This window comes from Ktedonobacteraceae bacterium, from assembly GCA_035653615.1.
GTDB lineage: Bacteria > Chloroflexota > Ktedonobacteria > Ktedonobacterales > Ktedonobacteraceae > DASRBN01.
In genome coordinates this window covers 1-57,671 of sequence record DASRBN010000006.1, presented here as the reverse complement: position 1 = coordinate 57,671, position 57,671 = coordinate 1, and the positions used below count along the sequence as shown (strand labels likewise).

46 protein-coding genes (1 of these 46 running past the window's edge) are annotated in these 57,671 nt (G+C 55.7%); 17 read left to right on the top strand and 29 right to left on the bottom strand.

Annotation, left to right across the window (positions count from 1 at the left end):
- From VFA09_04085 to VFA09_04075, 3 genes are all read left to right on the top strand, one after another.
- On the top strand, positions 1-840 hold the final stretch of the coding sequence (locus VFA09_04085) for an ATP-binding protein (protein ID HZU66435.1). 894 nt of this gene lie to the left of the window's left edge; 840 of the gene's 1,734 nt are visible here — the last part of the coding sequence; its start codon lies off the left edge, out of view; it ends in the stop codon at positions 838-840.
- A gap of 243 nt (positions 841-1,083) precedes the next feature.
- Positions 1,084-1,518, top strand: a complete 435-nt coding sequence (locus tag VFA09_04080; protein HZU66434.1) for a hypothetical protein — start codon at positions 1,084-1,086, stop codon at positions 1,516-1,518.
- Positions 1,519-1,734: 216 nt separating this feature from the next.
- Entirely contained in the window at positions 1,735-2,094 is a 360-nt protein-coding gene (locus VFA09_04075; protein HZU66433.1) for a hypothetical protein, read from the top strand.
- A 28-nt stretch (positions 2,095-2,122) separates the two neighbouring features.
- Here the strand turns inward: VFA09_04075 and VFA09_04070 are convergent, their stop codons facing one another.
- The gene (locus tag VFA09_04070) at positions 2,123-2,764 is read right to left on the bottom strand and encodes a response regulator transcription factor (GenBank protein HZU66432.1); all 642 of its coding nucleotides are present in this window, start codon (positions 2,762-2,764) and stop codon (positions 2,123-2,125) included.
- A gap of 35 nt (positions 2,765-2,799) precedes the next feature.
- A complete protein-coding gene (locus tag VFA09_04065; GenBank protein HZU66431.1) occupies positions 2,800-3,444 on the bottom strand; it encodes a response regulator transcription factor in 645 nt (214 codons plus the stop codon).
- Between the two features lie 876 nt (positions 3,445-4,320).
- On the opposite strand from VFA09_04065, the gene VFA09_04060 reads away from it, so the two are divergent.
- The 3 genes from VFA09_04060 to VFA09_04050 all read left to right on the top strand — a co-directional run bounded on the left by VFA09_04060 (position 4,321) and on the right by VFA09_04050 (position 10,045).
- Positions 4,321-6,549, top strand: a complete 2,229-nt coding sequence (locus tag VFA09_04060; protein HZU66430.1) for an AAA family ATPase — start codon at positions 4,321-4,323, stop codon at positions 6,547-6,549.
- A 97-nt stretch (positions 6,550-6,646) separates the two neighbouring features.
- Positions 6,647-9,508: a LuxR C-terminal-related transcriptional regulator gene (locus VFA09_04055; protein ID HZU66429.1), complete on the top strand. Its 2,862-nt coding sequence runs from the start codon at positions 6,647-6,649 to the stop codon at positions 9,506-9,508.
- Between the two features lie 117 nt (positions 9,509-9,625).
- On the top strand, positions 9,626-10,045 hold the full coding sequence (locus VFA09_04050; protein ID HZU66428.1) for a metalloregulator ArsR/SmtB family transcription factor: 420 nt from the start codon (positions 9,626-9,628) through the stop codon (positions 10,043-10,045).
- Positions 10,046-10,080: 35 nt separating this feature from the next.
- Here the strand turns inward: VFA09_04050 and VFA09_04045 are convergent, their stop codons facing one another.
- From VFA09_04045 to VFA09_03980, 14 genes are all read right to left on the bottom strand, one after another.
- Positions 10,081-13,215, bottom strand: a complete 3,135-nt coding sequence (locus VFA09_04045) for an alpha-mannosidase (GenBank protein HZU66427.1) — start codon at positions 13,213-13,215, stop codon at positions 10,081-10,083.
- Positions 13,216-13,332: 117 nt separating this feature from the next.
- Positions 13,333-13,803 carry a hypothetical protein gene (locus tag VFA09_04040; protein HZU66426.1) on the bottom strand — a complete coding sequence of 157 codons (471 nt, stop codon included), beginning with the start codon at positions 13,801-13,803 and terminating at the stop codon, positions 13,333-13,335.
- Between the two features lie 2 nt (positions 13,804-13,805).
- Entirely contained in the window at positions 13,806-14,231 is a 426-nt protein-coding gene (locus VFA09_04035) for a hypothetical protein (GenBank protein ID HZU66425.1), read from the bottom strand.
- A gap of 142 nt (positions 14,232-14,373) precedes the next feature.
- Positions 14,374-15,039 carry a sigma-70 family RNA polymerase sigma factor gene (locus VFA09_04030; GenBank protein ID HZU66424.1) on the bottom strand — a complete coding sequence of 222 codons (666 nt, stop codon included), beginning with the start codon at positions 15,037-15,039 and terminating at the stop codon, positions 14,374-14,376.
- Positions 15,040-15,721: 682 nt separating this feature from the next.
- Entirely contained in the window at positions 15,722-16,933 is a 1,212-nt protein-coding gene (locus VFA09_04025; GenBank protein ID HZU66423.1) for a glycoside hydrolase family 5 protein, read from the bottom strand.
- A gap of 442 nt (positions 16,934-17,375) precedes the next feature.
- Complete coding sequence (locus tag VFA09_04020) at positions 17,376-17,828, bottom strand: hypothetical protein (GenBank protein HZU66422.1); 453 nt, start codon at positions 17,826-17,828, stop codon at positions 17,376-17,378.
- Positions 17,829-17,847: 19 nt separating this feature from the next.
- Positions 17,848-18,906, bottom strand: a complete 1,059-nt coding sequence (locus tag VFA09_04015; GenBank protein HZU66421.1) for a protein phosphatase 2C domain-containing protein — start codon at positions 18,904-18,906, stop codon at positions 17,848-17,850.
- A gap of 48 nt (positions 18,907-18,954) precedes the next feature.
- Entirely contained in the window at positions 18,955-20,880 is a 1,926-nt protein-coding gene (locus VFA09_04010; GenBank protein HZU66420.1) for a polyprenol monophosphomannose synthase, read from the bottom strand.
- A 172-nt stretch (positions 20,881-21,052) separates the two neighbouring features.
- Positions 21,053-22,861 (bottom strand): zinc ribbon domain-containing protein, encoded by a 1,809-nt coding sequence (locus tag VFA09_04005; protein ID HZU66419.1) that lies wholly within the window; start codon positions 22,859-22,861, stop codon positions 21,053-21,055.
- A 34-nt stretch (positions 22,862-22,895) separates the two neighbouring features.
- Complete coding sequence (locus tag VFA09_04000; protein HZU66418.1) at positions 22,896-24,596, bottom strand: glycosyltransferase family 39 protein; 1,701 nt, start codon at positions 24,594-24,596, stop codon at positions 22,896-22,898.
- Positions 24,597-24,661: 65 nt separating this feature from the next.
- A complete protein-coding gene (locus VFA09_03995; protein HZU66417.1) occupies positions 24,662-26,020 on the bottom strand; it encodes a glycosyltransferase in 1,359 nt (452 codons plus the stop codon).
- The gene (locus VFA09_03990; protein ID HZU66416.1) at positions 26,017-26,457 is read right to left on the bottom strand and encodes a GtrA family protein; all 441 of its coding nucleotides are present in this window, start codon (positions 26,455-26,457) and stop codon (positions 26,017-26,019) included. Before VFA09_03990 ends, VFA09_03995 begins: the two co-directional genes overlap by 4 nt.
- 333 nt (positions 26,458-26,790) lie before the next feature.
- A complete protein-coding gene (locus VFA09_03985; protein ID HZU66415.1) occupies positions 26,791-27,312 on the bottom strand; it encodes a hypothetical protein in 522 nt (173 codons plus the stop codon).
- A 173-nt stretch (positions 27,313-27,485) separates the two neighbouring features.
- Entirely contained in the window at positions 27,486-28,655 is a 1,170-nt protein-coding gene (locus tag VFA09_03980; GenBank protein HZU66414.1) for a hypothetical protein, read from the bottom strand.
- A gap of 446 nt (positions 28,656-29,101) precedes the next feature.
- On the opposite strand from VFA09_03980, the gene VFA09_03975 reads away from it, so the two are divergent.
- The 7 genes from VFA09_03975 (at position 29,102) to VFA09_03945 (ending at position 38,011) form a co-directional block, all read left to right on the top strand.
- Complete coding sequence (locus VFA09_03975) at positions 29,102-30,307, top strand: LacI family DNA-binding transcriptional regulator (protein HZU66413.1); 1,206 nt, start codon at positions 29,102-29,104, stop codon at positions 30,305-30,307.
- Positions 30,308-30,461: 154 nt separating this feature from the next.
- On the top strand, positions 30,462-32,099 hold the full coding sequence (locus VFA09_03970) for an ABC transporter substrate-binding protein (protein ID HZU66412.1): 1,638 nt from the start codon (positions 30,462-30,464) through the stop codon (positions 32,097-32,099).
- A gap of 85 nt (positions 32,100-32,184) precedes the next feature.
- A complete protein-coding gene (locus VFA09_03965; GenBank protein ID HZU66411.1) occupies positions 32,185-33,168 on the top strand; it encodes an ABC transporter permease in 984 nt (327 codons plus the stop codon).
- A gap of 3 nt (positions 33,169-33,171) precedes the next feature.
- A complete protein-coding gene (locus tag VFA09_03960) occupies positions 33,172-34,182 on the top strand; it encodes an ABC transporter permease (GenBank protein HZU66410.1) in 1,011 nt (336 codons plus the stop codon).
- The gene (locus VFA09_03955) at positions 34,182-35,300 is read left to right on the top strand and encodes an ABC transporter ATP-binding protein (protein HZU66409.1); all 1,119 of its coding nucleotides are present in this window, start codon (positions 34,182-34,184) and stop codon (positions 35,298-35,300) included. The genes VFA09_03960 and VFA09_03955 overlap by 1 nt, the downstream gene beginning before the upstream one ends.
- A 65-nt stretch (positions 35,301-35,365) precedes the next feature.
- The gene (locus VFA09_03950) at positions 35,366-36,454 is read left to right on the top strand and encodes an ABC transporter ATP-binding protein (GenBank protein HZU66408.1); all 1,089 of its coding nucleotides are present in this window, start codon (positions 35,366-35,368) and stop codon (positions 36,452-36,454) included.
- A 135-nt stretch (positions 36,455-36,589) separates the two neighbouring features.
- The gene (locus VFA09_03945) at positions 36,590-38,011 is read left to right on the top strand and encodes a GH1 family beta-glucosidase (protein ID HZU66407.1); all 1,422 of its coding nucleotides are present in this window, start codon (positions 36,590-36,592) and stop codon (positions 38,009-38,011) included.
- A gap of 260 nt (positions 38,012-38,271) precedes the next feature.
- On the opposite strand, the gene VFA09_03940 is transcribed toward VFA09_03945, so the two are convergent.
- From VFA09_03940 to VFA09_03920, 5 genes are all read right to left on the bottom strand, one after another.
- The gene (locus VFA09_03940; protein ID HZU66406.1) at positions 38,272-39,543 is read right to left on the bottom strand and encodes a glycoside hydrolase family 5 protein; all 1,272 of its coding nucleotides are present in this window, start codon (positions 39,541-39,543) and stop codon (positions 38,272-38,274) included.
- A gap of 45 nt (positions 39,544-39,588) precedes the next feature.
- A complete protein-coding gene (locus VFA09_03935) occupies positions 39,589-40,044 on the bottom strand; it encodes a hypothetical protein (protein ID HZU66405.1) in 456 nt (151 codons plus the stop codon).
- Positions 40,045-40,059: 15 nt separating this feature from the next.
- Positions 40,060-41,856, bottom strand: coding sequence for a hypothetical protein (locus tag VFA09_03930; GenBank protein ID HZU66404.1), 1,797 nt, complete (start codon positions 41,854-41,856; stop codon positions 40,060-40,062).
- Between the two features lie 141 nt (positions 41,857-41,997).
- Positions 41,998-42,735, bottom strand: coding sequence for a thymidylate kinase (locus VFA09_03925; GenBank protein HZU66403.1), 738 nt, complete (start codon positions 42,733-42,735; stop codon positions 41,998-42,000).
- A gap of 110 nt (positions 42,736-42,845) precedes the next feature.
- Positions 42,846-43,223, bottom strand: a complete 378-nt coding sequence (locus tag VFA09_03920; GenBank protein ID HZU66402.1) for a hypothetical protein — start codon at positions 43,221-43,223, stop codon at positions 42,846-42,848.
- A 530-nt stretch (positions 43,224-43,753) separates the two neighbouring features.
- On the opposite strand from VFA09_03920, the gene VFA09_03915 reads away from it, so the two are divergent.
- Complete coding sequence (locus tag VFA09_03915) at positions 43,754-44,161, top strand: hypothetical protein (GenBank protein HZU66401.1); 408 nt, start codon at positions 43,754-43,756, stop codon at positions 44,159-44,161.
- A gap of 141 nt (positions 44,162-44,302) precedes the next feature.
- On the opposite strand, the gene VFA09_03910 is transcribed toward VFA09_03915, so the two are convergent.
- The 5 genes from VFA09_03910 to VFA09_03890 all read right to left on the bottom strand — a co-directional run bounded on the left by VFA09_03910 (position 44,303) and on the right by VFA09_03890 (position 52,551).
- Entirely contained in the window at positions 44,303-44,548 is a 246-nt protein-coding gene (locus VFA09_03910; GenBank protein ID HZU66400.1) for a hypothetical protein, read from the bottom strand.
- 679 nt (positions 44,549-45,227) lie between these two features.
- A complete protein-coding gene (locus VFA09_03905; GenBank protein HZU66399.1) occupies positions 45,228-47,318 on the bottom strand; it encodes a glycogen debranching N-terminal domain-containing protein in 2,091 nt (696 codons plus the stop codon).
- Positions 47,315-47,677 (bottom strand): SCP2 sterol-binding domain-containing protein, encoded by a 363-nt coding sequence (locus VFA09_03900; GenBank protein ID HZU66398.1) that lies wholly within the window; start codon positions 47,675-47,677, stop codon positions 47,315-47,317. The genes VFA09_03905 and VFA09_03900 overlap by 4 nt, the downstream gene beginning before the upstream one ends.
- 653 nt (positions 47,678-48,330) lie before the next feature.
- Entirely contained in the window at positions 48,331-51,429 is a 3,099-nt protein-coding gene (locus VFA09_03895; GenBank protein ID HZU66397.1) for a LuxR C-terminal-related transcriptional regulator, read from the bottom strand.
- 492 nt (positions 51,430-51,921) lie between these two features.
- Positions 51,922-52,551 carry a hypothetical protein gene (locus VFA09_03890; protein HZU66396.1) on the bottom strand — a complete coding sequence of 210 codons (630 nt, stop codon included), beginning with the start codon at positions 52,549-52,551 and terminating at the stop codon, positions 51,922-51,924.
- Positions 52,552-52,858: 307 nt separating this feature from the next.
- On the opposite strand from VFA09_03890, the gene VFA09_03885 reads away from it, so the two are divergent.
- Positions 52,859-53,878 carry a serine/threonine-protein kinase gene (locus tag VFA09_03885; GenBank protein HZU66395.1) on the top strand — a complete coding sequence of 340 codons (1,020 nt, stop codon included), beginning with the start codon at positions 52,859-52,861 and terminating at the stop codon, positions 53,876-53,878.
- Positions 53,879-53,963: 85 nt separating this feature from the next.
- Here the strand turns inward: VFA09_03885 and VFA09_03880 are convergent, their stop codons facing one another.
- The 3 genes from VFA09_03880 to VFA09_03870 are packed head-to-tail and all read right to left on the bottom strand — an operon-like array spanning position 53,964 to position 56,934.
- Positions 53,964-55,190, bottom strand: a complete 1,227-nt coding sequence (locus tag VFA09_03880; GenBank protein HZU66394.1) for a cytochrome P450 — start codon at positions 55,188-55,190, stop codon at positions 53,964-53,966.
- Positions 55,187-56,701, bottom strand: coding sequence for an FAD/NAD(P)-binding oxidoreductase (locus tag VFA09_03875; protein ID HZU66393.1), 1,515 nt, complete (start codon positions 56,699-56,701; stop codon positions 55,187-55,189). Before VFA09_03875 ends, VFA09_03880 begins: the two co-directional genes overlap by 4 nt.
- Entirely contained in the window at positions 56,698-56,934 is a 237-nt protein-coding gene (locus VFA09_03870) for a ferredoxin (GenBank protein ID HZU66392.1), read from the bottom strand. The genes VFA09_03875 and VFA09_03870 overlap by 4 nt, the downstream gene beginning before the upstream one ends.
- Positions 56,935-57,264: 330 nt before the next feature.
- Between VFA09_03870 and VFA09_03865 the strand changes: the two genes are divergently transcribed.
- Together VFA09_03865 and VFA09_03860 are read left to right on the top strand one after the other, a co-directional pair.
- Positions 57,265-57,456, top strand: a complete 192-nt coding sequence (locus VFA09_03865; GenBank protein HZU66391.1) for a hypothetical protein — start codon at positions 57,265-57,267, stop codon at positions 57,454-57,456.
- 30 nt (positions 57,457-57,486) lie between these two features.
- Positions 57,487-57,671, top strand: a 185-nt coding sequence (locus tag VFA09_03860; GenBank protein HZU66390.1) for a hypothetical protein, incomplete at its 3' end; no start/stop codon positions are given.

The following is a 57,671-nucleotide window of genomic DNA, read 5'->3' as shown; positions in this document are numbered from 1 at the left end:
ACACGAATAGCCTGCGAATTCCTTGCGCAAATAGCATCTTTGTGGCTGACGATCAAGGAAGCCGATGCCTATAAAATGAATGGAGAGAGCCGATTCGCGGCTTTACAGCAGGCACATCAGCAGCTAGAGACTTCTGTTTATACATTGGTCCATGATCTAAGCATACCACTCAGCATCATTAGCCGCTTCGCCGAGCTTCTTGCTCTCGATAATCAGATCAGCTCTAATCCTCAAGACCAATCGTACATCAAGCATATTCTCGAGGCCGCTAAGCAAATGAAGGTATTCATAAGCAACTTGCTTGAATATCCACCCGTTGGCAATCAGACGATCTCTCTTAAGCCCATTGCGCTACATGAACTGCTACACGACCTGGCGCAAGAACTTCAGGTGCTTCTTGATGGAGCACAGGCAAAGATCTTTATACCTGAGGACCTTCCTACGATTGGGGGCGACCCGGGACTCTTGCGCCAAATTTTTATGAACTTGCTTAGCAATGCGCTCACCTACCGCCGTCCGGGAATTCCACCACAAATCAGAGTAAAGTATAAAGTAGAACCCCACTATGTGATCATCGGAGTCGCGGATAATGGCATTGGCATCGCTCCCCAGGATTATGACCGAATCTTTACGATGTTCCAACGGCTCCAGAACAAGGAACAGTACCCGGGGACAGGCATAGGCCTGGTTGCTGTAAAGAAAGCAGCCGAACTGATGGACGGGCAGGTATGGGTAGAATCAGTAGTTGGAGAGGGAAGTACATTTTGGGTCAAGCTTCCTCACTCCGCTCAGGATGACATGGTAGAACCTTTTCATGACACCCCTCATAACGCTTTCTAGATGGCTTCCCTTTACACTGAATACTGGAAAAGGAAAGTAGCGCTTGCTGGAGCGCACTCATCCTGATCCGCGAAGCCCCTTTCCCATGATGAAAAGGGCATTGAGAAAGATGCAGTGACTGCCCGAAAGGCATGCTCTCTGCATGAACGATTCTTGTAGAGAAGGAAGCCAGCATGCACATGCTGGAGATGGAGAAGATTTCTCTATCTGTTGTTAGCAAACGATAGTACAAAGGAGAACATTATGACCACAACGTACCGTGAAGATGTTCGCGGACGAACAGATCAAGCACAACAGCAGGATGGTTTTGGACAAAAGTCTTTCGAGGATATACTCCCTGTTCTGCTCACCACCATGGTAGCACGTCAACGCGAAGAGGTCGGCATCCAGCATCCGCTTCTGCTGGCCACTCTTCTGAGCCGCCGCTGGGAAGAGGGCGGTATCCAACACCCGCTCCTGCTGGCCGCTCTTCTGAGTCATCGCCGCGAAGAAATGGGAGTAGGAGGTATTGCTCCGTTCTTGTTGATGAACGTGATGAAGCGCAGTCAGCAAGGCGAGAATATAGTTCCATTTCTAGTGGCTCATGCAATAGCCAGCAGGAAGGAGCACGAGGAGATCAGGGAGATAATCACTCCGGTGATCGTGGCCGCCGTGCTGTGTAGCCAGAAGGGGCAGTAGCAAGTCCGTCAGAAAAGCTGAGGCGCTGCCTCCTCGTTCGTTTGTTGCTTCTTGAGGATTCGCCAGGCTTCGAGCGCCTATTTGGTGATCCTCGTAAGAGAAAGGGCTATCCAGGTTTTATGGCAGGAATCTGCCACCCTGGATAGCCCCATAGAACTTCCATTGCGGGTTATGCTCCTATGAGCAACCTGCAAGGAAGGTGAAAGGAATGACCTCATGACGACCAATGCTGGACAAGCAACCAACCAGGATACAGAATACAATTCACTCATAAAGGAACTGATGGGGAGCAGTTGGAATTTGAAAGGAGAAACGCAGTCGGAACAAGCCGCTACTCCCGCTTTAGCGCAAACACTGGTGAAGATGGTGGCCCAGAGCATGGAGCAAGCATCACCCTATGAAAAAACTATGCTTGTCGCGGCTCTTGCCCCGGTGATCGCCGAGGCTCTTGCCCCGGTATTAGCGGAAGCTCTTACCCCCGCCCTCGGGCAGGCTCTGAGCAATATGGCCACTTCTAGCCAGAGCGATCAGCGGGGAAGTTCCAACGGAGGTTCCGACAACCCGGAAGGACAATAAATGCAGGGAGCCGGTCACTCAATGCGCGTTACCCAGGGAAGAACGCCATGAGGAGGCCCAGACGCATGGCCACCAGTATGGCCTGCGTTCGGCTCTCAGCACCAAGTTTGGAAAAGACATGGCGGATATGAGCTTTAACGGTGGCTTCGGTGATCTGGAGGGCTTGCATCACCTCTTTATTTGAAGCGCCGCGCGCCAGTAACTGCAACACCTCCTGTTCGCGCCCGGTAAGGGGTTCAAGGGTAGCTGATAGCTGCGTCTGACCGATCAGCATCTTAGTGACCCGAGGAGAGAGATGGATACGCCCTTCCATGACATCCTGGATCGCCATATAAATCTCAGTGACCGGCGCCTCTTTGAGGAGGTAACCACCGACTCCTGTCTGCACGGCCCGATTGAGTAACGTGAGATTGGGTTCTTCTGCAAGCGCCACCACCCGGGTATTCGGCAGCAGACGACAGACAGTGGCGGTGACGCTGATCCCGTCCTGATCCGGCAGGTTTATGTCCATCAGCACTACGTCTGGTCGCAACAGCTGAGCCTGCTGGATCGCTTCCGAACCCGTTGCCGCCTCCCCGAGCACGCGGAATGCTGGATTTCGCTCAAGAATCTGCCGCAGTCCCACACGGGCAAGGGGGTAATCATCAACAATGAGAATGCTTATTGCCATTTCAGCCCTTTCTTGAGCATGTCTTCAGGCACAAGCTATCGCACAGAGGAAGGGGCTGTAACCAGACCGAGACGCATGGCAACCAGAATCGCCTGCGTTCGACTTTGCACTCCCAGCTTGGAAAGGATGCTACGCACATGAGCCTTCACAGTAGCCTCCGCGATCTGTAGCGTCTGCATAATCTCTTTATTTGAAGCGCCCCGAGCGAGCAACTGCAACACCTCCCGTTCGCGTTCGGTGAGCGGTTCCTGGCGGCCGGTAGGACGCATCTGGTTCACCAGCAGCTCGGTCACCCTTGGGGACAGATGCACTCGCCCCTCTACAGCGTCCTCGATTGCCGCCCGTATCTCACTGGCCCGTGTATCCTTATATAAGTAACCATTTGCCCCGGCCTGCATGGCCTGCGTAATCGCTGTGGGATTAAGCATCCCTGTCAGCACCACCACCTCGGTTTGTGGCAGTTCACGACGCATGACCGCCGTCGCGTTGACCCCATCCTGATCCGGCAAGTTCAGGTCCATCAGCACCACATCCGGTCGCAATTCCTGCGCCAGTTTGATCGCTTCCGTACCTGTCGCTGCCTCTGCCAGCACACGGAACGCCGGATCCTGCTCAATAGCCCGGCGTAGTCCTTCACGAAAAATGGGATGGTCATCAACGATGAGCACTTGAATCGTCATCTTAACGCTCCCTCCTGGAGAACGATTTCTCCAAAGATTGAACACAAACTGATCCTCTGGCTCTGTATCTCATCATCCCACCTGCATGTCGTTCCCACTGCTCGTGAAGCAGGCCGTACTACCCTTGCCAGGCAGGCACAAGCCATATGACAAAATACGAGAGGTGAGAAGCACTTTCAACGTATTGAACTTCGTTTTTATAACGTTCCTGGTCTCGCTTTGTCTAGCAGTAGACCGGATAGACGTTCTTCCCACTCACATCACCAGCATAAGCAATTACATCCGCATTTGCAAGGGTAATCTTTCCCTCAGCAGGCTTCACGGCATTACATGCCAGGAACTGCCGGGGCAAGCCCCATCAGAACGAGCGAGCGCGAAAAACTGTACGATATAAAGGCACACGACAATGGACTTGACAAGAGAGAAGCGAGCATCTATCCGACCTCACATTTTCATCACAAACGAACTTGTTATCTTCTGTAGAGTAACGAAAACGTCCTGTTCAGCAGAGATACTCAATGTTCGTGCTTCTATCAAAGTCACTATCTGACCATAATTCGGGCAGAAATCGTGTATACATATTCCACTCGCACGGACTCCATTACGCCCTGATTCTTTGTGTCTAGTCCAAAAGGCTAGCATAAGAATGCACCCTATTGGCAATGACATGAACATCGCAGTTTCTTACTATTAAAGATAGAGAGAAAGGTGCAGGTCAGGTTATGGTAGGCCGTTTCTTGTTGCGCGAATCGCATCAAAGCTCACGCGCTATCGCCTCCGCCGCTACCTGTTTCTGGTTTTGAGGTGCGCAACTCAGGAAGTCGAGCACCGTTTCGTTCCATCCATTGGCCTGGATAATAAGGAAGAGGAATTGTTATGAGTCTATTACGTCTCTCTACCCTCGGCGCCCCAGAAGTCTTTCACAACGGCAGTCGTCTCACCTTTTCCCTACGCAAAGCGCAAGCATTGCTTTTCTACCTGGCAGTAGAAGGTGGGATGCAGCCGCGCAGCAAGCTCGCCGCGTTCCTGTGGCCCGACAGTGAACCCCACGATGCCCGCAACGCCTTGCGCAATGCCCTGGCACTGTTGCGCAACCTGCTTAATGACAACGACGCCTCGCCTGATGCGCACTACCATTTACTGAGCGCACCTGACCTGGTCAGCTTGAACCCGCATGCGCCAATGGAGTTAGACCTCGACCTCGTACAGCAAGCCTACCACCAGGCTCAGGAGATCTCCACGCTTCCGCCAGAGGAGCAGCGCGCTCCCTTGATCGCTCAGTGGCAGCACGTTCTTTCCCTGGTACGCGGACCTTTCCTCGACGGCTTCTGGTTGCGTGAGGAAACGCCTTTTGACAAATGGGTCCAATTGCAGCAGTACCAGTGGCAGGTGCGCCTGCAGCTACTCTTCGACCGGCTCTCATCCTGGCACGAAGCTTCTCTGGAGCATGAGCAGGCCAGCGCCATCCTCACCCGCTGGCTCGCCCTCGATCCCCTGCAGGAAGAGGCCTATCGCCGCCTGATGCGCCTGCACCTGGCACGAGGCGATCCAGGCGCCGCCTGGCAGGTCTATGCTACCTGCCGGGAACGCCTGGCCGATGAGCTAGATGTGAAACCTTCTCCACAAACCGTCACCCTGGCCGAGCGAATCCGCGCAGCCCAGGCTCATAATCCCAACGCCTCTCGCCCTTCCGCGCATCGCGCGGCCGGCATCACCCAGGGACGGCCACCAGGCGATTTGACCGCTCCGCTCGTTGGACGAACCGCCTCCATCAACCAGCTCGCCGCCAGATTTCAGCAGGCACAGCAAGGGTCACCCCAGGCCGTGCTGCTGGTAGGTGAAACCGGCATCGGGAAAACACGACTGGCCGGCGAGTTTATGGCCTGGGCCCGGGTTCAGGGCGCGGATGTATTGAGCGGGCAGGCCTTTGAAGCCGGCGTCAGCTTACCCTATCAACCACTCGTCGAGGCGATACAGGGGCGGCTGGAAGAGGAAAACGCCCCGGAGGACCTGTTGGACGACCTCTGGCTGGCCGAATTGACCCGTCTCCTGCCAGATCTACGCGTGCGCTATCCCGACCTACCACTCCCTGGTGAGGATACGTTTACCACCAATATCCGCCTGTTTGAAGCTGTTGCTCGCCTCTTTGACGCCCTGGCGCAACGCGCACCGTTGGTGTTGATGCTGGACGACCTGCAATGGGCCGATGAAGCCTCCCTCGACCTGCTGCGCTACCTGGCCCACTACTGGAAGAAACATCATACTCCGGCCCTGCTGTTGGGCACAGTACGCAGCGAAGACCTGGCGCTCAACTCGCACCTCGCCGCCCAGCTGGCCAACCTGGGCCGCGATCTATCGTTCACCCAACTGGTCTTGCAGCGACTCAGTCAAGCCGAGACCTTCCAACTCCTCGCAACCCTCATCGGACAGGAGGAAGCCGGCACCAACCGGACAGCGGAACGGCCTGAGAACGATCTGAATCGATCCGCTCCTCCGGGACAGCAGGAACAGTCCACCTGGAAACCGTACCTGAGCAGGTTGAGCAACTTCCTGTTTGAGTTGACCGAGGGGCACCCTTTTTTCCTGCTGGAAACGCTGAAACTCTTGCGCGAGCGGCAGTGGTTCATTCCACGCCTGGCGCCCGGTGGCTCGTGGCGGCTCATGCCGGACATGGAAAAGATGCCCGCACTCCTGGAACAACAGCCCCGGCACGAACTGGTAGCGGCCCCGGTGCGCGCGACGATCCTGGCACGCCTGACGAAACTCACACCATTCGCGCGCCAGCTGGTCATGGCAAGTGTCGTCCTCGATTTTCGAGCCAGCGCCTACTACCTGTGGCAGGTCGCCCAGATGGAAGCGCAAACAGGCATTCAAGCGCTGGAGGAGGCTCTTGGCAGCGGAATACTGCGCCAGGAGAATGGCACAGGAGACCACATGGGAAGCTACCATTGCGCAAATCAACTCATTCGCGCTGTGATCTCCTCCGAATTGGGCGAGGCGCGCCGCCACATCTTGCAGCAACGTGCCGGCGCGTTGCTGTCTACAGAAGAGGCAGCAATAGTCCGGCAACAGCAAAGAGAAGAACGATTGATTTCAATCCCCTAACGGGCTAAGGAAAATGATCCGGCCCCTGCCGCCTCTGGTGGCAGTAGTAGAGCTGCCAAAACCGAATCCGTCAAAGGTACATCAGGGGCTTCTGCTTATGTATCAAACTAGCGCAAGCGTGAATAGCAGGCGATTACACCGGTCTGAGATAGGTGTTGATCCGGGTATCACCGGGACTACCAGAAGGCGCGACCGGCTAGAACAGCATACCCCGGCCGGTATTGGTACTCCCAGACCTTTGATACGATCCAAGCTCTCCCTGCCACGCGCCTGCGCTGACACGGTCTCTCGTTCCCGTTTGATCGAGCACCTCAATGCGGGGTTGGGCGGAAAAGCAACCTTGCTCTGCGCTCCTGCCGGCTTTGGCAAGACAACACTCCTGGTCGAGTGGTTGAAGACAAGCAGCTTCCATAACGCCTGGCTTTCCCTGGATGAAAACGACAACGAACTCCTCATCTTCTTGCATTATCTCGTCGCCGCCCTCCAAACTGTCTTTCCTGGCGCTTGCCAGGCGATGGCTCACTTTCTCAAGCAATCGTCGCTCCCAACACCAGATCGCGCAGCAACCCTGCTCATCAACGACCTGGCCGAGTTACCTGAAGACTTGATCCTGGTGTTGGACAATTATCATACCATTCATCATAGCCCGATCCATGCCTTGCTCGATGCACTGATCAGGTACATGCCTTCCCAGGTGCATCTGGTGCTGGCCACACGCTCCGAGTTGCCTTTTCCGCTTGCCAGGTGGCGTTCTCAGGGGCAACTCAACGAACTTCACAGCACCATCCTGCGCTTTACGCACGATGAGACCCTGGATTTTCTCACACGCATCCTTGGAGCGGATCTATGCCGCGAGGTCGCGGAGATACTCGAGGAAGAGACCGAGGGTTGGATTGCCATGCTGCGACAGGCGGCGCTTTCGCTGCATAGCGCCTCTGATCGCGTGGCATGCGTGGAACATCTCCGCAACAACCCCGACTGTTCTATGAACACGTACCTGCTGGAAGATTTTCTGGCCCGGCAAATTCCCCTCATTCAGAACTTTCTCGTGAAGGTGTCGATTCTCGACCAGTTCTGCGTTTCCTTATGTGAGGCAACCCTCGATAGTGATGATACTGATCCTCACCTTACCAGGCAAGCATACCTGGACTGCTTCGAGCGTGCGAAAGTGTTCATCGTCCCACTCGATGAGCCACAGGGGTGGTATCGTTTTCATCCCCTGTTCAAGCGTTTCCTGGAGCAACGAGTGCAGGAGCAATTCACCAAAGAGGAGATCGCGGCACTTCACCTGCGAGCAAGCGCCTGGTATGCCGCGCATGGACAGATTGATGAGGCCATCCGGCATGCGCTTGCCGCGGAAAACCCAACGGAGGCGGCACATGTGGTGGAGACACAATTTCTTTCTGCCATGGAGCAAGAGCGGTGGGAGCAACTGGAACACTGGCTTCAGCTACTTCCGGCACCATGCATCAAGGATAGCCCTGGTCTGCTTGTCGCCAGAGCCTGGATGCTGGCAATGCATGGACAGGTCGAACCTATCCCAACCTTGTTGACTGCTGCTGAACACCTCCTGGAAAGACGCGACAACAATCCCGTACATACGAATGATGCACAATGCAAGGCCCTGTATGCGCTGATTGCGCTCGTATGGAGCCACATCGAGTACGCCACAGGACAGGCACAAGCCAGTCTGAAGAGCGCTCGCTCCGCGCTGAAATGGATAACACCAGATGAGATCTATTTAGCGAACCTGGCGCTGGATTACCAGGCGCTTTCAAGCCAGCTCAGCGGGCATGGAGATGTTGCCCACCTTGAACTCGATAAAGCCCTGAAAGCACTATCGTCCAATCTTCCCGGCTCTGCTCGTTTGCTCTCTGCTCAGGCGTTTCTGTATCTGAATGCGGGCAAACTTCAACAGATGGAACAAATCGCGCGGCATTTGTTGCGGCTTAGCGAGGAAGCCAATTTGCCAATAAGCCGGTACCAGGCCCGCTGGTTGCTTGGCTGCGCGCAGTATGAATGGAATCGGCTAGATAGCGCGGCGCACCACTTCTCAGCCGTGGCTGCCAACTGGCAACACGCGCACTATTGGGTAGTACGGGAGGCTATTTATGGCTTAGCATCCGTCTACCAGGCTCAGGGGTTGAGCAGCCAGGCCAGGGAAACAACGGATGCCTTGCTCGAATCACTCCAGGGACAGAACGATATTTGCGCTCTTATAAGGGCCTATTCGTTTCGCGGGCACCTGGCGCTGTTACAGGACGAGATGGAGCCGGCAGAGCAATGGATAGAGATGGTAGGTGAGCTATCAATACAAGGTCTCATGATTTCAATTGAGGAGCCCACTATCACAAAGGCTCAATTGCTGCTTGCCAGGAACGATGAACATAGTGTCAGACAAGGGCAAAAACTCCTCTCTACACTGCTGTGCCATCTCGAATCCCTTCATAACACGCGCAAGACGATCCAGGTCTTAGCCTTGCAAGCGCTGGCTTACCACCTGGAGAATCGCATGACTGAAGCGCTGGAGGTGCTTGAACATGCCATCGCACTCGCCTATCCCGGACGGTTTATCCGCACGTTTGCCGATTTGCCGCAGTTGGCCAGATTGCTACAAGCATTGCGCAAGCGCAGAAAGGCCGGGCAGGCAAGTGAGAGACAGCTAGATGCCTACCTGCAAGACCTCCTGGTGGCGATAAGCTCCGCGAGTCCACCGGCAGATGCAAAGCAAGCGCTGCTATGGCAAGAAGGCCTGGAACCCTTGACCGGCCGCGAGCTGCAAATCCTACGCTTGCTCGGCAAGGACCTCACCAATAAGGAGATCGCGCGCGAACTGGTGATCTCCGCCGGAACAGTCAAGGTCCATACGATCAACGTCTACCGCAAGCTCAGTGTCAGTAATCGCCGCGCGGCCGTCGCGCTTTCCAGATCACTTGGCCTTCTTCTTACGGATTCATAACGCTATCTATGACGCTTTTATGGCATACCTTCATCTATACTGAAGTAAAGTATGACGCGCTCGTTCACGCCGGCCCCAGCAGGCCCTGGCTCTTTTTCTCTACATGGAGGTTGATACATGACGATGAATACACCAGCTGTAACTCATCACACAGCTACATCCGCGAACTCGACAAAGCGCATGCGGGCCTCGAACGATCAAGCAACTGGCGCAAATGCAATGACAGACACGGCTTCCAGGTATGTACTTCCCCTTTCAGAAGAGGAAGCCGCCCAGGAGGCTTCTTTGCTCAAAGCGTTGGCCAACCCTACCCGCCTGAGCATCCTCAATTTGCTCAAACGATACGAAGGAAAAGTAAGCGTGCTCGAGATCGTCGATAAATTTGCGTTGGGGCAGCCGACCATCTCCCATCATTTGCATATTTTGCGCCATGCCGGGCTTATCGACTGCGAAAAGAAGGGCCTGTGGGTGTATTACTACTTGCGGCGTGATTCATTACAACGCGTCCAGGATGTGATTACCGCGCTGGCCGAGTAGATAGATGGCCCAGCGCATCTCTCCGTGTCACCAGGTTATCGCGCAAGACGAACGCGCCATGTTTTTATCTCAAATGGCCTTACCCAAAAAGGCAGTGTCTTGCCTTGAGAGGGGACATCGTTAAGTGGCTCCTCCAGCAGGTTACATTCCTGTGCGGAAAGGACTGGCGCGGCAAAGGTGAGCGTGCCATGCCCGCGCCGGTTATGCGCTTCGTAGAGACGCACAATCAGACCATCGCCATCCTCCGCCGGCTTCACCGTCTCTACCACCACGTGCGCGCAATCCGTCTGTAAAAAGGAAACGCCTGCGCTACTCCCGCTGGCAGCAAGCATGGTCTTTTGCTCATTCACGCACAACAGCGGGACGTTGAGTTCGTAGGCTCTCCTTACACTCTGCGCCTCCCTCCAATCCCCCCCATGCGGCAAGAGGCTGTAGGTGAAGCGATGCAAACCCTCATCCGCATGACTATCGGGATAGCTACTCGATTTCAGGAGTGTCAGACGAACAACGTTATCGTGTACGTCATGCCCATACTTCCCATCATTTAGCAGGCTCACCCCATACCCGCCTTCGCTCATATCAATCCAGCGCTGGGCGCATGTCTCAAAACGCGCCATATCCCAGGAAGTATTGCGATGCGTGGGGCGCTCAACGCTGCCAAATTGGATTTCATAGGTCGCGCGCGTGCTATTGATCGCCAGTGGAAATGCCGCTTTTAACAATGTCTGGTGTTCGTGCCAGTCAATCTGAGTTGCGATGTCGATGCGCGGGGAGCCACGCCAGAGCGAAATACGTTGCGTGATAGACGAGGACAGGTAGTGGCGGACAACCTCGACGGTCACACGCACCGGACCCTGCTCGATGATGCGTATCGCCGTTACCGCTCGCAGCGGATAGGGCTTCTCTTCATAAAAGAGATCAATATCCCAGGCGTCAAAATTCAAGGGGCGGTCCTCATAGGCAATGAGCCGGTTGCCCGTTTCCCCCGCGGCAAGCACATCGCGTTCCGCGCTTCTATCGTAAAGCCGGCTCATCTCCCCCTGCGCATCAATCCAGAGGTCATAGTACTGATTCCGCAAGAGGATTGCCCCTTCACCCGTGTAAGAGGCGTGGCAAGCAGGCCGATCCCTTACGTCGCCGGCAACCACATTACCGCCTGCCGGCACGACCTGCACCCCGCAGGAGGGAACGCGTATACCATCGAGCAGGCACACCGTATTCCCATCCCAATCGGTTGCCTGCTGGGCCCGCGGGAAATAGCGCGCGAACGCCTCCGGCACCTGCACCGGGTCTATGCGTTCCCATGGCAGCGTATTCAACAGCAGCAGGTCTCCCTCTCCCGCGGTGACCTGGCCCAGCACAACAGCGAGGGCCTCGTCGTAGATCTGCTTTCCTATGGCGCGCGCCTCTGCATAGAGTCGCCTGGCATCCTCATATACTTCAGGGATCGAGGAACCCGGCAGCACATCATGAAATTGATTGAGCAGGAGAAGTCGCCAGCCTACATTCAATTGCTCCTGTCGCGACGGCATGCCATAGAGGCCGGCCCACGCATTCAATAACTCCGCCTCGCGATACAATAATTCGGCCCGCCTGTTCTGCTGCTTGATATGCGCCTGCGAAGTATAGGTCCCGCGGTGGTATTCTAAGTACAACTCGCCCACCCACGTAGGCAAACAAGGATTCTCCCACACGCGCCAGTAGAGATCGCTGAAGTAATCATCAACGCGCCCGCTGCGCACCTGGGGAAAATCGCGCAGGTTCGCCAGCAGTTGTAGCCTCGCCACCTGTTCTTCCGTTGGCCCGCCACCACCATCGCCCCAACCATAAAGATACAGCAAGTGATCATTGCAATCCTGCTGGCGATAGTTTCTCCACGTCGCTGTAATACTGCCCGGTTGTAGAGAGCCATTGTAGGTAGAGAACGTTTTGGTTGGGTCGAGGTCCGCGGTTGTAATGAAGTGTGCCAGCACCTCGGAGCCGTCGATGCCACGCCAGCGAAACGTATCATAGGGCATACGATTCACCTGATTCCAGCTCATCTTCGTCGTCATGAAGACAGGGATATCACAACCACGCATCATTTGTGGCAGCGCGGCGCTAAAGCCAAACGCATCTGGCAACCAGATTTGACGCGGCTTGACACCAAATTCTTCTTGCCAGAAACGCAACCCTTGCATGATCTGCCGGATAAGCGACTCGCCACCGGGAAGGTTGCAATCGGCCTCAACCCACATCGCGCCCACTGGCTCAAACCGTCCCTCCGCGACGCGCTGCTTCACCCGCGCATAGAGTTCAGGCACATCCTCCTTCAACCATTGCAGCAACTGTGGCTGGCTCTGGCTATAAGAGCAGTCCGGATAGTTCTCCATTAACGCCAGCACGGTAGCAACAGCATGAGCGATCTTCTGACGTGTTCTCCAGTAAGGCCACATCCACCCCAGATCGAGATGGGCGTGCCCGCTGGCAGTAATCTGCACGCGGTTGCCACCCTCCAGGCCTTGCGTCAGATGCGCTCGCAGGTAATCATAGGCCGCGCGGGCCGAATCAATGAAGCGCTCGCTCAACCAGCCCTCACGCAGATCGAGCATGGTATAGGCCGTATTGAGGCGCGCTTCTAACGCATGCCGTGTCACACTGTCCTCATCCAGTGTAAGGCACACATCCAGCAGCGTCTGCATCAAGTTATAGAGCTGCCGGTGAACCACGTGGCGAGGACGCAGCGACAGACCGCCAAAATGTAACGGGGACTCTGTACAGACCTGAAGCATCAGCGTATGCATTGCACCATCGCATACCGCCTTCTCCAGCAACAGCCCGGGATGGTATCGATCAATTCCCCCGGCGGCTCGCCCATCAAGAAAAACTGTCGCCTCCAGCACGAGCAGAAACGGATCATCCTCAGAGGCATCCGAAAGCAATTGCAGGACGATGGGCAAGCCTTGCATCGACTCCGGCACTCGCAGGCGCGCCATCAACCAGCCTGTGCCATGGTTTGCCCCCCAGAGCGATCCTACTTCCACGGGAAGCCACCGTTCATCCTCAGGTGACGGCATAGCCACCGGCCCGCTGGCCGCCATAGCATAGACCGGAGCAAGCATGGAGGGCGCGCCCTCAATCATTTTTCCCAGTTCTTCAAGCCTGGCACGAAGTTTTTGGATGGTCAACACCGGGAAACATTCCTTCCTTTTCAACTGCCCGCACAGGCGGTAGGGGCGGCGACTCGTCCCTGCCCCGCTACCCCGTGAGGACAGGTACAAACAAGGCACTATCCCTGCCCCGCTTCTTCAACCGGCCTGATTGGAAGGGTAGCGCGCGGCGGTAAGAAGATATCCTTCCGCATGAATTGATCGGATCTCAATGCCAAACACATGCAGCTTTGCCCTGCAACGCGACAGAATATTTCTCACCGGCCGCATCGAAAGGCTCAGCGTCTTCTGCTCCATCGCCTCATGCACACTCGTTCGCGCGTGGCTCAGCATCTCATCGGTAATCGCTGCCCGCAGCATCTCATAGGGACAGTACCGCGGATAGGATTCCAGCAAGGCCAGCAGCACATACATCTCCAGCTCCGTGAACACCTCTTGCGCCACCAGTCCATGCACCTCGGACGACAGCTGTGTCAGGATGAACGTCGACAGGCTGTACGGGTGGGTATTGAGCACCAGGACGTGTCCTTCCGGCAAGACCTTTGGCAATGGAAAGAAGCGAAATTGTTGCGGTGATGCATATCCTTTGAACCGGCTCGATAATGACATTGCTAGAAACTCTTCACATCCGCGACACAGCCGCTTGCCTGTGTATACACAATGTACGTCCGCTGCGCAACCCAGCCACCGGGTCGATGCGCCGTAATGATGTACAGCCGGATCTGGCCGCCCTCTGGTTGCGCGCGCGCCCCAATATAGTCGAGCGTGAATGTCAGATGTTCACCTGCCTCCGCTCGTCGCTGCTGCTCCACCTGGCCGGTCAGGGCAGAGAGAGGCAGCTCCGCCTGCAGCGTAGGGCAGAGCTGGTGCCAGCCAAGCGCCCCATCGCGCGTGACCACCGACCGCATAAACATATCGGCCGGTGCAGGAGCGCTCGCGTGTGCAGTTCCATGTATTGTCAGGAGCAAGAGAGCTATTCCCAGCAGCAGAGACATACCGGTAGACACAACCGCAAAGGGCAGCACACGAAAGATCATGTCCTTGAAACGCCTATGAGAAGATTCCACCTGTACGCAATGTAACATCTTTCAACCTTTCTCGTGATTCCTTGCTCAATATCTTCTCTTCATGCCAGTATGAACACGATCTGTCACAAAAGCGTCACGTACAGCGTTATGATCAGGCCTTTTTCCTCAACGATCGATCCCTCGAGCGCTTCGCAGCCGGAGCATCCACCTGCCATTCTGCTACCAGGGCCACACGTAGTTGCGAGAGCGCGCGGTAAAAGTAGGATTTCACCGTGCTGACCGGCATGTGCAATTGCTGCCCAATCTCAGCAAAACTCAGTTGATGCGCGTAGTGTAAACGCACCACGTCGCGCAACCTGACGGGTAATCGATCAATCGCCTCAAACACCATCGACCGCAATTCCTGGCACTCCACCGTCTCCTCTGGGGAAAGGCCCGGGTCGGCTCTAGACGCCAGGGGTATTGACTCCCCATCCTCATCAGCATCCCATCCAAGCTCGGAAAAGCACACCATATGCTTCCTGCGCAATTCATCGATGCTGCAATTGCGGGCCACACGTAACAGCCAGGGGCCTAGATGTTCCTGTCCCGGGCACAGTGTTGAGATATGAGCGAAGAGTTTGAGCAAGACCTGCTGGAATACATCGCACGCCTCATCGTAGTCGCGAACGTAGCGCCGGATGAACTGGAAGACCTGCGCGTGATAGCGGCACACCAGCGTCTCGAACGCATCCTCATCGCCCGCGATGGCCTGGCTCACCAGGACGCCATCGGCCGGCATGTCCTGCCGCCCGACAGGACGAATATATTGCGGCATACAACTTTTCCCCTTCTCCTTGTCATTCTGAGTGAAGCGAAGAATCCCTCCACCAGGCGCCTCATTTTTCTTTCCACCGGCTGTGCCTTGTTCTCTACTGAAGATAGTATGATGAGAACGTATCACGAAAGCGTTATGAGCATTGGCAAAAATGGGATGGCTGGACGAGCACGTGAGGGATTGTTCCCTTTTGTTCCACAGGGCTTCGGCTTATTTCACTTAGAATGACATGCGGCTGGAGCGGGTGGGATCGAACGTCGTGGGATTGCTGTTGGGGGAGATACTGGTGCTGTGATCTGGAGAAAGGGGCTAATCAAATAGCGGCTCCATTCCTCGAGAATGGAGAAAGAGGTGTTAACGGGGTAGATCTGGTGATTACTCAAAAGCTGGCGTGGGATTCTTCGCTCCGCTCAGAATGACATACCCTGAACATGCATGGGCATGCCTGACGCTCAGAATGACATGCCCCGAACGTCCCTGAACATGCCTGACGCTCAGAATGACATGCTCTGAACATGCATGGGCATGTCATTCTGAGCGCAGCGAAGAATCCTGCTGAGTCCAGGTGATAACTTTGCTTACTGCTACCGGCGCGTCATAATGTGACGCTCCGGCATTTCAATTTCCAGTCCATTCGAGGGAAAACATCGTCCGGCGGCGTCACAGGGCAGCTGGTAGCTGCCTACTTATCCAGCATGGGCCATTGATAGGCGTTCAAAATATCCATCTTGGCTTGATTGACCGTCTTCCAATCGCTTTGCAGGATACCACCGGTATCTCCCGAATCCGGGTTCCACGCCCAATAGGTGTAGCTGATATCGTTTGTCTTGAGAAAACTTACCAGGGTGCGCTGCCACATACCCTCCGTATTCTGGCTCGTAGAGTTTCCGCCAAACTCTCCTAGAAACACGGGGATGCCCATTTTTTCCAGAAAGGCCCAGTGCTTCTCCCACACCGCTGGCAGGGTCTGAGCAAGCATGGAAAGTTTCGGCACCTGGAACCATGGCTGGTCATAGATCTCCGGGCCGTAGTCGTGCGCCGAGTAGACCAGCTTATCCGGCTCCGAAAGTTTTACCGGATACTGCTTTGCTCCCTCCAGGTTACCGCCCCACCAGTAGGAGTCGCCCTGGTACTGCTCGATCCCCTCTACGATGATCAGCCAGTTCGGGTTGACAGCCAGGATCGCATTGCCCGCATGTTGCGCCGCCATGCGCCAGTCGGTATTGGGATTGCCATCGCCCCACGTTGCCGGCCCATGCGGTTCGTTCGCCAGGTCAGCTCCAATGATGGTAGGATTATTGCGGTAATGTTTTGCCAGCATGACCCAATCCGCAATCCAGCGCGACTGCGGCACCTGGTCGTTGTACCACAACGGGGGACGCTGGTCGGCAGTGGGGTCATGGCGATCAAGAATCACTTTCAGGCCCAGGCGCCCGGCACCCTGAATAATGCGGTCCATAAGCGCCAGCCCTTGCAAGCCTCTCAAATCGGGATTCAGACGGTAGTTAATTCCTTGCGGCTTACTCGCCGGGTCGAACAATTGATTGGTATAAGGCAATCGGATGGCATTGAAACCGAGTTGCGCCATCTGCCGGAGCATATCCTGCCAGTTGCGCACGTTGAGCCCGTGCGGAGCAAAGGTACTGGTTTCAAAGCCAAACCAGTTGACCCCTGTGAGTATCACTCGACATCCTGAAGCATCGACCAATTCGGCATGAAACGTGTGAATGAAACCAACCTGGTGACCGGACAGGCATGAGCCGGATATGCGATCTGATTCCGGCCCAGAAGACGGCGTAGATGTGCAACTCGCCAGCAGCGATATGCTTACCAGCATTATACAGGCGGCAACAATACTTTTTCTCCAAACATTACTTATGTAGGGGGAGTTCATGAATCCTTCCTCTCCATATGCAGGTAAAAATACAACAAGAATTAACATGATGTCATGACGTGGGGACATCATTTCGTTACCTCTTCCCACACGTTTCAGCAAGCGGGATGGTTTCTCAAATACTTCAGGTTGTTCACGATGATGTGAAGTAGCACATGGCCGGCATAGGGGCATGCGTACACTGTTTGGAAGTATACACAGATTCATTCCTGAGTTGCCGGAGAAACGCCTCAAGCTCAAGAGGCATGTATCTCAAGCCCATGAGGATACGCCGGTGGCAGGGCATACATGAGGAAGCAGCAAGCATATCGTTCCCGGCGGCAGGAAACCTGTCATTCTGAACGCAGTGAAGAATCCGTATTCTGAGGAAGCAGCGGGCCTGTCATTCTGAACGCAGTGAAGAATCTCACCGGCGCTGCCACCACGCGCCGGATACGACTCGCTATCTCAACATAGTAAGGATATATCCCTCCGCGTGAATGGAACGAATATCGATGCCGAATACCTGTAACTTGGCCCGGCAGCGCGAAAGGATATTTCTAATCGGCTTCATCGAGCGATCCAGCGTCTGGTGTTCGACCGCTTCATGTAGCGTTGTACGGGCATGGTTGATTGTTTCATCCGTAATGGCCGCGCGCAACACTTCATAGGGGCAATACTGGGGATAGGAATCCAGCAGGGCAACCAGGGCATACATCTCCAGTTCCGTCAACACCTCTTGCGCCACCAACCCATGCACTTCCGCCGACAGCTCGGTGAGTACGAACGTCGACAAACTGTAGGGATGGGTATTCAACACCAACACGTGTCCTTCCGGCAAGAGTCCCGGCAACGAATAGAAGCGAAATTGTTGCCTGATCGAATCACGGGGCCTGAACTGTCCTGATACAGACATCTGCCTTCCTCCTTCCAGATCACCTTGATCGCTTGAGTTCACATGGGAACGAGTCCGGCATCTCGCAGGCCTCCGGCTTGACCAGCAGTTGCAGGCCGCTCTCGCCCCCGCAGCTTTCTGGCCCGGTTATACGAACAACGATCACGCTCACATTGTCCGTTCCGCCCCCCTCTAAAGCGGCATCGACCAGCGCATAGCTCGCCTGTGCCGGGACCACCGCCTGACGCACGATCTCCTGCATACGTCGATCACGCACCATCTCCCATAAGCCATCGGAACACAGCACCAGGGTATCACCTGGCTGCAGCGGTTCAACAAAGGAATCGACCGGAATGAAGGGTTCGCTTCCCAGACTGCGATAAATCTGGTTCCGCTGCGGATGACGATAGATATCATCGGGCCGGATGATGCCGGATTCCACCAGGTAGGCTACCAGCGAATGATCGCGCGTTAATTTGCGCAAGCCACTCGCTTCCCGGTACAGGTAGGTGCGGCTATCACCCACGTTTACCACAAAAGCCGTACTTTCTCGTACCAGAACCGCATTGATCGTCGTCCCCATGCGCGTTCCTTGCTCCTTGTTACGTCGATACAGAACCCGGTTCGCCGCCTGCGCGCCAAGAATCAGGATTTCCCTGCACTCAGCTTCGCCAGGCGCATCACCACTCGCCAATTGCGGCAACACCCACTCGGTCATCGTTTGAATGGCCAGGCGGCTCGCTTGTTGACCAAAGGCATGTCCGCCCATCCCGTCCGCTACGATAAACAACCCAAAGTCCTGGGGGCGTGCCCGGTCGCCTCGCGTACCCCTGGCGGCAAACAGGCTATCCTCGTTTGGTTTGTGACGGCGTTCGAGCCCTGGATCTGTGCGCCATCCGACAAGCAGATACGGAGTACGATCTTCGCGCTGTTGTTCCCTTTCGTCACCTTTCCCCTGGAACGTCTCACCGGCAAGCGCGGCATGTACGCGTTCCCGTATCCAATCAGGTGAGACGCGCGCCGGCACATATTGAGGTGGCGGGCTTTCCTGCCCGAACACCTCTCTCCACAGCTTTGTTATAGAGCTTGATAGACGCATGAATGCCTTCTCCTCTCTGCTGTCCCTTCGCTGAAAACCGCCCGCATCTCAAGGCAATACGGTGAACGGAGTAGTGACGACGGCTCCATTCTGCTGACCTACGAAGACCAGTTCGTACTTCCCGGCAACTCCAGGTACCTCCCAGGTCGCGGGTGCCGCGAACCGCCCGTCTTTATCGACCTGAATATGCTCTATCAGTTTTCCCGAACCATTCGTCCCGGGGGACTGGTACTCGCTACCTGGCTGGCTCAGATACACCATGACCTCTTCGCCAGCAACAAAATCCTCTCCTGTAAAGCCCAGGCGCGAATGAACTGGGGGCGCGTAATTATCCAGAATAACCCATGGATGAAATCCCTGGACGTTTAAACTGGCCGTGCCCGGCGTCTGGCTCTGGTGTCCTACAAAAAAGAGCGTATAGTTTCCCTGGCTGAGCAGTGGAACTGGAAAACGCCCGGCTATGTTACCTCCGGCGTTCGCGCGTACCGTCATCCCAGGTACATCTCCTGGCTTGCCCAGGTACACATCCACCAGCTCATCCGGCAAGAAGCCGCTGCCAGAAAAGCCCACCATACCGGGCGGCTTGATAGTATAGGTGTCCAGTTGTACAAGAGGTGCGGTCCTGCCCAGGTGGAAACGTGCTTGCGCCCAACGATGACTGCTGGCCCCTTCTAGCCGTAGGGTCAGGTAGCCCGGGTTTAGATTCGACAGGATCGAATACGAGACGATACTGAATTGCCCGGTTTTGTCCGCGATTACTGGAGGAAGTGTCGCGACAACCTGACCCAGCATCGTGCGAACGGTGATGATCACCTCTTCCCCTGGCCGGAAGCCGGCACCCTTGAAAACGAGCGGCACATTTGACGTCAGATCGTCCCCTTGCAATTGAATAGTGGCGGAGCCTGGGGCCGCCCGCAGGCTCCGCTTAATCGTGTTCGCCTCCGATTTACCGGCTCTTGCCCGGTCACCGACGAGCGATGTGACAACATGCATATGACTCACAGCACCGGGGTGCGCTGTTCCCGCGACTTGCGCGAGCCACCTGGGAACAATAATAGCCGTTCCCAGGATGATCATCAGGCCGACAAGCGCCATGATCACTGCCATAACCCGCCCGGGTGGCAACGTGTAGGCAGGTATCCCTGTGGTCGCTCTTCCCTCCTCGCGACCGGCACGCGCCGGCCCTTTGCTCAGGCGCAGAGCCGCGACGACTCGCAGGGCCTCGAGCACGATACGCGGATTCATCTTGGAAGTGCCGGCCACGCGATCTTCAAAGAGGATTGGGACCTCGACAATTTGAAAGCCGTGACGAGCGCAGAGATAGGTCGTCTCGATCTGGAAAGCGTAGCCATTGGAGCGCATATTATCCATCTCCGGCAGCAGGGTCTCCAGAACCTGGCGGCGAAAACCTTTGAAGCCTCCGGTTAAATCGTGGACCGGGAGGCCCAGCAACAGCCGCGCATAGACCGAGCCGCCTCTGCTGAGCAAGCGACGCCTCAGTGACCAACGCGCGGTGCCTCCACCGGGCACGTAGCGCGAACCAAGCACGACATCGGCATCATTCAGAGCCGCTAGCAGAACCGGTAGGTGGCCCGGATCATGCGAGAAGTCGGCATCCATGGTAAAGACCCGCGGGTAGCCCATCTCCAGAGCGCGATGGAACCCCTCGCGATAAGCGGAACCGAGACCCAACTTGCCGGGCCGGTGCAGCACTGAGACGCGCCCCGGGAAGCGCTTCGCGAACTCCCTGGCCAGCGCCCCCGTGCCATCCGGGGAGTTATCGTCCACGATAAGTACATCAAACGACCCTATTTGCAGGATACGCGGCACCAGCAGCTTCAGGTTAGTGGCCTCATTGTATGTAGGGATGATGACCACATTCTCTTTCTGCTCATGCTTTCCCTCCGCTGAAGACTTTTCTATAGCGGCAGCGAATCCCTCTGAGGTATGCTCGCCTTCTTGAGGTGTAGACATATTCTTTTTTCCTTTCTCTCCCTCCATAATGATGAATTTTCACGACCAAAACCAATCATCCGTGTGCCGCTCCTGTAGGGACAGGGCCGGGTCCCTGTCCTGGGACCCGGCGCGGACAGGGACCCGCACTGCCCCTACAGCAATTCCCTTGACCCGGCAGCACCGTGATTCGTTACGCCCCCCCATTGTCCAGCGGGCAGGTGAACGGGGGCTGTGGAGGCACCTGTACCGGCACCGGGGGCGCCGTAATGGACATCGTAGCCGTGGCCACTCCGCCACTTTTAGCTCCAATCAGCGTAAACGTCAGCTTGCCCTGGGCATTGCCTGGGATAACATACGAACCCGCTGCCACAGCGCTGCCCCGGTCATCGGTACGGAAGCAACTCACCATGTTCCCCGCGTTGTTTTCCGTATGGCCAACGTAGACATGTACCACCTCTTGCCGGGCAAAACCATATCCGTAGAACGAGATGGTCGTACCTGGCAGACCACCATAGGTACTGGCTTGCGCGAACGGCATATAGGGCTGCACCGTCCAGGCAACCGCTACCGAGGCCCGGCTTTCTTCTCCCAGGAAGATCAGCGTTTGCCGCCCTTTTAAGTTAAAGGGAACGACAAAGCCTGGAGCATTAGCAAAGGTCCCTTTTGGCGAAGTCTGGATGACCGCCAGCGGCTGAGCCGTCGTCGAATTCAAGTAGACCAGCACCCGTTCGCTCGGCCCAAACCCTGAGCCTGAGAAATTGAGCTGATTATCGGCTCGGACGGCATAGTTGGACAGTTTGACCGTCGGATATAGCGATAGCAAATCGAACGACGCCGCCACCATCGAGAGACTTCTGGCCCCAACAAACAAGAATGTATTGATGCCCGCGGCTCCGAATGGCACCTGCACCGTGGCCTGTCCAATGCTTCCACCGCTATCGGCTTGCAGCGTGGTGATCGGTTGACCAACCATCGTATTCCAGTAGACCTTGATAGTCTCTTGAGGGCTAAAGCCGTGAAGGGTAACAGTAATCAGATCGCCGGGTTTGCCTACCTGCTCACTTAATTTGAGTTGAGGCGCTCCACCCGCGATCACCCCTGCCGCCTGCGCCACCTTGTCGCCGCCGTGCTCGCGCGCCTCCACAAAGAAGGTCCCCGAACCCAGGGTATTCGGCACGATGACATTGCCATAGAAGTTGCCATATCTATCGGTTCGAGCCGAGCCAATCGGTTGGCCGCTATCCGACCGTGTCTGTTTGATGAACAGGTCGATGCCGGTTCTGGGATCAAAGCCACTTCCGTCCACCCCCATGCTTACGCCCTGACGCACGACGCCGGGATTCAGCAGGATCAAAGCTCCGGTTGTAACGCTCTGCGTACCCACCGGAGTAGTTCGCACCGGCACAGTCGGTGTCGCCTGAGTAGGCACGGGTACAGGCGTCGTGGTACTTTTCGACTTCAATACCGCCGGCAGGTTCATCGAACCCTGGCCGAACACCTGGAACACCACAGCCGCGGCAATGAGCGCCGCAACTCCCACCAGCAGCAGCTTCCAGCCCCTTCTACGCTTCTTTGGCGGCTTTGGTGGCATCGCGTGCGGAGAGGGCGTCGCCAGCTTCTGAGTTTTCACCCCTTGCAACTGCCTCGCGTCCAGCGCTCTTCCGCAGGAAGGACAGAAGAGCGCACCCGGCGGTATGGGCTTGCCACACTGCGGGCAGTAGCGAACAGCGACCTGAGGTCCGCCATAGGAAGGCCTTCTTTGTTCCGTTCGCGGTTCATACAAAGGCCCCCTTTGCTCCGCCCCCGGCGCTTCGACCCGCCTGGTGACTACTCGCTGATCCATTACCTGATCTTTAGGCGGCAACGAATGGACGAGTTGTTCTTCTAATGGCGGCTCGACAATCACCTCCTCGTTTCCCGATAAGTCAACGATCTCATCATCGGCATTCTGCCAATTCGTTGGCTCTTGCCCTTTGAAAGGAGCCTTTGAAGAGTCCATAACGTATCCTTCCTTTCTTTCCTTCCCCACTCACTTATTTCTGAACCTGATAAATGGCGAGACTGACATCGCCTCGCGTTAACTGCCAGATAGGAGTTGCATGTTGGAGCGCCTCCAGGATATAATCCTCGCCACCATTCGTATTGTTCTGGTGCATAGCGAGCAACATCTTGTTAGACATCACAATATAGTCAATATTCTGCCAGTTCTTGTGAAAGAGTTTGACGCTCACCGCGGGGTCTCCAGAGGCATTCCAGTGAGAAACCGCGAACGGGTAGTAGGGCTGTACATCATGCAGTTGAACCCATAAATCATCGTCCATGATGATCCTCGAACCAGGTGGGATGTGCGCGCGGATGAAATCCAGCTGCTCCTGCTGCATCGTCGTCAGCGGAAGCTTGTAAAGATCGTGCGGCACGACCTTGCCGTACTGGTCGCGAACCAGCACATATCCTCCGATAGGCAGCACCAGCACAGCAAAGAATGCAGCCAGAACAAGCGCCTGCGCGCTTCTCGAGAACAAAGGCATGCGCAGGGCCGCGGGTATCACACGCAGCATCCTTTCCACCACCATCCCAATATTTATCGCTAAAAAGGGTACCAGCGGTATGACATAGAACTCCAACATCACACTACCTCGAATAAGGTAGAAGATATAGAGCAGTGAGAGTAATGAGACGATCAGTTCGCCCCGGTAGCGCCTGCGGTCTCGCAGGCCCAGGAAGAAATTGTAGAGCGTTGCCAGGAACCCCGCGACCAGCAAGAAGGAGTCTTTGGGCAGCCAGGCCCCAAGAGAAAACGTCCAGAAGTCGCTATGCAGGTCCATAATACCGCCCTGATTGCGGTGCAACTGCTGCCAGATGGTATACAGCAGGGACACGTGATCGGCCGGCGGCTGGTTGAGGTTGAAGCTGAGATGGCCCGGCAGCAACTCGTTTTTGAGTACGGCAAACAAAAAGTAGAGCGATATAATCGCAAACAATCCGAAGTTCCAGAAGGTCAGGGCAAAGCGAAAATTGTCCCGCTGCCGCACCTTGCTGTACAATAAGTAGCCTATGACCGGAAGGAAGAAGATGGCGTTCTCCTTGGTGAGTACACCGACGCCTAACGCCAGCCCACTGTAGAGGGGAGTGACAATGCGCCGGTCTTCACTCGTTGCCAGGTAGAGGCTCAAAAGCACCCAGAACACCATCAGATTATCTAACAGCACCTGGCGCTGATAGAAGATGGCCAACGGCGAAAAGTTGAAGAAAAAACACGTCACCACAGCGGCTATAACACTTCCCGAGAGGCGACGCGCGCATTGGAAAAGTAAGTAGGTACTCGCTATATGCACCAGCAACATCAGCACCCGGCCCGTATTTATCGCATTGCCAAAGGCTTCGAACTGGTGGGGCAAAAAGGTCACCCAGGCATCGATAAACAACCATCCCGCCGGCGCATGGTCATAGTAGTACGTATATGGCGAAAGCGAACCCTCGCGCAGCACCGACCATGCCCGCTCCATATAGATGCCTTCGTCAGTGATATAGAGGGGATAGATGAACATATGATAACCCTGCGCAATCGCCCCACTGACAAGCGAGGCAAGCAGCATGACCTGCGCCACTCCAAAGCGGCCGCGTGTGTTTGCTGCCGGCGCCTCGGGTTCCTGTTCCTCGTAGAAAACTTGCCCTCGCAGCTCGTCCACGCTTCCCTGCGGTTGAACTACCATATACCTATCGTTCTTCATCATTCCCTCCTCGCAGTAAGGACAGGCCTGGGGCCTGCCCTCCCTGGCTCCAGCGCCTTAAACCGGCGTTAAGCAGTCGGTACCCTCTCAGCAGCATGATGACCTTGCAGTAGCGCATTCGCTTCCGGCAGCACATCCCGGCGGTGAGCGCCTACATGCTGGGTTTTCTCCCAGTTGTTAATGCCGCGCAAATGTCGTGAAGTCGCCCGCACCGCGGCATAGGCCAGCACCCACTGATAGGGTAAATAGCCCGCTGCCATTACCAGCGGCGTCTTCCATGTCGGTTTCAACCCATGCGCACGCGTGAATTCGTAAAGCCCGATGACATTCAGGATAAAGTGAGCTGCCAGCAGGTAGAATGGCAGGTCCAGAATCAGCGCCATGAGCACCGGAACTTTCAACGTGAACATCATGATTATCGAAGCCAGAATATACAGTCCCAATGTCGCCTGATAAACAGGAAACCCCAGCGTGTAAACAGCAAGTATTCGCTGCTGCAGCTTCGGCAAGCGCTTCCAATCACCCTTGAGCAGCGTTTGCAAAAACCCCTGGCTCCAGCGCGTACGCTGCTTGATAAACTGCTTTAGCGTCGGCGGCGTCTCCTCGCGTGTGACGTAGCGATCATCATAGATCACCCGCATCCGCTCGCCCAGCAGACTGATGCGGATACCAATATCGGCATCTTCGGTCAGATCATACTCATCCCAGCCGCCTACACGCTGGAGTACCTCGCGCGTGAAGAACACCGTATTGCCACCGAGTGGAGTCATGCCCAACCGCGCATGGTAGTGCAGACGGCTCTTAAACCAGAAGAAGTATTCGAGTACATTGAGCACCGAATACCACTTCGACTCGAAATTCATCAGCTGCACTCCCCCTTGAACCACCGATACTTTCTCGGTAAGCAGCACCGTATTGATCACATTAAAGATGTCCGGGTGGATATCATCTTCAGCATCGAAAATGGTCACCACTTCGTTGCGCGTGCTGCGCAGGCCCACATTCAGACCGTGCGGCTTATTGATCGGCTTGTTCTTGAAAGCGAGCACGCGCACATTGCCAATTCCCCGCCGTCGCAACTGCGCGATCTCCTGCTGGGCCTTGGAGATCGTTCCCATATCGTCAATCGAGCAAATGACCACGACTTCCAGCAGGGAGAGAGGGTAGTTAGCTCTCACCACCCGCTCAATCGTCGTCTGGATAACTTCCTCTTCATGACGTGCCGGCAGCATCACTGTGAAAGACTTCCTGGGCGGCAGGAAGCGCGTAGGAGCCTTCGCCATGCGTGCCGCCTCCGGCAGGTCCCACGTATACAACATGATGTAGAGCGTATAACCCGACTGGATAATCAACATAATGGACAGTCCCGTTGCGCTATAGAGCATGATCTCCAGCAGGAGATGACCGATTGCCTGTACGACATTCATTCTTCACCTCCCCAGGCCCACAATGAGCTCGCCGCGAAATTCCACACGGTTGCCAGGGCGATACCCAGCAAGTTGGCCGCCAGGTAATAGAGACCCAGGCGACTGACCAGTATCCAGAGTGCGCCCGTAGAAACAACCAGCCCCCCCAACGACACTACATTGAACCGCACGAAGCGACGCCAGGAGATCTGCGAACACCCGAAAGTCCAACGATCATTCCATATGAAGTTATTGAGAATAGCCAGTTCTACCGCCATCGCGGATGCCACGATCAGCGGCAAGTGCATCCACCGATAGAGCAATAGCAGCGCAAAACTGTTCACCAGTATACCTGTTCCTCCCACCACCAGAAATTTGCCCAACCTTGCCGGCAAGGCACGTCGATTGTACCCGAGCCGCCACAGGGAGTCTGGCAGCGCAATAGCATGCCTGCCCATGGACATGCTCTGTTCATGCCTGTCTGATTCTCCTCTGGAAGCTGCTCTATCTCGCGCATATGAGGTATGGGTATCGTCATAATCTAGCTGTGGCATCACTTCAAACGCTCGCCTACTCTCTCCTGCTCTTACCAGGGAAGGAAGGGAGCCTTTCCTTTCTATAGCATTCAAAGAATACGACTTCGTTAACCTTCAATTGATAGTGGCCCTGTAGCCGCGCACCCTTGTGGTCGTCCACCTCAACCTCTATCTAGTATCACCACCGCCCGTCATTGAAGCGTCACGGACATCGTCACGAATCACGGCATGTCATTGTGAGTGCAACGAAGAATCTCACGCCTCTAACCTTCCATTGCGCACCAGGAAGCGCAGGAACTCCCAGTGACGCATCACCACCACGCGGTCACTACCCCCCGTCTGGTACCACTTTTGCAGGTCGAAGAGCGCATCGATCTCATCCGCCGTAAAACCGCACCTGGCAAGTCGCTCGCGATGGGGACTGATAGCCCCGGCCTGCGACGGGACTTCTTCCTGCCTTTTCGCATCGCCAGGCATAGGTACGGCCCTATCCTTCTCCTTGAAGAGCCTATCAGCAAAGGAAGCCTCAACCTGCCCGCCAGACGACGATAAAAGATACCCATAGTATCTTGCCTGGAGCGCCTGTAACGACAGTTCTTCAAGGGATTGTTCACGCCGTCTCTCAAGCGCTACAAGCTCAGAGCCGGCCACAGGAGGCGTATGTGAGAAAGGAAATGATCCGCGCCCCTGCGGCTGGCGCAGCCGCAGCGCAAGAAAAATGCACAGCAAGAAGTAACATGCCAGCAGCACCAGGAGAATAACCGCGAGAATGCCCATAGGAAACGTCCTTCTTCATCACACGCGTCTCACTTCTTACACTGTAACTCACCAGCACCTCCTGCTGATCTCTCTGCTGCCACTATAGAGAAGAGCCTGTTATGAAAGCGTAATAAGACTCGTCATGAACCTGGAGCCTGTAGCGACAATGGCCTGTCCTTGTCCTATAGCGTTCAGGGTCGGTATTCCTGTATCAGCGCTCTTATCGCATAGAACTGCGGTTTCGGGCGCGCAGTAGCAACTTCAAACATATCCAGGTGTCCATAGCCGCTATAGCTTGCCGCATCGAACTGGCAGGCAAAAGCCACACCCGCCTGCGCCATAGAGCGCAACGCCTCAACGGTAAACGTCGTAATAAAAGCCGCATTATCCCCATATGAAGGCGGCGGAAGATCAGCATCAAAATTCCACTCGCTGATCCCCACCGGTAGGTCTCTTCCCAGAATGCTATGCACCATATCCTGTACTTCCTTAGCTGCCGGGCCGTAACTGCTCGCCTTGGCAAGACACGTTGCCGGCCGGTCCCAGAAACAGGGATACCAATGAAAGCTAATCGCATCAGGCAAAACACCCGACATCTTTACTCCCTCAAGAAATCCCCGCATATAGTTGTTCAAACCCAGGGAATTATAGGTGACCGGCCCAATAAATTTAGCCGCCGGATTGATGCCGCGCAAGATCGGAACCAACGTATTCCACTGCCTCAGATAGCTGTTGATGGGGATATGATTGTAATCCGCCTCATTGCCAAACTCATACATCACACAGCGCCCGCCAAGATAGCGCACCAGGTGTTCATCATAGGCAGTATTGAAAATATTCGTAATCACACCCAGACAACGCGCCCCGCTCCGCTCAATAGTATGCATATACTGCTCGATCACCGCATCGCTCGCGCCATCGGGAAAAAAGCTGCGCATCAACGTAAAGCCCGCCGCGCGCAAATCGCCCTGGATCGCCGGCTCCGTCTGAATATTCCGCGGCGAATACTCATACGTATCATTCGTCCCGAACAAATAAGAAGAAACGCCATCCCGCCACAACTGCTCCCCCGGCAGCATCGCCTGCGGCGTGGATAACCATCGCACCACCTGCCCAAAAACCAGCGCGCAGATCACCAGCAGCAGCAGCGCAAAGCCGGTCATCGTTCTGGTAAACCGGAGTGGTTTTCTGTCACATCCCTTCCCTTGCCGTTGCTCTGCCCGCCTCGCCTGGGGTCTGGAGAACGTTTGTATCCTGCGCAAAAAAATGAGGAAACAGGTGATGAGAAAGAGGAGCGCCAGGCCGACCATCGCTCTGCCGAACCGGGAGTGTTTTCTGCTACATTGTCTCACACGCATCATCGCCTCTTTCCCTTGCATCCTGTGACCATCGAGGATAGGTGGCAAGCAGCCTTACCCTTCCTGCCTGCCACTGCCCACCTGCCGCCACCATCCTCAACTCGCAGTATCACCACCACCCGTCATCAAAACGTCACGTCCACCGTTATGAACCCGAAGCCAGGTGTAACTTGTCTTGATTGCGACCGAGGCAGTTCCACTTCATGCCAAAACGCGAATGGAGATTGTGGGAATACAGCTTTAGAGACGGGGAAACAATCTATCCCTCATTGAAGAGATGCTTGTCTTATGTCCAAAAGGCGTTTCGCGAGCTTTTCAGCAGAAAAACAAGGTATACTCACAGCAGTTCCGTTCCGTAACCGGTTACGATAACGGTTACGGAGCTGGCCTCGAAACGTACCTGGCTCGTCACCTATCGTGACCAGGATAACGAGTCGGAAGGGATAGTTATGGAAGAGAACATCACGATACGTGACATCGCTCGCTTAGCAGGCGTCTCAAAGTCCACGGTATCGCGGGTCTTGAATCAGAAGTCAGATGTGGACGCCAGCACACGCGAACGCATTTTGCGCATTATGGAAGAACAGGCATTCTTGCCCAGCATCACCGCTTCTAAACTGGCCGGTGGACGCAGCCGTATGATTGGCGTCTTGACCCCCTCCCTGACCTGGCCCTTGATCCCGGAAATCTTGTCCGGCGCCTCTGAGATGCTCATTCAATCTCCTTATGAGCTGCTTCTCTATAGCATCTCACGCGAACAGGACCGCAACGAAAATGACCGCCGCTACGTGCTTGATCGCATCCTATCCGCCAACCTCGCCGCCGGCGTGCTCGCCGTCTTTCCCGGTCAATCAATCCACTACCTCACACGCCTGCACCAGCAAGGCTTCCCCATCGTGATCATCGACGACCAGGGACAACCAACCAGCATTCCCCACGTCAGCGCCGGTAACCGCCAGGGCGCCTACAAAGCCACTCGCTACCTCCTGCAACTGGGCCACCAGCGTATTGCCCACATCCGGGGACCACACAAGTTCCTCGTCTCGCAAGAACGCTACGAGGGCTACAGCGAGGCATTGCGTGAAGCTGGCATCATTCCCGATCCAGCACTCGTCATGGAAGGAGATTTTATGCCCGAAAGCGGGCGCGCCTGCGCCAGGAAACTCCTCGCCCTTGCTGATCCACCCACCGCCATCTTCGCTGCCAGCGACCAGATGGCCTATGGCGTCCTGGAAATTGCCGCGGAGCATGGCTTGCGCGTGCCAGCAGACCTCTCTCTTATCGGTTTTGATGATATCGCCTCTTCTGCTCACATGCGGCCAGCCCTTACCACCGTGCGCCAGCCATTCTATGAAATGGGGCAACGCGCCGTCGCCCTGCTCCTGTCTTTGCTCGAATCGTCGCGCCCCTCTCTAGTGGGGGCAGCGGCTTCTCCTCTCAACTTACCTGAGGACGAAGCGCCAGCCGCGAACAAGCGGCGTTGGCAGAACGCACAAGGCCAGGCAAGGCGGGTAGGTGGCGTTCCCTGCCCTGCGCGCCCGTCTCTGCTTGAGCAATCTAGAGAACCACTACACATTCAATTATCAACGTATCTCGTAGTGCGTGCATCTTGTAGTATTCCAGCATCTCTTTCCCTTCATTACCGGAGGAAATGAGAGTGCGTCCGTCTATGCTTCAACGCCATGGGCAGGGCTTGCCCTCGTTGAGCATCCAACATTGTATCCGGTCTCATACTGGGAGGTTTTCCTGATGATAGTACGCTCAATATCGTCTCCTGTACGCCTTTCTGGGCGAGGAAGCGTTTTCGCCATGACATCGCTCCTCCTTGTCCTTACCATGTTTCTAACTTCCTGTGGTGGCTTCTCCAACCACAACGCTTCCGGCCAGGGTGGAACCCTCACCATGGTACCCAGCCCCATTGGAGACTACACCCGCAACTTTAACATTTTTGCCAACGGCTCCGTCTTGAGCGGCACCCAGGGCTTGATCTACGAAACGCTTCTGTTCTTCAACCGCGAAAATGGCAGCGTCTCACCCTGGCTCGCGTCGAGCTATCAGATCTCGAGTGATGCCACTCGTGTCACGTTTCACCTCCGACCAGGCGTGCAGTGGTCGGATGGCAAACCTTTCACCAGCGCGGACGTTGTATTCACCCTTAACCTGGTACGCGCCCATCCCGCCATTGATTACAGCGGCCTGTGGAACATGATCAACACCGTCACGGCTCCCGACGCCCATACCGTGGTCGTCACCCTCAAACAGCCATGGACGCCTATCCTGTGGTACCTGGGAGGGCAGACTTACATCGTTCCCGAACATCTCTGGTCCAACGCCACTAATCCGGTCACCTACACCAACCCGAACCCCGTCGGCACGGGTCCCTTCATCCTCAAATCATTCACGCCGCAACTGTACGTCTTTGGTCGCAATCCGCACTACTGGCAACCGGGCAAGCCGTCCATCAACGAAATCCGCTACCCGTCCTTTAACTCGAATACCAGTGCCGACCTGCTGCTTTCGCAAGGCTCGGTAGATTGGACCGGCCTGTTCACCCCGGACATCAATAAAACATTCGTCAACCGCGACCCGGCCAATAACCATTACTGGTTCCCGCCCAGCAACGTCGTCGCGCTCTACCCGAACCTGACGAAATATCCCTTTAACGTGCTGGCAGTGCGCCAGGCTATCAGCGCCGCCATCGACCGTAACAAACTTTCTCGTATCGGCGAGAACGGCTACGAACCGCCCGCTCATCCCACGGGACTCGTCCTGCCGGCCAACCAGAGCTACCTGTCGCCGCGTTATGCCGGCGCCTCCTTCTCCCTGGATACCACCAGGGCGAACTCGCTGCTAGAGCAGGCCGGCTTCAAAAAAGGCAGCGACGGCATCTACGTTGACAAAAATGGACGCCGGCTGGCATTCAACATCAATGTTGTATCCGGTTGGACCGACTGGGTGACCGATAGCCAGATCATAGCCAGCAATTTGCAGGCTGTCGGGATGGATGTAAAGGTAAACACCATCTCCTTCAACTCCTACTATAGCGCCTTACAGACAGGTACTTTTGATACCGCCATCTCCTGGACCAGTCCTGGCCCGACACCCTATTACCTGTACGACTCGATGCTTGCAAGCAACAACACCGCGCCAATCGGTCAACCCGCTACATCAAACTTCGAGCGCTGGAGCGACCCTACAACGGATAAGCTCCTGCAGCAGTATGCAAGTTCACCCAACCCTGCCGTACAGCAGCAGGCGCTTGAGGGCCTCCAGAAAATCATGGTTGAGCAAATGCCCACCATTCCGCTCATCTATGGCGCAACCTGGTACGAGTACAGCACGAAGAACTTCGTTGGTTGGCCCGATCAACAGCACCCCTACGCAATGCCGGCGCCCTATTCGGCTCCTGACGTAGAGATTGTTGTCCTGAACCTGCATCCAGCATAACCAGCACAGGCCTTGTTTCCGCGCAGGGATGATGTCCATACACATCATCCCTGCGCGGAAACGTGTACTGAAAGAGAGAGATAGCATGCGTCACCTGTTACGCCGCATCGGCTTTTACCTGATCGCGCTATGGGCCTCCATAACGCTGAACTTTCTCATTCCACGACTTGTCCCTGGTAACCCGGCCCAGGTGCTGATTGCCAGGTTGCAGGGACGTATCGATCCACGCGCAGTACATGCGATGGAGATTGCCTTCGGCGTTAGCCATGCAAGCCTTTGGAGCCAGTACGTCGAATACCTTGGGAACCTGGCCCACGGAAACCTGGGCATCTCGGTCACCTACTTCCCTACACCCGTCGCGACCGTCATCGCGCAGGACCTACCCTGGACGCTCGCGCTGATGGGAACAGCCGTTGTTATCAGTTTTGTATGTGGTACATTGCTGGGTATCATTGTCGCCTGGAGACGCGGTTCGCCGCTGGGTGTTTTCCTGCCACCGGTGCTTACCTTCTTCTCCGCCATCCCATACTTCTGGCTCGCGCTCATCACACTCTACGTGCTTGGCTTTGTTCTCAACTGGTTCCCGCTCAACGGTGGATACGACCTCTCGCTTGCGCCGGACCTGAATCCAGATTTCCTCTTGAGCGTCCTGCAGCACGCCCTTTTGCCTGCCCTTACCATCGTCGTCAGTTCTATCGCCGGGTGGATGCTTGGTATGCGCAACGCAATGATGACCTCGCTTTCCGAAGACTACGTGCTGATGGCGCAGGCGAAGGGACTTCCCGAGCGCCGGGTGATGCTTACCTACGCGGCCCGCAATGCTATCTTGCCAAACATTACCGGTTTCGCGCTCTCACTTGGTTTCGTCGTTGGCGGCGCATTGCTCACAGAGATTGTCTTCTCCTATCCAGGCATCGGCTTTGCCCTGCTACAAGCCGTGCAGAATTCCGATTACGCCTTGCTACAAGGTATCTTTCTCATCATTGCAGTCGCCGTCCTGGGAGCCAATTTCCTGGCCGACCTGCTCTATGTTGTATTGGATCCGCGTACTCGACAGGAAAGGGGTTAGCTCATGCAACTCGATGAACGAAAAGCAGAGTCAGGCGTCGCGCAGGCGCCACCGTCATTGCTTTCTACAAAAAGAAGCGTAGCGACAAGAAACGTTCCTATAAATACACAGGCAGTGGGGATGATGCGGGGACTTCGGACAGTAGGAAGCTGGCTTGCCGCCAACGGCAAAGTCACCTTCGGCCTGAGCATTATTGTTTTTTTCTTCCTGGTTGCCATCCTGGGACCTCTCTTGATCCAGCAGAGTCCCACCGCCTTTAGTCCCGACGTGCTTCAACCCCCTTCGGCAGCACACTGGCTCGGCACCACCCAGACCGGGCAGGATGTCTTCGCCCAGGTAATAGTCGGCACACGCGTATCGCTATTGCTCGGATTCGGCGCCGGACTCCTGGCAACCATCGTTTCGGTTATCGTTGGTTTGACTGCCGGCTATTTTGGTGGTTTCATTGATGACGTGCTTTCACTCCTTATCAACATCTTTCTCGTCATCCCTGCCATACCGCTGGCCATTATCATGGCGGCTTATTTGCCTTTCCGCGGGCCACTGCCTATGGCCATCATCGTCACCATCACCGGCTGGGCCTGGGGGGCGCGCGTGCTGCGCGCGCAAACCCTCTCGATGCGCAAGCGGGACTTCGTCGAAGCAGCACGCGCCAGCGGAGAAAGCAGGCTGCGCATTGTCTTCGTCGAAATTCTCCCCAATGAGATCGCGATTGTGGCCGCGGGCCTCGTTGGTACCGTGATTTACGCCATCCTGGCCCAGGTTGGACTCGAATTCCTGGGCCTGGGTGACGTCACCACCATCAGCTGGGGCACCATCTTTTACTGGGCGCAAAACAATGAAGCATTGCTGCTGGGAGCGTGGTGGTGGTTCCTGGCCCCTGGATGCTGTGTGGCGCTGCTTGGAGCAGGACTGGCGTTCATCAACTTCGGTATCGACGAGTTAGCCAACCCACGCTTGCGCAAGGAACGCAAGATAAAGCAACCCGCGCCGGCAAAAAAGGAGGCAGTATAATGGCCATACAGGTACGAATGAGCACGCTATTAGAGGTAAAACACATCAGTGTGGACTACGTTTCCGCAAAAGGAACCGTTCATGCCGTCAACGATGTAAGCTTTGCCATCGAGCCGGGCCAGATCTTCGGACTGGTCGGAGAAAGCGGCAGTGGCAAGTCAACCCTTGTCTACGCCATCGCCCGCCTGCTCCAACCACCCGCGGTCATCACTCAGGGACAGGTGTTGTATTACCCTACGATGCGAACAGGAAGCGAAATCTCCTCGCATGCTGGAGCAGTCGATGTTCTCGCGCTGAACCCGGCCCAGTTACGAGCCTTTCGATGGCGCGAACTCTCCATCGTCTTCCAAAGCGCGATGAACGCCCTCAACCCCGTTCTGGATATTGGCACGCAAATCACCGACGTACTGCGCGCCCACAATCCGCGCATGACGCGTAATGAAGCCCGCTCGCGAGCGCTGGAATTGTTGCAACTCGTCGGTATTGCCCCGGATCGCCTGCGTAGCTACCCCCATGAACTCAGCGGGGGCATGCGGCAGCGAGCGATTATCGCCATTGCCCTTGCCCTCAATTCAAAGCTGATCATCATGGACGAGCCAACCACCGCCCTGGATGTCGTCGTGCAACGTGATATCCTGGCCCAGATTCTCAGATTGCGCAACGATTTAGGCTTCTCGGTCATCTTCATCACGCATGACCTCTCACTCCTGCTGGAAATTGCCGACACTATCGCCATCATGTACGCGGGCCGCATCGTCGAAATGGGAACACGGGAAGAGTTGCTTCGCACGCCACGTCACCCCTACACCCACGGGCTGCTGCATTCATTCCCAAAGCTGCATGGTCCTTCTCGCAGCTTAAAAGGCATTCCCGGCTCACCGCCCGACCTGCGTTCAATACCATCGGGATGCGCATTCCATCCCCGTTGCTCGTTCGCTTTCCCAGCCTGTCATAGCAGCGTACCGGCATTGCTGCCCGTGGCATCGAAAAGGCCGAAAGCGCCCGCCCTGGAGACGTTATCCACCGCGCATGGTCCCTGCGTCGCCTGCCATCTCTACGATAACGATCTGAATCCTGGGAGCTTACCCCACAATCTGGAGTCTGAACATGTCAACTAACATGCCGCAGGCATGTCATTCTGAGCGAAGCGAAGAATCTGCACACCACAATCTGGAGTCTGAACATGTCAACGAAGATCGCAACACCAACTACTGAAGAACCCATCCTGGAAGCAGTACATTTGAAAAAGGATTTTCCCGTGCATAAGGTCAAGCTCTTTGGCACGGCACAGGCAGTCCATGCCGTCGAAGATGTCACGCTGGCGCTGCGTGCCGGTCACGCGACAGCCCTGGTAGGAGAAAGTGGCAGTGGCAAAACCACCGTCGCTCGCCTCTTAGCAAGGCTCTACGCTCCCACTTCCGGCGTCATTCGCTACCGGGAGCAAGTGATCAAAGCCGGCGGAGAAAGGGCCTTACGGGCGTACCGCCGCCACGTACAAATAGTCTTTCAGGACCCATTCTCATCATTGAACCCCATGCATACTGTGCATCACCACCTTAGCCGCCCCCTGCGCATATATGGACATGCCCGCAACGCTTCCGAGGAAATGCAACTCATCGCATCGCTACTCGAAAGAGTAAACCTCACCCCGGCAGAGCAATTCATCCCCAAATTTCCTCACCAACTCAGTGGCGGACAACGGCAGCGTATCGCCATCGCCCGTGCCCTGGCAGCCAGACCCTCAGTCCTTCTCGCCGACGAACCCGTCTCCATGCTCGATGTCTCCATCCGGCTCGACATACTCAATTTACTCACCCGCCTCAAAGAAGAAGAGCAGCTGGCGCTCCTGTATATCACACATGACCTCGCCAGCGCCCGCTATTTTGCCGGCGAAACGCTCGTTATGTACGCCGGTCAAATGGTCGAGGGCGGCCCCAGCGAAGCACTCATCCAGCAAGCAAAACATCCCTATACCCAACTCTTGCTCTCGTCGGCCCCCGATCCCGACCGCTTCGGCTCAACCGGCCCACAAGCCGATCACAAAATATCACCCTGGATACCGGCAAAACAGGTCGTGAGTGGAAATGGCAGCGGCGATATACCCAGCTTAATCAAGCCCCCTGGCGGCTGTCGCTTTCACCCTCGCTGTCCTCACGCCATGCCTATCTGCCAGCAACAGTTTCCGCCGCGCACCGAATTGGGCAAGGGCCACTGGGTCCACTGTTTCCTCTACGGTGGAACCCGACCAACCGATTCCACAGCTGTGCCGTAGGGGCCGATTCACCGTACACCGCGCCGATTGATCGGCCCCCGTACATCGCCAGACTATTTTGGTAAAACTCAATAGCCGTAGGGGCGTACCCTGGTGGTCGCCCGCTACAAAAGAACATCCACTCAAGGAGAACAAATGAGCATCATTGATCACCTGAAACCAGCAACCAGCATGAATTCTTCCGCAGATCTCGTTTTCCCCACAGACTTTCTCTGGGGCGCCGCCACCGCATCGTATCAGATTGAGGGCGCGGCACATGAGGATGGGCGTGGTCTATCTATCTGGGATCGGTTCGCGGCCATTCCGGGCAAGGTCCAGCGAGGAGAGAACGGGGATATTGCCGCCGACCATTACCACCGTATGCCGGAGGATGTCGCCCTGATGGCCGAACTCGGCCTCAACGCCTATCGCTTCTCCATCGCCTGGCCGCGCATCCTTCCCCAGGGAACAGGAGCCATCAACCAGCGCGGCCTGGATTTTTATGATCGTTTAGTCGATTCACTCCTGGCGCGAGGAATCACGCCTTTTGTCACCCTCTACCATTGGGATCTCCCGTTGGCCCTCCATGAGCAAAACGGCTGGCTTAATCGTCAGACCGCATTCGCTTTTGCCGACTTCGCGGAGGTAGTCGCGCGGCGACTGGCAGATCGCGTCGACTACTGGACCACGCTCAACGAGCCCTGGTGTTCGGCCTATCTGGGTTATGAAACCGGCGTACATGCTCCAGGTATACGCGATAAGCAAGCGGCTTATATAGCGGCTCATCATCTCTTGCTCGCGCATGGCCTTGCCCTCTCACGCCTGCAAGCACACAGGCGAAAATCTACCCGGCTAGGGATTACGCTGAATCTGACGCCTGTTTATCCCGCAAATAATGACCCTGAGACCCTACATGCGGTAGAGCTGGCAGATAAAATGAGCAATCGTTGGTTCCTCGATCCCATCTTTCGCGGAACCTATCCCGAAGGCCTCTTCGACGACGCAGGAGTTGCCCCTCCGCCAATCGAGGATCGCGACCTCGCCATCATCGCCACCCCCATCGACTTCCTGGGCGTCAACAACTACTCACGCACGCTTATTCGTGCCCGCACAGGAGAAAACCAGTTGGGTGACGGCGCGGCCACCGCCTATGAACAGGTCGCCGCCGGACCCCACTCCTCCTACACAGCTATGGGATGGGAAATATATCCGCAAGGACTGACAGATGTACTCGTGCGCGTTCATCGTCAGTATGCTCCTCGTTCCATTATCGTCACAGAAAACGGCGCCGCCTTCCCCGATCACTGGGACGGCAACGGCACCGTCAGCGATCCACAGCGCCTCCAGTACCTCAGTGAGCATCTACAGGCGCTCGGCAAAGCGCGCGCGCAGGGCGTCCCCGTGCAGGGCTACTTCGTCTGGTCGCTGCTCGACAACTTCGAATGGGCCGAAGGCTACAGCAAGCGCTTCGGCATCGTCTATATCGATTATCCCACCCAGCGCCGCATCATCAAAGACAGCGGGCGCTGGTACGCCGCCTTCATCGCAGCACAACGCCGGCAGCTCCCCCACCCGTAGGAACACTCTCTCCCTGATACTTTTTTGTTGCGAACGAGCGGTCGTGGACCCGAGAAGGACGACCACAAGGGTCCCCGCCGCTCCACCCCTTACCCCCGCCCATACTATGACTCCATGCCCCGGCGGAGTTGTCCCGTGATCATAGTAAGGGCGGAAGCGGCCTGGGATGGGGATGTAGACCCTTGTGATCACCCTCCAGCGGGTGAGGCATTTCTGCCCTCATCAGAAAACGTGGCAGGGCAAGAGGTAGGGACAACGCCTCATGGCTGGCCCAGCAACGGCCATTGATAGGCGCTCAGCGCGCTCATCTTGCCCTGGTTCACCGTCTTCCAGTCGCTTTGCAAGATGCCACCGGTATCCCCCGAATCGGCATTCCACGCCCAGTAAGCATAGCTGATCCCTTGCGTATGCAGGTACGATATCAGGGTCCGCTGCCATACACCTTCAAGATCTCCACCCATCGAAGGTCCGCCGAACTCCCCAACAAACAACGGCGCAATGCCATCCTTTTGTAAATAGCCCCAATGCCTGTCCCAGAGGGCCGGCAACGTCTGCGTAAGCACAGCTGGGCTTGAAACCTTGAACCACTGCTCATCATACACACTTGGGCCGTAGTCATGGGCAGAATACACCAGCTTGTCTCGAATCGAAAGCACCACCGGATGCTTCGCTGCCCCCTCCAGATTTCCTCCCCACCAGTAAGAATCGCCCTGATAGAGATCGATGCCCTGCACGATAATCAGCCAGTCCCGATTGACAGCCAGAATAGCATCTCCAGCCTGCTCAGCGGCCAATCGCCAATCCGTGTAGGGATTGTCATCGCCCCACGTCGCCGGATAGTGCGGTTCGTTGTCAAGGTCAGCGCCGATCACTGTATCATTTCCCCGGTAGTGTCGCGCCAGCATCACCCAATCATCTATCCAGCGCGATTGTGGATACGCGGCGTCGTACCAGAACGCGGAACGTTCATCGGCAGAGGCATCGTGATGATCAAGGATCACCCTTAAGCCGGCCTTACGCGCCCCCTCGATAATCTTATCCATCAGCGCTAGCCCGTGCAGACCCCTCAGATCAGGGTTCAACCGATAGTTGATACCTTGCGGCACGCTTGACGGGTCAAAGAGTTGATCGGAAAACGGCAGGCGCAGCGTATTGAAACCCAATTGCGCCATCTGCTTCAGCATAGCTTGCCAGTTGCGAACTCCCAGTCCATGCGGCGCAAAGCTACTCGTCTCAAACCCAAACCAGTTCACCCCCGTAAGATACACCCGGCACCCTGAAGCATCTACCAACTTCGATGCAATCGCCGTCAGAAAACCCGCGTCATGGTTGGATTGACATGGTTCAGCAGGTCTCTTCGCCACAAAGGTAGTGCTTTTCCTCGTCACAGTCAATGCAGCAGGAACACTCCTGGCAGAGAGGCAGACATAGAAAAGTACCATCCCCGCGGCAACTACAAGCAACAGGAGCTTCCGACTCCGAAGAATATCTTTTATCATAAAGGAATGTCTCACCCCTGGTTTTCCTTTCATCACGAACCTCCTCCGTGGTTAGCGAAGGAATACACGATTACGCTTTTAAAGGGACAGATACATGACTGTCCAGGTGTCAACATACCTGACCATACGCGCGTGATAGAGCATCAGCACATCGCTCACCCGTTTTAGCTGCCTGGAACTCGACAGCCGCACCATAAGCATGTGATTTCCCTTGCGGGCCTCCTGTAGATAGACCTCACCAAAGCTCTCGTCTAAGAAACCATAGAGGCTCGTGAGCATTTTTAAGAGAGAATTCTGGTGCTCTCGCTCGCGCTCAACGGCAGCTACATAATCCCAGCAAGACATCACGTGGATATCTCCAGAATTATGCCCATCGGCTCGCAGCGTGTGAACGGCTTGCACTAAATCGTACAAATTATCAAACACACAATGCACATAGTTGCGCGGAAAAGGAGCTGGCGGAATGCTCTGCTGAGAGGATACAAGCGCCTTTTCATCTTGATGTTGATCATATTTCTGTTGATAAGACCTCAAGAGTCCCGCCTCCTTTCACTCAGTCTCTAACCCATAGATAGTCAAACTCGTTTGTGTTCCCACAAAAACCTTGCCACCGGCAATCGTGGGCACAGAAAATTTCACATAGCTATCCAGCCCATCGCGTGCCGCATCCTGCTCGCTGTTGTAAAGCTCTCTGCCGATATTTGTCGCGTCATAGGCGCGCAGCACCCCCGGCCCGCTCGGTACGCAGCCAGGCCCATCACAATTGGCGGGACTGATCACCCACACAATTCCGCTGCCGGGGACACGCGCGTTGCTAGAAATCGAGGGTGTTGCGCCGGGATAGCCATATGATTCTGCTGTCTGGGCAGTTGCTCTGGCAGAAAGCGTATCCCCATTCAACTGAAAAGCCTTCAGGTGATCGCCTGCCTCCCCAACATACACCAGCTGGCCGCTCGTAGCTGTGCCAACCCAATAGGCCGGAATGCCGAAAAAGCTATCCGTGGAACTCGCCGGCAGTTCCTGCAAGACTTGATCAATATCAGTGCGTCCTTCTTCTCTAGAACCACATTGCAGTGAAGCGCCTGCATAACCGTGGAACCCGCCCATATGATCCCGGTCAAGCACATAGATCCGCCCCTCCTTTCCCACTCCAATAAGCAGGTTTGGATGAATCGTATAAAGCTGTTCTGGTAAGAGCAAGACTCCTCCCGCCCCCAGGTCTCCATCCCTGCCACTTAAACACGCCTGGTTGAAAGGAGTAAAGTAGTCGGAAAGCACAAGGCCATTGCGCGTATTCAACTTCACGAAACTATCCCCAGCATCGCGTTGACCCTGCTGAGCCAGGTCGAAGCTGCCATTCCCCACCGTCAAATAAACATTGCCCTCAGTATCTGCCGCCGGACCAGCTCCACCCATCCACACTCCGCCTTCCTGGCCATCAGGCGTCGTATTATAGACAGCCACTTGCCGGAATGCCCTGCCATCATAGGTGTAGCCTATCACCCAACCATGATAGGGGTCTGTATCACCAAACCCTGCCCAGGCAATGTAGATCACCCCATTCGCCAATAGCAATGCAGGGCGCTGATTGGCCTGCTTGCTATTCAATGCTATCAACGAGCTGCTTGCGTTCACCCTGTCATAGCCCTTGCCCTTCACGAAAGCGGAAATAGTCACCGGACTGCCGGCCCGATCCTTGCCTGTCGTGATATCGAGCGCGTGCAAACGCTGCACATATTGATAGCCGCGTTCCTTCGTCATTGCCACCACATACATCGTGTTAGCGGCTCGATCAATAACCGGAGTTCCGGTAATACCCACAAAAGGCTCGATATCTTGATGTGGATACTTCTTAAAGAGATCCGTCGCGGGAACGCTTGTCACAGATGAGGGATGCAGGAAGCTTGTCTTCCACAGCGGAGCTTCCGCGTGTCGCTGATCGGCATCAAAAGCATACACGCTGTCATTTTCTGTCGCAACATACACTACGTTATACTGGCGCCCGCGAATACCGAGATGAGGAACAAAGAGCGGTTGCGTATAGACCTGCCCATCAACCGGATAGGAGACCAGCTTCCCAAAATGCTGGACATTCACATTACCGGTATTGAGTAACGTCTCATCGAGGTTTTGCCCGCTGCGGAACGTATCATTGTGATAGGTTAAAACAGCCCCCCCGCTGGAAGTGAACAAACCCAGGTCAGGGGTAAAATCGGCATGAGAAAAGTCAGTGATATATTTAAAAGCAACACCTATCAAGTAGGCGCCTACAAAGAGCAGCAGGAGAGCGCTACCGCCGAACATCCTCGCAGGCAGTACATCACGACCGCGAACATTGACGCGCATAGAGGCTCCTTTCTGCTATGATTCTTCCCCTTCGTTCCTCAGGGCTTCGGCTCACGCGCTCAACATGACACGGCTAGAGTATGAGGGAAGGCGTCATGAAAACGTTATGAGCGTCGTTATGAGGGAGCAACGAAGCCTTGATTAGCCCTCACTCGTTGCCACCGACAACTCTCGCTGCGAGCTATGCTGCGCTTCCGGCACCGCTGAATGCAAACGGCACGCACCGGGCAGGTAGGGTTTAATCATTTCACGCATCCGTCTTTGCAATTCGGAAATTGGCCACGTCGCATCCATCACCGTCAAACCAAACTCGTCTATCATTGCCTCGTATTCATTCACGACGCGCTGCTGGAAGCGTTTGAAGCTCTCAAGTGGATCGTTGCTCAATCCCACGTCCAACCCCGCCTCGTAATAATTCAATTCTGTACGTCCCGCCAGGATACGGTTGAGCGAGACTTCCAGGGGAATACGATAGTAGAAAGCAACTGCCGGCTTCACCGCGAACTGGTAGAGTTCGCGCACCCAACAATAGTCCACGCCGCGCGCCGCGTCATGGGCAAAAGCAGAGTAGCTATAGCGATCCGCCAGCACAATAGCCCCGGCCTTGAGTGGTGGAATAATATCGTGTTCTGTGCGAGCGGCAAAGTCCGTGGCATGCAGTAAACTGAAAGTCGTCGGCGTCAGCAACTGCTTCTTCAGCGCCTTCTTCGTCGTTCGTCTCACCAGCGGCGATGAATTCCACTCGCTAGAAAAAACGAGATAGCCCTCACTGATGAGCCATTGACGAAGCAGAGCCAGCTGCGTGCTCTTGCCCGAACTACAAATACCCTCCACAACAAACAGGCGACCTGGATACTCACGCGATCCATATCTCTCCATAAGCAATCCTTCCACGGTGACATGTCATGCTGAGCGAAATAAGCCGAATCCCTGAGCGGAGCAAACACAGGGCATGTCATTCTTCGCTTCGCTCAGAATCTATGGTATCACTACCGCGCTTCGTTCTCCCGGCCATGCCTGTCAGCGAACACCTCCAGAAGGCTATCAATAATAGCTCGTGCCGCAAGCGCGCATAAAGCCATGCGCTGTGCTACTGTCTGGGGCGTATCTACTTCGGCGATGCTCATCACGGGAATGATAGTGCCGTTATCAATAATGGCCAGGCGAATCATACCCTCGGCTGCATCAAGAGGCAGAGGAGTGCTTTCGAATTCCTGCTCAGATCGTGATGTACGAGTAAAGCTGCTTTTCAGGATGTCATCCAGCTCTGCTTCCGCCAGGTTCTGGTACAAACCGGCGCTATAGTTTTCCCCTATATCATCGTTCATAAAAACGGGAAAGGGAGATGGCTGGTCGTCTTTATGCATATGCTGATCTCCTCGCATGCTGATGTAATGCGAAACCGGCTCGATACCCATCTACTCCTGTAGATACTCCCTTGTATCCAGATGAAAAAGAAGCCGCCGTATCTCTCTACCTACCCTTCCTCAAACACACACCATCGAAGTGTAGAATCGAATGCCTGAAAAACGCACCTTTAGAACACACTATTTTGTGTGCTCTTATGGCAATCAAACACGTGAGCTGGCAGGGCCTTGTAGTGTGTTTACACTATTTCTTCGGGGGTAGGGGCTAGATTATGCTTTAACAAAATAATGCGGCACGCGGGCCAATTTCCACACCATTTTGTTAAACAACATCACCGCGCCCACGGGCGGGGGAATCGCCAGGAATACGGTGACCCCCAAAGGATGGAGAGCCAAAAGCAGTCTATTTACAGCATACGTTTTTGTTCCGTGGATATTATAGTGGATGCGTACCCATCAACCGGGGACTCCTAACCACGGGTCTACTAAAGGCGTTGCAAGAAGAACTTGATTTTTGCTGGGAGTTGAATATGGATGTACTGGTGACCATTCTCATCGTTGTTATTGTTCTCATCCTCCTGGGGGCATTCATCGTCAACAGCTTTTTTCAGCGGCCAGCCGCAAATCGGCGAGCGGGAGAACTTCTCCGTTCTATCTTGACCCCTGAACAATACAAACAATTGATCGAGCGTGGCTATATCGACATTCCCAGCCCCAGCAATCCAGACCGCGTCTATCGCATACCACATTCAGCCGGTCGAGTGCAGGTGAGAGAAAAGGGGAAATTAACCATGTATCTCTGCCTGCAACCTCATGAGTCAGTACCCGATGCCGACACCGTGGTCATTCACAAGCTCATGATCGAGGCGGATGAAGAAGCCTACCTGCAAAAGGCGAACCGCTTCATCCCGTTTTTACTTCATTACGCCGATTCGTAGCGATAGGAAATAAAAAATCTCCATCCTTTGGGGAGAAGTCCCTGGCACTTCCTCTCAAAGGATGGAGACCTGCATGATTGACTGCGAACAGCCCGGGTAGCAAGAGGAAACTCGCCAGGGATATCCCTGGCATTAGCGCATTTATCCCCCCACAACGCGCGGGACCATAACAATCTGCTCGGCCTGGGCGTCAAAGTGCCCCAGCCGCTCAATCGGTTTGCCCGCATCAACTCGATACCCCGTCGAGCCTCTGGCCTGCTCTTGCGTGAAGATCCGTTCTGCTTCCCGGACTGCTGCCTGCGCCTCGGGGTTACCAGCCAGCACCTCCTGCTCATTCCATTGCAGTCGATCATCTCCGCGTTTTGATATCACTCGCAACATTCCCATTACCGTTTTTCTTCCTTTCTTCCTCACCTTTTATCATTGCCAGCCTGTCCTTCTCTCACCGTAATGCATGTCATTCTGAGAGAAGCGAAGAATCTCAGTCCTCTCGATCCAACTGCACGAAAAGAGCATGCATGTCATTCTGAGAGAAGCGAAGAATCTCATGCTTGCGCAACTTGACAACCCAGAACGGAATTGCCATATTTCGAAGGTATGCACTCCAAACCCGGAAGAAACCATACCACCAGTTGTAGTGTAGTAGCTCCAGGCTCAAATGAAATCCTCAAAACACACTGTTCCCCCTTTCGGACGGCAACATTCATCAGGAGCGAAGGTCCTCTCCTTTAGATCAGTTGCGCAGCTGGAGTCGTCTGCCAAATTACTCCGCAACACGCACACTGGACGGAGCAGCAACAAGCTCTACCTCGTGGTACTGAAACCACAAGGGTTCCTTTAGATAGACTCCTTCCAGCGCAACCAGGTAAAAACAAAAGGGGTCGTCTCGATCATCCGCGATCCGGTGGATAGACCGGATCGTCCCTCTCAGCCCGCGAAAAGGACTCTCATTGATTACCCAGACCAGGCTCCCTTCTGGAAATACTTCTACCCCACGCTCTCTCTTCTCCTCCTATGACGATCTCCCCTCTATAGTGGGGAAGATCGTATCGCTATCTTACCGTTTTTATACAACGACCTTTTCCTGTGCCGGCTCTGGCTTGCTTTCCAGCGCGGCTGTATCAATCCTGCCACGACCGAAGGCATCGATACGCCCCCAACGCCCAGGGATGTCGAGCAATTCGATCTCCCCAAGCTGACTGGGGATGGCCGGATCAACCACCAGGTGCTCACCCACCGGCTCTAAGCCAAGTATCGCCCGCAGCAGCAAGAGCGGAGCCCCGCTGGCCCACGCCTGCGGACTACACGCCGTTGGGTATTCCACCGGAAATTCGGTCAGATCGCGGCGGTAGCCCGCAAATGCTTCCGGCAGCCGTCCCTTGAAGTAGCTTGCCGCCTCGAACATATTCATCGCCACCCGTGCTGCCTCTTCGCGATAGCCATAACGCCTCAGACCCATCGCGATCAACGCATTGTCGTGTGGCCACACCGTACCTACGTGATAGCCAATCGGATTGTAGCCCCCCTCGCCTTCCGCCATCGTCCGCACGCCCCAACCAGAATACAGTCGAGGACCGAGCAGGTGCGTCACAATCGCCTTCACTTTGTCTTGCTCGACGATGCCGCTCCACAGCAGGTGACCGATGTTCGAGGTCAGCGCGTCAACCTTGCGCCCATCTCCATCAATCGCCAGCGCGAAGCACTGGCGGTCCGCCAGCCAGAAGTCTTGATTGAACCGCCGCTTCAGTTCCGCCGCTTCCTTCTCTAAGCGCTCGGCCAGCGCGGGATCATTCCAGAATTCTCGTGCCAGGCGCGCGCAACGCCTCTTTGCATCGTAAACATACCCCTGAATCTCGCAGGTAGCACGCGGCAGGCGTGAAAGCGTGCCATCGGCAAACAGGATCGAATTCCAGGAGTCCTTCCAGCACTGGTTCTCCAATCCCGTCTGCTGGTTGCGGCGCGCATATTCGACATAGCCATCGCCATTGCGGTCTCCATACTCATCAATCCAGCGCAATGCCGCTCGAGCTTCCCACTCTAACTGCCGTACCAGCTCGACGTTACCGGTCCAGCGCTCGACCTCATCAAGCAAAATGAGAAATAGAGGCGTGGCATCGGCGGCCCCATAGTAGGGCGAGTGGGGCCGTTCCTCGAAGGCGGTCATCTCACCAAAGCGGGCCTCGTGCAAGATCTTCCCAGGTTCCTCGTCGCGGAAATCATCGATCCGGGTTCCCTGACGTTGGGCCAGAACACGCAGGGTAGCTACCGCCGCACTCGAGGCGAACGGGAGCGCCTGGTAACTGGTAATCAGACTGTCTCGACCGAAAAGCGTCATGAACCAGGGTAAGCCGGCCGCTGGAACCGCCTGTCCTCCCAGCGCTAGCGGATAAAAGCGCAACGACGCCAGGTCGATAATACTCCGGCGATAAGTGACCGGCAGAGCAGGCCAGTCACACGAAAGACGCGGGATAGCCTCACCGGCCTTCTGGAGATTCTTCTTCACGGTGGATCGCGAGCGTTGATCTCCGTGCCCATAGGTGGTCTCCTTGCGATACTCCCCGAAGCCTGTTAAGGCAACGACGACATTCAGGCAGGTTGTCCACTCACCATGAGGATCGATATGCACCGTGAAGCTCAAACCGTGTTCGTCAATATCGGCTTTCGCGCTGGCCGCGATCAAGGTCTCACGCACAAAGTGGTCACGACGATAGCCGAGTATCAGGCGATCAGGCTCGATGCGATGGTAAAATGCTCCTTTCTTCTTCAGGGCATCTTTGACCTCGAACAGATCTGCAAAGTCGGATCCTGCCTCCATACGCACCTTGAGATCGACCGGGGTATCTTTGTGATTGAGGATCGTCAAATCCTCATGAAAGCCGTTACCGACTGCCCGCTTGCGAATGATGGACAGATCAGCGTCTACATAAATGGTACCGGTTCCTGGAACGAGGAAGTATTGTACGTAGAAGTAATCGAGATCATCCGTCGAGAGGACATTGAGGCGCAGACCGTCTACCGTCAGGAGCCAGCGTGAAAGAAAACGGGTATCCCAGGCAAATAGCCCCAATGTCTCCGTTGGCGAGGCATCGATGTCTCCACGCAAGTCACTGACCACAAAATTATTTCCTTCGAGAACACTGATCGTTTTCTCGCTCATGAGTCATGCCCCTCTTTCTTTCCCTGTGTACTGCCGGCCAGGCTTTCATCGGGAAAAAGGCGCTGGAACAGCAGCGCCAGCCCAAGATCACCTCTCACCTGCAGCTTCCCTTGCAAAAGTAACGTGGTGGGATTCTGCTGTCCCACCACCATACGGTCAAAGTCTTCGCGACTGCACACAAGCACACAGTCTGCCCCTGCTCCCTCTCTGCTCACTGACAGCGATCCGTTCTTCGTGACGACGTACCAGCTTCCCTCACCGGCAATATCAAAGCGGAAGCTGCCAGAGACATGATGAAGCAAGGGTTCGTTGCCACGTTGAGCCAGGTGCTCGAAGAAAGTAGTCGTCGTATTCGCCATAGTTCACCTCACGGGAGGCACTCCCCAGTCGTAGCGCTTCAGCGTTGCGACCTGACAAGGATGGGCCCCATTCCTGTTATTCCATTGTTGCGTTTCTATCAGAGGCTCGTTTCATAGCCCCTATCCCTTGAGTGTACTCGCCTGGGAGCGATGAGACATGCTTAAAACACACTGTTTTACGAGCTACGTTAGGGGTCACGTATGTGAAAGAGCGGATGCCTGTATAACGGACTCATACCATCCTGTTGCGGAATAGCCTGGCGAACGAAACTCGTAAGAGAACTCCTACAAGTTTCGTTCGGCTTGCTAATCCCCCCTACACGAACAGCCAGCAACGTAGCACTCCTGCTACGCTCCAGGCCTGCATAGAAGATCCGGCTGGCGTGAAAGGAGGTTACGGCTCCGTGATGACCTTTTCCTCTAGTCAAATAGGAAGATCAGGCGCGTACTCTCATTCCTTTGATTAGGACAAGACTGATTGCGTGTGTGAATGCACTATAACGTATACAGGGCAGAAATGCATGCTGTAAACACACTGTTTTTTTGCCCCAATCACGCTCGCCTCCGCTCCCACTATTCCTGCCCTTGATCCAAGCAATGATGACAAAGCGCGATACTGTCTATAAAAGACAGGTCTGCCAGGCATGGGTACTTCACTGTGTAACCAGAATGCCAAGCGATCTGGCAAGCATAATAGCACTCCGGCGATTGTTCACACTGAGTTTGCGATAAATACTATTGGTATGCACTTTGACCGTTCCTGGTGTGACGACCAGTTCACGGGCAATCTCTTTGTTCGTCAAATTCCTGTTGAGCAAGCCCAGGATTTGTCGCTCGCGGTTGGTCAAGAGTTCTGGACCCTCTTGCTGTAGCCGCACTTCCTCGGAAACAGGCCGCGAGGATTCGGATTTGAACGCCATCCGGATCTGCTGCAGATAAGCCGCGAGGGGGGCATCTATCATCTGTTGCGCTTTGCGTGGTTTGCGCAGTTCTGGTAGCATCCTGGCTAATGATGGTAGGTCGGCAAAGGTACGAATAAACCTGCCGGAATGTGCCAGAGTAAGCGCCCGTTTCAGCGCCTTTAACGCTTCGGTCTCATGGCCTTGTATCCGATAAGCCCATGCTTGCATAGCCAGTACTTTGATAGTCATACGTCTATTGTGGCTTGATTCTGCATGCTGCAAGCGCTGGCTAAGGAGCGCTTGAGCCTGTACTGCACCCGGCTCGTCACCTCTGGCGAGTAACAAATGAGCCTCGGTGCAATCAAAGAACAGTATCGAGCCTGGCACTGATTGATCTCTTGCCATTACAGACCATATCTCAGCCGACTCCACATCCTCCTGGAGCAAGGCTAATTGTGCCTGGAAAGCATAGACAGTTACTAATTCGCGCATGTTCTGCTGTTCTAAAACCCATTCCAATAAGGTACGAGCAATCTCCTTCGCCTGGCTACTCAATCCTTGTGCCTGATAGGTGAGGGCTAAACCGCATAGAGCATCACGTACAGCAAAAAAATGGGCATGGTGCCGATTAGCGATCACTGTGTTGAAGTGATTCACCGCCATATCCAACTGGTTCCATTCATAATGCACCACTCCTAACAACAGGTGGGCCCAGGTCTGGCTCAACGCCAGGTCGGCTTGCCGGGCAACCTGAAGCAGATGTCTTGCTGTCTGTTCGGCCTGTTGCAGTTTTCCCGCATTCAAGTAAATGATGGCCTGAGTGAAGAGTAGACGAGCAGTGACGCTATGACGCGCCGATTGGTCTCTCAGGGCTTTATTGAGTTCAAAGAGCGCCACATCTTGCTGCCCGCTGGCTTGCCTTGAAAGTGCCAGGATTGAAAGGGCATGACTTGCTATATATTCATATTCGGGCGGAATCCATTCCAGCGCTGAGTGGGCACTCTCCAGACTTGCTTCTATCTGCCCCGTAAAGAACTGGAACTGGCTCCAGACGAGCGCAAGGAATGCACGCAGAAACCAGTATTTAGCATTATCTGGATCACCTGCATCCCTGAACTGGAAGTCTAAGCGTTGCTCGGCAGTCATCAATAGACCTGGTAGCTCCATCAAGCGGCCATGAACGTGCTTGAGCCAGGCACGCGCCAGCAGCAATGCCGCACTCCCCTCTCGCTGCTCCTCCTCCAATCGCTCCAGCCAGCCCTCCATCTCCTCGACTCGCTCCTCTTCCAGAAGCCGCCTCACCTGCCCCTCCACCAGTTGTACCGCTCGCTCTCCCTCTCCCGCCGCCTGCGCCTGCTCCACCGCCTCGACTATCTCCCCCCGGCTCGCATACCACTCACTGGCTCGCCGATGCCAGCACGCGACCTCGGCCGCACTCCACTCCTCGCGCACCCGCTGCTCCAGCACCTGCCGCAGCAGCACACGATACCGGTACCAGCCCGGTTCTCCCTCCTGCCTCGGCTCTACCAACTGCGCCTGCTCCATCCATCCCAGCAATCCTGCCACCGACTCCCGGCTCTCCTCGCCCTCCAGGAGCCGCGCACACAACGACTCATTGAATTGCTTAAGCAGCGCCGTGCCCAGCAGCACCTGCTGCACCCGCTGCGGTTGTTGCAGCAGCACCTCTTCCAGCAGGTAGCGCCGGCTGGCACTATCGGGCACGCTGCTCCAGTGCTGCAGATACGCCGCCGCGTCTGCCGCCTGGCGCAGTCCCAACGCCGCCAGGCGTACCAGCGCGACCCAGCCCTCCGTGCGCTGCCACACCACCCGCGCGCTCGCCCGCGCCCGCTCGCCCCCCACCAGCGCGGCCAGCACCGCCTCCGTCTCCTGTTCCGTCACGCACAACTCGGCTCCCCGCACCTCCTGCAGCCAGCCCCTGGCTCGCCAGCGCACCAGCGGCAGCGGCGGGTCCCAGCGGCAGGCCAGGGCCAGGTGCAGTCGGGGCGGCAGGTGCTCCAGCAGCGCCGCCAGCAAGCGCTGCACCCCGTCACGCTGCATGAACTGATAATCATCCAGCACCAGCAACGCCTCGCCCGGCAAAGCAGCCAGGTCTGCCAGCAACGCGGCGGCCAGCGGCTCGATGTCAAGGCCCTGCTGGCTGGCCAGCAGCCGGGCCGTCGCCGGGCAGGCCGTGGGAAAGCAGGTGCGCAGGGCGGCCAGCACCAGGCGCACAAAGACCGCCAGGTCTTGATCCCCCGGCTCCAGCGCCAGCCAGGCCACCGGCCGTCCACAACGAGCGGCCCAGTGCGCCAGCAGGGTCGACTTGCCAAAGCCGGCCGGGGCGCACAGCAAGGTGAGTCGGCCAGGCAGCCCGCTTTGCAAGCGGGCGATGAGCCGCTGGCGCACCAGCAGGTCCTCGCTGAGCACGGGTCGCTGGAGTTTGGCCTGCACCAATCCCTCCGCCCGATCAAGCGGAAATCCTATCCCATATGCCGGGCGCAAGGAGGCGGAAAAGCACTCCGCGGACACGTCGATCAGATCGGTTGTAGTATAGCCACTAATGAGCCGTTCCACCGCGGCTTGCAGTCGTGAGAGCGTGAGTGAACGGCTGGGGCCCAGGGGAATATGGTAGAACCGGCCCTTCCAAAAACGAGTAGCGCTCCAATCCTGATCATTGTAAATGGAACTGCTCTTACGCGCGGTAAAGCTTCCTACATGATCGGTGAAGAGAAAAGCGGTATTCTGGTCCAGCCAATCATACCAGGCAGGGGTACCAACGACAATCGGATCTGCTTTGATTGACAATTGGTATAATCGGCCCCCTCCCACTTGCGCAATAATCTGGTGCATAGCGGTATCCTATGTAGTCACAGATAAATATCTCTACTTTATATCTTCCCACACGATTATGAGCATATACAATAACTTGTTACATTTGCAAGAGTGCCTTTTTCTAAACAGGCATATTAGCACCAGATTTAAAGAATCCGCCTGGTAAGCTTCATTAAAGCAAGCAGGTATGGAAAGCTGCGCAGTATGAAGAGCGGCTACGAGCGGCCTGAAAAAAGGGAGAAGCAAGCTTCTCTCTAACATCACAATTTGATCACGATCAAATTAGTCACTATACCAGTTGGCACTCTAGCGCGTAGCGAGCCACGGCACTACGCGAATTGACCCCCAACTTGCCATTTTCGTCCCCCTAATTACTCGCGTCATCATTTTGCTATATGGGATTGGAGAGCGAGCGCAAGGGCCTGCCCCACCACATGTAGGGTAGGAGCGCACCCTTGTGGTCGCCCTCCAATCGAGCCTCCCATCCACTACAACACCCGCCCCTGCCGGTTACGGCTGGAATTTGAATGATTGGAGTACTGGCTGGAAGTAGGTCGTGTTCGCTGCGTTGAACATCGATTGCGGCGCACTATACGCAATTGTATACCCCTGGCTCGCTGGGGAGTTTGCCGGATGAATAGTGGCCATTACAACTGAGTGCATCATAGTATTGGTAGCATTCAATCGTTGAGTTCCAGAAACCGATTCCTGATTCCAGGTAGTGCCTCCTACCGTCGTAGTAGGCGGTGCCGGTACTATTTGTACATTCTTCAACGGAACCTTTTGTGCGTTTACCGCGGCATTCAGAAGCGAAGCCGCGCTGGTCTTCCCATGGACATCCGGCACTACCGTGAACGTTATCTTGATAGTACCGGCACCATTCGTCAAGATAACCAGGTGCGGGTCAGATTTACTCACATGTAAACCTGGGGGATAACTTATCTTGAAGCCATTGCCCTCAAGTGCCACTAAAGCACCTCGTGTGTAAGCCGGGGTTGGCGTCGTTATGTGTGTCGAAGCCGATTGAGATGTCGAGCTACGTGACGGGCTGCTACATGCAGCCACTAACGTTGCAACAAGCAGCAAACCGCATGTCGCCAGTGTCGTTTTGCTCAGAGCACGCTTTAATCGGTTGTGCATACTATTGTCCCTCCTTCATTAGAGTAAAGAATGGTTTTTCACCCGTACAATCAGATTATCAATATACCGAAACGGAAATGAATATGTATGCTTAGAACGCGCTATTTTTTACCTGGAATGGGCGCAAGGCCAACGGAAAAATAGTGCATTTTAAAGATGCATTCTCATTCACACATCAGTAAACTGAGAACAGCGAAGACGATGTCATTCCCAATCAGATAGACCCGAATCCATGTGATCGCTCCGAGCCTGCAGGAACAGCGCCTGGGGTCTGTCCGCCTCGTGAGTTAGAAGCTGGAGATCATCTATGGAAGAACTCAATCAATTGGTAGAGGAAGGAGTCGCTCCTCATGAGAGTACTCCCTTTCGTAGCACCACCAGACCCGGGTATGGGTCTCTGAGTGCGAAACAGATTGGCGACTATACCCTGCTGCGCCGTCTTGGACAGGGGGGCCACGCCAGCGTCTACCTGAGCATGAATACGTATTTGAGGACTCGGGTAGCGCTTAAGCTGTTGGACGACTTTCTTGCCAGCGAGGAGGATGTCAAGCGTTTTCATTTAGAAGTCTACCTCCTATGGCACTTACAGCATCGACACATTGTGCGCATGCTCGATTTTAATATTGCGCAGGATATGCCTTTTCTGGTCATGGAGTATGCCCCCATGGGAGACCTCGGGCAGCATTTCCCCAAAGGGAGCGCATTCCCCGTACACACCATTGTGCCTGTTGTCTTACAGATTGCAAGCGCATTGCAGTACATTCATAATGTGCAGTTGATTCACTGTGATGTCAAACCGAGTAATATTTTATTAGGAACGAAGCAAGACGCCTGGCTCACTGATTTCGGCATTGCTCATGTAATGCGGGCAGGAAAGAGGGCCTCCCCCAGCGTGGCTAATAAATTAGTAGGAACACCTCTCTACCTATCTCCCGAACGTATCGAGGGAAGTCCGCTGCCGGCAAGTGATCAGTATTCTCTGGCAGTCATGGTCTATTGCTGGCTCTGCGGCTCTGAACCATTTTCGGGGACGGGCTTGCAGATCTGCCTGCAACACCTGTCAACCCCTCCACCTTGCCTGCGTGACTTCGTCCCCTCCATCTCACTTGCCGTCGAGCGTGTGGTGCTCAAAGCGCTTGCCAAAGATCCAAAGCAGCGTTTTTCCCACGTGGGAGAGTTTGCGGACGCTTTGAAAGAGGCAAGTCTGGCCGAAAGAGGTTCAAGCGCTCCCAGATATATGATGTCATCACCTCAGGTGCCCGGCTTCACGTTTAATCGGGCCGGGTATGGGAAACCGCAAAGAACACCCGTCGCGAACACAGGATAAAACGAGCCAGTCTCCTCTGCCAGGCAGTACTCATCACCCGGCAGAGGAGAGAGCCTCCGGTTCTCACGGAATTGCGAGAACTCTCTTAGTCGCTTAAATGATCGAAAGCGACCTGTAAGTGTTCCGGGCCACGCAAGGCAGCATTTCTCCGGTAAGGTGGCGGGTCGGTGACCAGTCGCGGGCCATCCAGACGCCGTGCGAGCGCCTTTAAAGCCGTCACCGCTTCACGCCGTGCAAGGGGTGCGCCAATACAATAGTGGTCGGCACCACCAAAGCCAAGATGCTCGTTATCGTCCCGCTCAGGCCAAAAACGATCGGCATCGACGAAGCGCGCCGGGTCGCGATTTCCCGAAGCCAGTAACAGCACAACCGTCGCCCCTCGTGGAATGGTCACACCGGCGACCGGTATATCGGCAAGCGTTGTTCGCGTGCGAAACTGCACCGGCGGATCGTAGCGCAAGACCTCTTCTACCGTCGGGATCGCCAGAGTCGGGTTACGACGCAGGCTATCGAACACCTCTGGATGCCGTAGCAGCGCCAGCATACCGTTCGTGATCAAATTGACGGTCGTCTCATGGCCGGCGATTAACAGCAATTGCATCGTCGCCAGTAGATCCGATTCAGGCAAGCGACCATCCGGGTCATCTCCAATCACCAGGCTAGAGAACAAATCATTTTGGGGGTGCGCACGGCGTGTCGCGCTCAGTTGTTTCATATATTCACGCATCTGTGTGCGGCTTTGTATTGCCTGCTGCACCTCCGCATCGCTTAAACTTTCTTGCGGATCAAGCGTGCGCACCAGCGCCGAAGACCAGCCACGAAAGCGTGGTTCGTCCTCGCGCGGCACACCGAGCAACCTGCAAATCACCGTCACCGGCAGCGGATACGCAAAATTCTGCACCAGGTCGAACTGATTCTGCTGCTTTCTGGCATCGAGCAGATCATTGACCACCTGTTCGATTTCCTCTTGCATGCTCGCAATCCGTTGCGGTGTAAACTGATGCATCACCAGCCTGCGCAGCCACGTATGCTCAGGAGGATCGGTTAAAATCAATGGAGGCGTGGCTGCCTCCGTCGCAGTATCCAGGGTTCTAGCCGGGTGCGCGCTCTTACGCGCATCAGAGCTGATGCGCGGATCGCAGAGCAGCATGCGAATCTCCTGGTAGGTACTGACGACATAAGTCCCACCCTCCTGCACCGAAACCGGCCTCTCGCGCAGGCGGGCGTAGAGCGAGTAGGGATTGGCCCGACTGGTCGGGTCGAGTACTCGCTCAAAGAGTTTCTCTATGGGAATAACAGCTGTCTGGGTCATGAACGCACTCCTCCCATTTGTACTTCTTGCAGAGGGAATTGCTGCTCCATACCGGCCCCGTTCGCATGCAGTGTTACGAGGGGTGGCGCGCCAGGCGGGACACGTGGATCCAGCAGCCTGAGCGCTTCTCCCTCAACCCGCTGTTCCGGCGTGTTCGGGCCAGCACCCGTAATCATGGCGCCCGCATCAGGGGTGGCGTGCCCCGGCTCCGGAAAGCCTGCTGGCAAGAGTTGCAACTCCGTCGGCCCGTCTGATGCATGCAGATCTGGAGGGAACGATGCACGGGCCTCAATCAGCGCTTGATAGGTTGGCAAGAACCTGGGTGCGTTAGCGGCCAGCACAGCCACCAGGCGGCCCTTTCGCCCGTAAGCAGCGACCAGGCGGCGCTCCTGCGATGATGCCTGGGTCAGAACAATCGTATCGGCAAAGCTGGGCAAACCAATCGCCTTAATATTGGTGCCAAACTGGTTGGACCAGAAGGAGGGCAGATGCTTATGCGCGCGGCGCCTCGCAGGTGTGGCGAGCATGTTATGAGCCGCCGTCTCTGCCTGGGTGACCGCGTTGCTCCAGTGTTCGACCACCAGGAGCTCGCCGTCATAGAGTGGATGAGGCCAGCGCGCCACATCCCCTGCCACAAAAATGTCATCTGTAACTACTCCATCTGCATCGAAGGCACGGCAAGCGGCATCGCACGCCACGCCACGCCCATCAGCGGCCAGTCCTGCACCCCGTAACCACTCAACATTGCGTAGGGAACCAAGGGCCACGACGGCTACTTCCACATCCAGTTCGTCTCCATCAGAGAGCTGGGCCCGGCGTAGCTTCTTCTGGGCATCTCCCTCCAGAGCCAGAACCGTCGTATTGCAGCGCAAATCCACCCCATGCCGGCGCTGTAAAGCCGCGGCATAGGCACCGGCGGCCTGACCAAGAGCTCCCTGGAGTGGGGTCGCGCCGCGCTCCGTGACCGTGACTTCCAGGCCGAGTTCGCGGCAGGCAGAAGCCACCTCAGAGCCGGTGAAGCCGGCGCCAATGACCAGCACACGTTTGGGTTTCGCTGCTAATCGCGCATGAAGCCGGGCTGCATCATCACGCGTGCGTACCGTGAACACTCCATCGAGTGCTGCTTGTTCCTTATCCGGCCAGGGACGGGCTCGCACGCCGGTAGCGATCAACAGGCGATCGAAAGAGACCTTGCGCCCATCAGCCAGTTGCACCTGCCGGTTGGACAGATCGAGCGCTGTAGCTCTGGCGCCCAGCAGCCATTCAGCCTCGATATACTGCCGCCGGGGCAGGGTAGTATGCTCATCCGAGATCCATCCGGCGAGGACGGATTTGGACAAGGGGGGACGGTCATAGGGTTCATAGGGTTCATCACCAATGAGGGTCAGATGGCCCGTAAAGCCTTCCGCTCGCAGAGTCTCCGCGGCGCGCAAACCGGCCAGGGAGGCGCCAACGATCACGATGTGGCCATTGGTGGAGCGGTTCGAGAAAGGGGCGGGGCTGCTCATCATGGCCTTGCTCCGGGATGCTGTGGTTGGGAAACGGTCTCAGGCTGCTCATCACGGTAATCCAGGGTGATGGCATGGACCGGGCAGGCGGCGGCAGCCCATTTGACCTGCTCACGCATATGGTCATCGGGCGCGCAGTCATATTCGAGGGCTTCTTCGCCATGGAAACGGAAGACGTTGGGGGCGAGAAAGACGCACTGTCCATAGCTCTGACAGCGCGTCAAGTCGACGATCATTCTCAAGTGAACGCTCCTTTCGCTTGTGTGGAATAGCGCAACGTTGTGTGTGAATGTATACCGGGAGGCGGTATTGCTTGCTCATGTATAAGGGAGGGGCCTCACTTCCCTATACGCAATACCTGTCCTCTGACACAAGTCTAGTCGTGCAAGAACAAAAATACATGCTTGAAACACGCTGTCTTTGTATCCTATGGTGAGCGACTATGCTGCCAGGCATGGCGTGTGATGGAGTGTGTTTACATCGCTTGACAGGAGACATTCACCGCAAAAAGATAGTGTGTTCTGGGGATGTAGTAGCGGCTTTGGATAAGTACACTGAGTGGGTCAGTGCATGCACAATTGGACCTGCTCCCCTCACCTGACCTGAGCGCGAGTGCGCGCCGCGACCCGGCAGCATGGCCTGTCGTTCTGTCTGACCGCGGCACAGGTGCCGCCAAGCAGCGGCGGTGGCAGCACACAGTAGGCTATGGCCGGGCAGACAGGGAGAGCAGGGCCGATTGCCGCATGTACCAGACATGATGTCAGTTCGTCACTTACGAGGGAAGAACCATGCTCACACCACTACAGCAACCGACGAGTCCCACCGCGCTAGCCTACCCAACGAGCAGCGATAGCCAGCTGGTGCAACAGGCCCTGGCCGGCGATCAAGCCGCCTTCGAAGCGCTGGTGCATCGCTACGAGGCCCCACTCTTACGCCTGATCGCTTTCTATGTCCACCAGTACGACGAAGCCCA

Excerpts from the sequence above, each read along its gene's own strand:
- VFA09_04080 (HZU66434.1), top strand. The coding sequence starts at position 1,084 with ATGACCACAACGTACCGTGAAGATGTTCGCGGACGAACAGATCAAGCA.
- VFA09_04075 (HZU66433.1), top strand. The coding sequence starts at position 1,735 with ATGACGACCAATGCTGGACAAGCAACCAACCAGGATACAGAATACAAT.
- VFA09_04070 (HZU66432.1), bottom strand. The coding sequence starts at position 2,764 with ATGGCAATAAGCATTCTCATTGTTGATGATTACCCCCTTGCCCGTGTG.
- VFA09_04065 (HZU66431.1), bottom strand. The coding sequence starts at position 3,444 with ATGACGATTCAAGTGCTCATCGTTGATGACCATCCCATTTTTCGTGAA.
- VFA09_04060 (HZU66430.1), top strand. The coding sequence starts at position 4,321 with ATGAGTCTATTACGTCTCTCTACCCTCGGCGCCCCAGAAGTCTTTCAC.
- VFA09_04055 (HZU66429.1), top strand. The coding sequence starts at position 6,647 with ATGTATCAAACTAGCGCAAGCGTGAATAGCAGGCGATTACACCGGTCT.
- VFA09_04050 (HZU66428.1), top strand. The coding sequence starts at position 9,626 with ATGACGATGAATACACCAGCTGTAACTCATCACACAGCTACATCCGCG.
- VFA09_04040 (HZU66426.1), bottom strand. The coding sequence starts at position 13,803 with ATGTCATTATCGAGCCGGTTCAAAGGATATGCATCACCGCAACAATTT.
- VFA09_04035 (HZU66425.1), bottom strand. The coding sequence starts at position 14,231 with ATGATCTTTCGTGTGCTGCCCTTTGCGGTTGTGTCTACCGGTATGTCT.
- VFA09_04030 (HZU66424.1), bottom strand. The coding sequence starts at position 15,039 with ATGCCGCAATATATTCGTCCTGTCGGGCGGCAGGACATGCCGGCCGAT.
- VFA09_04025 (HZU66423.1), bottom strand. The coding sequence starts at position 16,933 with ATGAACTCCCCCTACATAAGTAATGTTTGGAGAAAAAGTATTGTTGCC.
- VFA09_04020 (HZU66422.1), bottom strand. The coding sequence starts at position 17,828 with ATGTCTGTATCAGGACAGTTCAGGCCCCGTGATTCGATCAGGCAACAA.
- VFA09_04015 (HZU66421.1), bottom strand. The coding sequence starts at position 18,906 with ATGCGTCTATCAAGCTCTATAACAAAGCTGTGGAGAGAGGTGTTCGGG.
- VFA09_04010 (HZU66420.1), bottom strand. The coding sequence starts at position 20,880 with ATGTCTACACCTCAAGAAGGCGAGCATACCTCAGAGGGATTCGCTGCC.
- VFA09_04005 (HZU66419.1), bottom strand. The coding sequence starts at position 22,861 with ATGGACTCTTCAAAGGCTCCTTTCAAAGGGCAAGAGCCAACGAATTGG.
- VFA09_04000 (HZU66418.1), bottom strand. The coding sequence starts at position 24,596 with ATGATGAAGAACGATAGGTATATGGTAGTTCAACCGCAGGGAAGCGTG.
- VFA09_03995 (HZU66417.1), bottom strand. The coding sequence starts at position 26,020 with ATGAATGTCGTACAGGCAATCGGTCATCTCCTGCTGGAGATCATGCTC.
- VFA09_03990 (HZU66416.1), bottom strand. The coding sequence starts at position 26,457 with ATGGGCAGGCATGCTATTGCGCTGCCAGACTCCCTGTGGCGGCTCGGG.
- VFA09_03985 (HZU66415.1), bottom strand. The coding sequence starts at position 27,312 with ATGGGCATTCTCGCGGTTATTCTCCTGGTGCTGCTGGCATGTTACTTC.
- VFA09_03980 (HZU66414.1), bottom strand. The coding sequence starts at position 28,655 with ATGATGCGTGTGAGACAATGTAGCAGAAAACACTCCCGGTTCGGCAGA.
- VFA09_03975 (HZU66413.1), top strand. The coding sequence starts at position 29,102 with ATGGAAGAGAACATCACGATACGTGACATCGCTCGCTTAGCAGGCGTC.
- VFA09_03970 (HZU66412.1), top strand. The coding sequence starts at position 30,462 with ATGACATCGCTCCTCCTTGTCCTTACCATGTTTCTAACTTCCTGTGGT.
- VFA09_03965 (HZU66411.1), top strand. The coding sequence starts at position 32,185 with ATGCGTCACCTGTTACGCCGCATCGGCTTTTACCTGATCGCGCTATGG.
- VFA09_03960 (HZU66410.1), top strand. The coding sequence starts at position 33,172 with ATGCAACTCGATGAACGAAAAGCAGAGTCAGGCGTCGCGCAGGCGCCA.
- VFA09_03955 (HZU66409.1), top strand. The coding sequence starts at position 34,182 with ATGGCCATACAGGTACGAATGAGCACGCTATTAGAGGTAAAACACATC.
- VFA09_03950 (HZU66408.1), top strand. The coding sequence starts at position 35,366 with ATGTCAACGAAGATCGCAACACCAACTACTGAAGAACCCATCCTGGAA.
- VFA09_03945 (HZU66407.1), top strand. The coding sequence starts at position 36,590 with ATGAGCATCATTGATCACCTGAAACCAGCAACCAGCATGAATTCTTCC.
- VFA09_03940 (HZU66406.1), bottom strand. The coding sequence starts at position 39,543 with ATGAAAGGAAAACCAGGGGTGAGACATTCCTTTATGATAAAAGATATT.
- VFA09_03930 (HZU66404.1), bottom strand. The coding sequence starts at position 41,856 with ATGCGCGTCAATGTTCGCGGTCGTGATGTACTGCCTGCGAGGATGTTC.
- VFA09_03925 (HZU66403.1), bottom strand. The coding sequence starts at position 42,735 with ATGGAGAGATATGGATCGCGTGAGTATCCAGGTCGCCTGTTTGTTGTG.
- VFA09_03920 (HZU66402.1), bottom strand. The coding sequence starts at position 43,223 with ATGCATAAAGACGACCAGCCATCTCCCTTTCCCGTTTTTATGAACGAT.
- VFA09_03915 (HZU66401.1), top strand. The coding sequence starts at position 43,754 with ATGGATGTACTGGTGACCATTCTCATCGTTGTTATTGTTCTCATCCTC.
- VFA09_03910 (HZU66400.1), bottom strand. The coding sequence starts at position 44,548 with ATGGGAATGTTGCGAGTGATATCAAAACGCGGAGATGATCGACTGCAA.
- VFA09_03905 (HZU66399.1), bottom strand. The coding sequence starts at position 47,318 with ATGAGCGAGAAAACGATCAGTGTTCTCGAAGGAAATAATTTTGTGGTC.
- VFA09_03900 (HZU66398.1), bottom strand. The coding sequence starts at position 47,677 with ATGGCGAATACGACGACTACTTTCTTCGAGCACCTGGCTCAACGTGGC.
- VFA09_03895 (HZU66397.1), bottom strand. The coding sequence starts at position 51,429 with ATGCACCAGATTATTGCGCAAGTGGGAGGGGGCCGATTATACCAATTG.
- VFA09_03890 (HZU66396.1), bottom strand. The coding sequence starts at position 52,551 with ATGCACAACCGATTAAAGCGTGCTCTGAGCAAAACGACACTGGCGACA.
- VFA09_03885 (HZU66395.1), top strand. The coding sequence starts at position 52,859 with ATGGAAGAACTCAATCAATTGGTAGAGGAAGGAGTCGCTCCTCATGAG.
- VFA09_03880 (HZU66394.1), bottom strand. The coding sequence starts at position 55,190 with ATGACCCAGACAGCTGTTATTCCCATAGAGAAACTCTTTGAGCGAGTA.
- VFA09_03875 (HZU66393.1), bottom strand. The coding sequence starts at position 56,701 with ATGATGAGCAGCCCCGCCCCTTTCTCGAACCGCTCCACCAATGGCCAC.
- VFA09_03870 (HZU66392.1), bottom strand. The coding sequence starts at position 56,934 with ATGATCGTCGACTTGACGCGCTGTCAGAGCTATGGACAGTGCGTCTTT.